This is a genomic window from Streptomyces sp. NPDC023527 (genome assembly GCF_055560115.1).
The window spans coordinates 111,391-166,873 of the sequence record NZ_JBVHJJ010000012.1 but is presented as its reverse complement, the minus strand read 5'-3'; the positions used below and the strand labels follow the sequence as shown (position 1 = coordinate 166,873).

Here is a 55,483-nt window from a genome sequence, read left to right as displayed (position 1 = left end):
CGCGCCTGTACGTGAGGGCCTCCGGGGCACCGCCGATGTGGTGCCCCGGAGGCCCTCACGCGACTGTCGGGGTCAGCGCCTGGCCGACGCCTTCGGGGTGTTGCCCTCGGTGACGTTCACCGCGGCCCAGGCCGCGTCGACCGTCTTGTACTCGGTGCCGCCGGCGCCGTACATGTCCGCGGCGGCCTGGAGCGTGGCGGTGCGGGCCTCGTGGAAGTCGGTGGTGGAGACCATGTACCGGGTGAGCGCCCGGTAGAAGATCTGCTCCGCCTTGTCCCGGCCGATGCCGGTGACCGTCGAGCCGTTGGAGGTGGGGGAGTCGTACTCCACCCCGCCGATCGTCTTCTTGCCGCTGCCCTCGGCCAGCAGGTAGAAGGCGTGCGAGGAGACGCCCGAGCCCGCGTGGACCTCGCGGTCGAAGGCACCGGAGTCCCAGCTGTCGACGGTGCCCTCCAGGACGTCCAGCGACGGCTTGTCCATGCGGCGCAGGAACTTCTGGTCCAGCCCGAGCTTCTCGCCGAGCAGGTAGTTCGGCGGGTTTCCGGCGTTGTTGGTGCGGAACTCGACGCCGGTGCCGAAGATGTCGGCGAGCGACTCGTTGAGCGAGCCCGCCTCACCGAACTGGTTGCCGCGCGCGTCCACCCGGGTCGGCTGGAAGTCGGCCGTCGACTCGATCACGCCGTGGCTCAGCTCGTGACCGGTCACGTCCAGGGCCACCAGCGGCTGCTTGAACGTTTCTCCATCGCCGTCGCCGTAGAGCATGCAGGAGCAGTCGGGGGACCAGAAGGCGTTGGCCACCTTGTCGCCGAAGTGCACCAGCGCCTTGGGCCCGGCGCCGTCGTTCTTGATGCCGTTGCGGCCGAAGGTGCTCTTGTAGTAGTCGAAGGTGCTGCTGATGCCGTACTGCGCGTCCACGGCGGCGGTGGCGGAGTCGGCGGCCGTGCCGTTGCCCCAGCGGTTGTCGCCGTCGGTGATCGCCTTCCCGCCGGAGAAGGACTCGACCTCCTTGCCGTCCGCGCTGCGGGTCTCGCCGCCACCGCGGCTGGGGTCCTTGAGGGTGAAGGAGTCCTTCGCGGTCTGCGTGGTGGTCAGCGGCACATTGCCGGCGAACAGCGAGGCACCGGTGCCGTCGGCCTGCGCCGGGAAGTTCGCGTCGGGCTGCACCTTGCGGGGCGGGGCGACCTTCGGACCGGTGCTCGGCGTCGCCTGCCGGCCCAGGCCGCGCAGCTTGGACTTGAGCTTGGGGGAGATGAACGCGTCGGTGAGCGGGGTGCTGCTGAGCACCTTGCCCGAGGTGGCGTCCACGACCACGGAGTGGCGGCCACCGGTGTCCTGGGCGCGGCTGTCGGTGACGGTGACGCGGTAGGCCAGCACCGACTTTCCGCCGCGGGCGTCGACGACCAGCTCGGCCTTGGCGGCGGTGCCCTCGGCCGACGCGGCGGCCTTGGCCTTGGCCTGAGGCGCGGTCAGCTTGGGGGTGACGGTGGCAACGGCGACGTCGTGCCGGATCGCCCGGGTCACGCCGAGGTAGTTCTGCTTGGCGTCGAGATGGACGACGATGTCGCCGCCGACGACGGGGACGTTCCGGTAGACCCGGGCGAAGCGGATGTGCCGCTTGCCCTCGGGGTCGATGAGGATGTCCTTGACGGTGAGGGTCTCCTCCTTGCCGACCCCGGTGGCGTCGGCGTGGGAGACGGCGGCGGTACGGGCCGCCTTGATGAGCTCGGAGTTGGCCGCGGCGCGGGTCGCGAGGACGGAGGACGACCTGGCCGCCTCCCGGGCCTCCTCCGGTGTGACGGCGACGGCGGTGCCCGCCATGGTGGCCGCTGCCACCACCCCGACGGCGGCGGTGAGTATTCGTCTGTGGGTCGTGGGGGATGTACGCACGGTTCAGCGCCCTTTGTCATGAGGGCGGCCCGGGACACACCCGGCCGCCCGCAGTCACGCGGTGCTGTCACTGGCGCACCGCGGGAACCTGTGGTCCCGCGGAGAACTCTGCCGGTATTGGCATGCCCACGAAAAGGGGAAATGTCACAATCACTCGCCACTTGATCAAGTCTTAACAAAGCGTCAACACTGGGTGAGGGCGAGGTGACTTGGAGTCCACTCGGAAGGGGAGACGGCGGAACCTCCGCGCGGGTTGACCCCGGACCCGAACTGCTCACCATATGAGACGCGCGGGACCGGAACCGGGCCGAGCCCCCGTCAGGCCGGCCAGCTGCCGCCCGGGATCGGCGTGCCCACGGCCCGCAGCCGCCGCGCGATCTCGTCCCCCGCGAGATAGACCCAGGCGCGCGCCGTGCCGCCGTCCGCCAGCAGCACCGGGCGCTCGACGCGCACGTAGTGCCGGGCCGACGTGCCGGGCGCGGTGCCCTCCAGCCGGTCCAGCGAGGCGAGCACCGCGTCGTGCCGGTCGGCCGCGAGGAAGACCAGGTCACCGCGGATCTCACCGGTCCGGTCCGGCACGGCGTACGGATAGCCCGGCCCCTCGTACAGCACCGCGCCCGGCATCCGGGCGGGCTCCTCCGCGACCGTCCGGCCGCGCAGCAGAGCCCCGTAATTGCGCTGCCCGGGACGCAGCGTCCCGTAGACGAACACCGGCAGCCGCTCGTGGTCCGCGCTCACCTCGGGGCTCTCCCTCCACCTGCCGTGCGCGCGCCCTGGGCCCCGGCCGCCGAAAGGCGGGGGCGCGCCGCCCGCCGTAAAATACCCGGTATGGGAGAGCGGCAATTCACGCCCTCCGCCCCCGAACTCCTGGTGGAGTCCGAAGGCGGCTCGCAGACGATGAGCCCCGGCCGGAGCTACGAGGTGGGGCGCGACCCCCTGTGCGACATCGTGCTGCGCGACACCCGTGTCTCCTGGCACCACGCCGTCCTGCGCCCGGTCGACGACCACTGGACGGTGGAGGACTCCGGCAGCACCAACGGCACCTGGACCGACGGCCGGCGCATCCACTCCCTGGACGTCGGCCCGGGCAGCGTGATCCGGTTCGGCAACCCCGCCGACGGCCCCGCCGCCGTCCTCAAAGGGCTCCCGCCCCCGACGCGCCGCCCGTCCTCCGTCTCGCTGCCCGCCGCCACCGGCACCTTCCGGCAGCCCACCTCCGTACGCCCGCTGCCCTCCCGCACCGTGCGCATCGGCCGGGGCGCCGACAACGACCTCACCGTCGACGACCTCGTCGTCTCCCGCAGCCACGCCGAGCTGCGCACCCTGCCCGACGGTGGCTACGAGATCGCCGACCTCGGCAGCCACAACGGCACCTACCTCAACGGCCGCCTCGTGCACCGTGCACCCATGCGCCCCGGGGACATCGTCGGCATCGGCCACTCCGCCTTCTGCCTCGTCGGCGACGAGCTCCAGGAGTACGTCGACACCGGCGAGGTCTCCCTCGACGTCCAGGACCTCTCCGTCCGTGTCGACAAGGGCCGCAAGGTGCTCCTCGACGACGTCTCCTTCCCCGTGGGCGCCAAATGCCTGCTCGGCGTCGTCGGCCCCAGCGGCTCCGGCAAGTCCACCCTGCTCAACGCCCTCACCGGGCTGCGCCCCGCCGACCGCGGCACCGTGCTCTACGACGGCCGCGACCTCTACCGCGACTACGCCGAGCTGCGGGCACGCATCGGGCTCGTACCGCAGGACGACATCCTGCACGCCCAGCTCACCGTGCGCCGCGCCCTCGGCTACGCCGCCGAGCTGCGCTTCCCCGGCGACACCGCCAAGGCCGAACGCCAGGCCCGGGTCGACGAGGTGATCGGCGAACTCGGCCTCGACCAGCGCGTCGACCAGCCCATCCACAGCCTCTCCGGCGGCCAGCGCAAGCGCGTCAGCGTGGCCCTGGAACTCCTGACCAAACCCTCCCTGCTCTTCCTCGACGAGCCGACCTCCGGCCTCGACCCGGGCATGGACCGGTCGGTGATGACCATGCTGCGCGGCCTGGCCGACGACGGCCGCACCGTCATCGTCGTCACCCACAGCGTCCTCAGCCTCGACCTGTGCGACCGGCTGCTCGTCCTCGCCCCCGGCGGCCGCACCGCCTTCTACGGGCCGCCCCCCGAGACGCTCCCCTTCTTCGGCTTCGGCCAATGGCCCGAAGCCTTCGAGGCGTTCGAGAACGACAAGGACCGGGACTGGTCCGGGCAGTACCGCGCCTCCTCGCAGTACCGCCGCTACATCACCGCCGCCACCGACCAGCCCCGCCTCGCGGCCGCCCCGGCGGCACCCGCGCCCGCGGCGCCCCTGAAGGCCCAGAGCTGGGGCGGCCAGCTGCGCACCCTGGTGCGCCGGTACACCGCCGCGCTGACCGCCGACCGCACCTTCCTGGCCATCATGATCGCGCTGCCCTTCGTCATGGGCGCCATGACCCGGGCCCTGGCCGGCAGCAGACTGACCTCCGAGACGGCGATGAACGCCCTGCTGCTCCTGTGCGTCGGCGGAGTCCTGACCGGCGCCGCCAACGCCGTCCGCGAGCTGGTCAAGGAACGCGCCATCTACCAACGCGAGAGAGCCGTCGGCCTGTCCAGATCCGCCTACCTGATGTCCAAGATCGTCGTCCTCGGCGCCATCACCGTCTGCCAGGCGGTCGTCCTGGCCCTCGTCGGCCTCTTCGGTGTACAGACCTCCGCGCCCCGCGGCAAAGGCGTGCTCCTGCCACCGCTCGCCGAGATCACCCTCGCCGTCGCGCTGTTGTCCTTCACCGCCATGATGCTCGGCCTGCTGGTGTCGGCCCTGGTGCGCAAGGAGGAGGTCACCATGCCGCTGCTGGTCCTCCTCGCCATCGTCCAGGTCGTCTTCTGCGGTGCCCTGCTCCAGCTCCACGGCGTGCCCGGCCTCGAACAGCTCGCCTGGCTCGTGCCCTCGCGCTGGGCGCTGGGCGCGATGGCCGGCACGGTCGACCTGGAGCACCTCGTCCCCGGCAAGCTGACCACCGACCCCCTCTTCGACCACGCCGCAGGCACCTGGCTGCTCGACATGGGCATGATGGTCGTGCTCTCGATCCTCCTCGGCCTCGCCGTCGCACGGCTGCTGCGCCGCCACGAGCCCGTCATCATGCGGAAGTGACGCAGGTGGGAGGCGCCTCCATGAACCCAGCCGCCGGGCCCGACGCCGCCTTCCGGCCCACCCACGTGGTGCCCCCGTACGGGCTGCCGACCTGGACGGCACCCGACGGCGCCGTCCCCGCGTCCCAGCTCGACCCGCTGCTGCCCGTCAGGCTCCTGGACCGCCGGGGCGACTGGGGACAGGCGCTGTGCTCCAACGGCTGGGCCGCCTGGGTCGACGCCCGGCTGCTCGTCGCCCTGCCGCAGACCCCGCCGACGGCCGCCGCGCCCCTCGCCCGTACCGCCGACGCCCGGCAGCTGCTCGGCCGCGTCGAGGAGACACTCGGCCGCTACCGGCAGGCCACCGAGGACCTCTCGGCGGGCCGCGTGGACGGCGAGACCTTCCGCGACACCACCCGGGGACTGCGCATCGGGGTGGTCGTCGACGGCGAGGCCGTCTGGCTCTACGACGCCGCGCACGACCGCTGGTGCTACTGCGACGGCTCGGCCATGACCACGTTCGCCGCGAACCGGCCCCGGAGCGCGGGCTGATGACGGCCGCCGGCCCGCCGCCCGGTGACCCCGTGGAGCGCCCCTCGGAGCTGGTCGGCCGGCGCATCGCCGCGTACCTGGTGGAGGGCGAGATCGGCCGCGGCGGCATGGCCGTCGTCTACCGCGCCCGCGACCTGCGTCTGGGCCGCGTCGTCGCCCTCAAACTGCTGGCGCCCGAGCTCGCCCGCAACGACACCTTCCGCAAGCGCTTCGGCCACGAGTCGCAGGTCGCCGCGGCCATCGACCACCCGCACATCGTCCCGGTCTTCGAGGCGGGCGAGGCCGACGGACTCCTGTACATCGCCATGCGCTACGTCGCCGGCCAGGACCTGCGCGCGCTCCTGGACCACGCCGGGCCGCTCTCCCTGACCGCCGCCTGCCGGATCGCCGCCCAGGTCGCCTCCGCCCTCGACGCCGCCCACGCGCACGACCTGGTGCACCGCGACGTCAAACCCGGCAACATCCTCGTCGCCGAGGGCACCGACAGCGACCACCCCGAGCACGTGTACCTCACCGACTTCGGCCTGACCAAGAAGTCGCTGTCCCTGACCGGCTACACCCGCGTGGGCCAGTTCGTCGGCACCCTCGACTACGTCGCACCCGAGCAGATCTCCGGCAAGCCCGTGGACGGCCGCTGCGACGTCTACAGCCTGGCCTGCGTGGTGTACGAGATGCTGACGGGCTCCCCGCCCTTCCGGCGCGACGACGACATGGCGCTGCTCTGGGCGCACCAGTACGACCCGCCGCCCCCGATCTCCGAACGCGCCTCCGGACTCCCGGCCGGCGCCGACGCCGTCCTGGCCACCGCCCTCGCCAAGGCCCCCGACGACCGGTACGACAGCTGCCTGAGCTTCGTGACCGCCCTGCGCCGGACCGGCGGAGCCACCCCGGCCGAACCCACGCCGGTGGCCTACGCGCCCACCCGGGTGGACACGGGCCTCGCGGCGCTGCCCGACGCATCGGCCCCACCACCGTCCCCGCCGCTATGGGCGCGCCCGATCTTCCCGGAGCCCTCGCCCTGACGGCTCAGCCGTCGGGCCCGCCCGCGGCCTCCGCCACGTCGCCCCGGCGCCGCACCCGCCGGGCCAGCAGACTGCCCACGAAGCCCGCCACCAGCCCCCACAGCAAGCCGAGCCCCATCAGGGCCCACAGCCTCGCGCGCAGCGACACCCCCCCACCGAGGCCGGCCAGGTCGCCCAGGCCCAGCAGCGACAGCCCGAAGCGGGCCGAGATCCGCGTCAGCAGCCCCACCACGAGCAACGTGACCGCCAGCGCCACCGCGAGCTGTACGGCGTGCTGCCAGGGCCGGGTGCGGGCGGAGGACCGTACGGCCGTGACGAACCCGGCGGCGAGCAGGGCCACCGCCGCCAGGACCACCAGCAGCCAGGCCCGCCCGTCGTGCTCGGCGAGGGAGGAGATGTCGACGGCCCCGCCCTTGCCGTCCGGCCCCCGTGCCACCGCCGCCAGCGCCTTGGGCACCGGCAGCCCGATGGAGCCCGGCACCCGGGCGTCCCAGGTGCCGCCGAGGCCGACGCCGAAGGCGAGCCAGGCCAGGTTGGGAAGCCCCAGCAGCAGCACGGCGGCCGTCTCCGCCGCATGGCCGCGCGTACACAGCACGACCACGCCGGCGACCAGGCCGAGCACCACATACCCCAGCAGGACCGCCAGCATCGCGAAGGCCGCGGGCCGGACCGGCTCCTGGAAGCGCAGCAGCCGCGAGGGCAGCGGCGTCTTGCGGGACACGGCCGTGGCCACGGCCAGCAGGACCAGCAGCCACAGCAGGCCGAGCCCCAGCGTGGGCCCGACGGCCGCGCGGAAGCCGATGCTCGGTGACACGCCCAGGGCGTCGCCGAGGTCCCCGAGATCGCCGAGGTCCCCCAGCTCCGTGTCGCCCAGGTCGAAGCGGAAGGTGTGCCGCGCGGCGAGCGAGACCAGCAGCAGGGCGAGCAGCCACAGTACGGCCGTACGGGCGACCCTGCCGAGCAGTTCGGCGCCGCTCGCCACCGCCCGGTGCCGCAGCGGAAGCAGGAAGAGCACGGCGATCACCACCGCGCCGGACAGCGTCACCGACAGCGGCACGACGGTCAGTCCCGCCGCCGTGTCGGCGAGGAAACCGGCATCGCCCGACAGCTCCACGGAACCGCCGACGGCCGCGACCACCGTCGCCGCCACCACGGCCGGGAACGCGCCGCCGGGCAGCCCGGCCGCCCCCGCGGCCCACAGGCCGAGCGCGGCGACGGCGAACATGACGGCCACTCCGGCGGCCACGGCCGCGAACGCCTCCCACCAGGCGCGCAGGCCGTGTCGCGGCGTCCCCGGTGCGGCCCTGGGTGGCTGGCTCACGCTGCCTCCGGACTCGTCGGCGGTGATCGGTGCGTGGTGCCCTCCCGACGGGCGTCGGGAGGTCCCGCAGCCCAACGTAAGCCCGCGGCCGCCGCGCCACCCGTCGGGCGCGACACGGACCGGCTCCCGCTTGCGGGGCGCCCGGGGTAGGGACACACAATGACCGACGGGGGTGGCAGAACGTGACAAAAGCATGGCAGAGGTAGGAAGCAGGGCAGAGAGAACAGGAAGAGCCAGAGCCCCAGCAGGGCAGAGAGAACAGAAGAGCAGAGCCACCAGCAGGGCAGAGAGCCGTCAACGCAGGAGAGGGCCCGTGTCGTCCGAACCACCGTCAGGAAACCGCCCCAGCGGCCCGCCGTCCGGACCGCTGTCCGGCCAGGGCTCCGGCCCCGGCGCCTCCCGGCCCCCGGAGCCCACCCGCCCCGACTGGCCGTCGGAACCCACCGTCCCCGGTGCCCCGTCCGGCCCCGGGCGGCCTCCGGAGCCGCCCGCCCCGCCCACGGGCGGCCACGGCACCCCCGCCCAGGGGCCCGGCGGCGGCCGGTCGCCCTGGTGGCGGTCCGCGCCGAAGGTCGCCATCGTCGCCGGTGTACTCGTCGCGGGCGCCGCGCTCGCGGTCTTCCTGCTCCGCTCGGACGGCGGATCCGGCGAGGTCTTCCTGCAGGCCGCCTCCGCCGAGGGCAAGGACCCCTTCACCCCTTCGACGGCGAAGGGCACCGGCTCCGAGGCGACCGCGTCCCCCACCCACGCCCCGTCCAAGACCGGCGGCACCCAGAGCGTCCCGGGCTCCACGCCCGGCCTCTACGGCGGCACCCAGAACGTCGCCGGCTGCGACGTCGAGCGGCAGGTCCGCTATCTGACGCAGGACCAGGCCAAGGGCCGTGCCTTCGCGAGCGCGGCCGAGATCGAGCAGGGCGCCATCGCCTCGTACCTGCGCGGCCTGACCCCCGTACAGCTGCGCGCCGACACCCGCGTCACCAACCACGGTTACAGCGACGGCTCCGCCACCGCCTACCAGGCCGTCCTCCAGGCCGGCACGGCGGTCCTCGTCGACGACAAGGGCCTGCCGCGGGTGCGCTGCGCCTGCGGAAACCCGCTCGGCCCGCCGGTCGCCGCCAAGGGCACCCCCAAGCCCAAGGGGCAGGCGTGGAGCGCCTACCGCCCCGGTGACGTGGTCGCGGTCGCGCCGGCCCCCGCCCCCATCGACACCATCGTCGTCTACGACCCCGGGACGGGGCAGTGGTTCGAACGGCCGGTGGGCAGCGACGGCGAGAGCGACCGGCCCGTCTCGCGCCCCAAGGACGGCATGTCGACGGCCCCGCGGTCGCCGGGCGGATCGAGCGAGTCCGAATCCCCGTCGGCGCCCTCCTCACCACCGTCCTCGGCCCCGCCCTCCACCTACGCACCCCCGTCGTCCGAGGCGCCGGGCCCGGCGTACGGGCCGCCCGCCGCCGGCGCCCGGCCCGGGGCGGCCACGTGACCCCGGCGCCCACCCGGGCCCGGCCGGCGCGAGTCCGGCGGGACTGAGCCCCCTCCGATGAGCGACTCGCCCGCCACCCCCCGGCAGATCCCGGCCGAGGCCGCCACCGGGCCGCGGCCGGGCCCGGCCGCGGCCCGGTGGCGGACGGGCCGCGAGACCCTGGCCTGCTGGGCCCTGATCGCCGCGGCACTGCTGTACAACGCCTGGCTGCTGGAGATCGTCCTGCCCACCGGCCTCGACCTCCGCCACTCCTACGTCAGCGAGCTCTACGCCGCCGACCAGCCCTTCCACGTGCTCTTCGGCGGGATCGAGATCGCCACCGCCCTGCTCGTCGTCATCGGCGCGCTGCCGCTGCCCCGCCGCCCGGGCACCGGCCGCCTGGCCGCCGCCGGCCGGTGGTCGCTGGTCGCCTTCGCGGTCGCGTCCGTGGCCGACGTGATCGTGCCGATGCGCTGCGCCCCCTCGACCAACGCCGCCTGCGAGGTGGTCAACCCCTGGCACACGACCACCAGCGGGCTGGCCCACGCGGCGCTCTTCGGCTCGATGGCGCTGCTCGTCGCCGCGGCCGTCACCGAGCCCGACCGATGGCCGCTGATCCGCCGCTGGGGGCCCTGGGTGCTGGGCGCCGCGCTGCTGACCGCGGTGTCCACGGTCGGGCCGCTGTTCGGCCACCCCGGCTGGCACGGCCTCCCGCAGCGCGCCCACCTCACGCTCGTAGGGGTGTGGCTGGCGCTCCTGGCGGCGGCGCTGCGGGCGCAGCGGCGAACCGGCCCCTGACCGGTCCGGGCCGGCGCGTCACCCCACCGGCGCGAGCGCCGGATCCGAGGCGATGGCGTCCGCGGCCTCCCTCAGCAGCGCCTCGTACCGCCCGGCCCGACCGTCCGCCGGGTCCAGGAGGTGGCCCGGACCCGTCAGGGCCAGCGCGGCGGCGCAGGGGACCGGCCCGGGGCACGTGACGGCGACGGCCAGGGATCCGCTGTCCGCCTCCTCGGCGTCGGGCGCGTACACGCACCGCCGGTCGTGCGGGGCGGCCAGGGCCCGGGCCAGGGCGCTGCCGGCCGGGCGGATCTCTCCGGTCGCCAGCCGCTGCGGGCTGTTGTCCGGGCGGAAGACGTGATGGACGACCTGCGCCCCCTCGGGGTGGGCGACGGCCAGCCGTACGCTCATGCCGCTGTGCGCCGCCAGCCTGTCGGCCCAGTTCATCGCGGCGGAGCGGACACGGTTGCCGTCCGGCGCTGCCGTGGCGGGCCGCAGCGGACCGGCCGGCCGGAGGCGGTCGGTCACCGGGTCGTGCCGGACCAGCCCCTCGGAGCGCAGCTCCTCCAGCAGCGCTCGGGCGGTGCCGGGCGGCAGCCGCAGGACGGTGGTCAGACGGCGCACGGGCACACCGTCGTCCGGATGCTGAGCCAGCAGCCGCAGTACGGCGGCGGTGCTGCCCACGAGTGCTCGGGACCGGTTCATGTGCGGAACGCTCCTCACTGTGACGACCCAGGCGGGCTGACAGGGGTGCGCGCGGTGGGGAACACCGCTCGGATCACCCTCTTCGCCCCAGGCTAGGAACGGCACCGCGCGGCAGGGTCAACCGACCGGGGGAAAAACCGGTGGAATCGCGGGCCCCCCGATCGGCCCCGCCGTCACCAGGCCGGCGCAACACGCGGGCGGAGGGGGACCGGCGGACGAAGGCGGGTACGGTGGACGCCCGGCCACCCAGCGGAACAACACGCGTCACTTCCACGCGATTTCGCGATATTTCCGGTGGTGGAGGGAACCATCAGTTCCATAAGGCAATCTCGTACACCACAGACGTACGCGCGTGCGTACAACCCGGACACTGGGGGCGGTACATGAGGCAAAGAGTGGCACAGCGGCGGTCGGTGGGCGTGCGGAGCGCCGCTGTGGGGTCCGTGATGGCGCTGGCGGCCGGGCTGGCGCTCGTCGCCGGCACCGCGGGACAGGCCGCCGCCATACCGGCAGCGGTCGGCGCGAAGGCGGCGGAGGGCTGCGGCGAATCCGCGCGCGACGCGGCGGCCGCCGCCTCGGCGAACGCCGCGGCGGCCGTCTCCGCCGAGCCCCCCGCCCTCACCGCGGTCGGCAAGGGCGCCGAGCGGATCTCCCACAGCCTCCCCGCGCAGGCCCCCATCGGCCTGTGGACGAACTCCTCCCTCACCCTGCGCACCCCGGTCACCAAGGGCACCGTGCGCCTGGACATCGACAGCCACGGCTTCAGCACCGCCTCCCTGATGGTGCAGCGCTACGAGCCGAAGACCCACCGCTGGGTCGACCTGGCCTCCGCGCCGAGCGACGAGAGCAGCCCGACCCACGGCGTCTTCACCTTCCCGCTCACCGCCACCGCGAGCGCGGACCACCCGCACACCGTGGCGCTGCGGTTCCAGGACCTCGACCGGCCCGGCACGTTCACCGTCACCGCCTCCGTCGCCGACGGCAAGGGTCACACCTACCGCGCGGCCGCCCGTACCACCACCGCGACCCGGCCCGCCGTCTCCGTCAGCGGCTGGCGCAACGGCACGAAGCTCACCCGCGGCGGCGCCGCCGGCGAGTTCACGATGACGGTGAAGAACACCACCGACCGCGCCTACCCCCGGCTCTTCGCCTCCTACTTCGCCTACGGCGCCGGCAACGCCCACGCCCTGACCCCCAAGGACCTCGTCCTCCAGCAGTACCTGCCCGGCCGGGGCTGGGAGCGCGTCGGGCTCGTCGCCGGCGGCTGCGACCCCGGCATGAGCGCCAAGCTCCGACCCACCGTCAAGGGCCCGCTCGCGCCCGGCGCCAGCGCCGCCTACCGGCTGCGGGTGGCCGTCGCGCCGTCCGCTCCCCGCGATGTCACCAGCGCGGACGCCGGAGTGTCGGCCGGCAACGGCGACCTGTCCTTCTTCTCGCGGAGCCTGCCCTTCGCGATCAACGGCGGGAAGTGAGCGCCGGCTGAGCCGGCGGGCCGGCGGACACCCGCCGGCCCGCCGTCCTCACAGCCCGAGCGCGCCGTCCGTACGGTCGAAGGCCGCCCAGCGCTCCACGGCGAACTTCGCGCCCTCCCGCCGCACCTCCGCCGCTCCGTGACCGGGCAGGTGCGCGGGGAAGACCAGGGCCCGGGTATCGGCGGCCTCCTCCAGGATCCGGCGGCGCGAGCGGGTCGCCTGCTCCTGATCCTCGCTCAGGCACGTGTCGCAGTCCGGCTCGGCGAACTGCAAGGGGCTGTGCACCAGGTCACCGATGAACAGAGCCCGGTCCGAGCCCGATGTCAGCCGCACCACCGACGACCCGGGCGTGTGCCCCGGCGCCGGCTCCAGGCTGAGGTTGCCGTCGATGCGGTGACCGCCCTCCCAGAGCACCATCCGGCCCTCCCGGTGCACCGGCGCCACACTGTCCTCGAACATGTCACCGCCGGCCCGCGCCACACTGACGTCCCCGAGGACGCCGCGCTGCGTGTGGTTGTTGGCCGGGTTCCAGTAGTCGAAGTCGGCCTTGTGGACGAGGTACGTGGCGTTGGGGAACGTCGGCACCCACGCGCCGTCCACCAGCCGGGTGTTCCAGCCGACGTGGTCGGAGTGCACATGGGTGTTCACGACGACGTCCACGTCCTCCGGGCGGACCCCGGCGGCGGCCAGCCGGTCCAGGAAGCCCGACCGCATGTGCGACCAGACCGGCATGTCCGGCCGGTCCTTGTCGTCGCCGACCCCGGTGTCGACGAGAATCGTCCGGCCCTCGCTGCGCAGCACCCAGGTCTGCACATTGGCCACGAGCTGGTCGGTCTGCGGAACCCAGAAGTCCGGCGCCAGCCAGGACTCGTTCTCCTTCCACATCCGAGGGGTGCTGCCGGGGAAGATGGCGGTCGTGGGGGAGATCGGCGCGTGCCATTCCACGACGCGGGTGATGTCCACGTCGCCCAAAGTGATCGTCTGCATGTCCAAGACGCTAGACAAGGGAAACGAGACGGCCAATAGGCAATCGTGCCCTGTCTATACGTCATCGTCTCGCCGGAGGTGGACGTGAGGGGACACCTGGCGTAGGGCCCGGCGCCGGGCGCGCCCGGCTCGGGACGCATACTCGACCTCATGGATGTACTCAGCGACGCCGTCGCCGCGCTGCGCACCGGCCGCCCCTACTCGGCACTGACGGTCCATCAGGGTGCCTGGCGCACGGACGTGGAGCCCTTCGCCGGCGCCGGGTTCCACGTGGTGCTGGAGGGGACCTGCCTGTTGCTGCCCGCCGACGGCGGGGAGCCGGTGACGCTCGTCGCGGGCGACGCGGTGTTCCTGCCGCACGGCACGGCCCACTCGCTGACCGACTCCCGTGCGTCCGCCGTGCTGTTGTGCGGTGCCTACCAGCTGGACCAGGCCCGCGCCCACCCGCTGCTCGCGGACTTCCCCGAGGTCATCCACCTGCCGGGCCGGGACGGCCGGCACCCCTCGCTGCGCGCGACGATCACCCTGCTCGGCGACGAGCTGCGCTCCCCGGGAGCGGGCACCGACATCGCGGTCCCCGCACTCCTGGAACTGCTGCTGATCTGCCTGATGCGGGCCTGGTACGAGGAGCGGTCCGCCCGGCCGGGCACGGGCTGGTGCCGGGCCCTGGCCGACCCCGCCGTGGGGGCCGCCCTGCGCGCCCTGCACAACGACCCGGCGCGGCCCTGGACGGTGGAAGGGCTCGCCGACCGCGCGGGCATGTCCCGGGCCGCGTTCGCCCGCCGGTTCGCCACCCTGGTCGGCCGGCCGCCGCTGACGTATCTGACCTGGTGGCGGCTGACGCTCGCGGCCAGGCTCCTGCGGGACTGCGACGCGCCGCTCGCCACCGTCGCCCAGCGCATCGGCTACACCTCGCAGTTCGCCTTCGCCCACGCCTTCAAGCGCGCGTACGGCGTCCCCGCCGGCCGCTACCGGCAGGACCGCCGTGCGGACCACCGGCGCATCAGCGACTGGGAGATGGCGACCACCACCGACCTGTCCGGCGTCAGCTGAGCCGGTACGCGCTGTCGGGGACGTCCGTGACGAACATGTGCCCCGGCGCGTGAGTGATCGCGAACGGCGGGTCGGATGCCCTCAGGGCGGCCTGCGGGGTGACGCCGCAGGCCCAGAAGACCGGCACGTCACCGGAGTGGGCGAGGACCGGATCGCCGAAGTCCGGCCGGTCGAGGTCGGCGATGCCGAGCCCCGCCGGATCGCCGCGGTGCACCGGCGCGCCGTGCACGGCTGGCATACGGGCGCTCACCTCCCGCGCGGTGTCGACGAGCGCGGCGGGGATCGGGCGCATGGAGACGACGAGCGGCCCGTGCAGCCGCCCCGAGGGCCGGCAGGCGCGGTCGGTGACGTACATCGACACATTGCGGCCCTGTTCGATGTGGCGCAGGGGCACGCCGGCGTCGAGGAGCGCGCTCTCGAAGGTGAAGCTGCACCCGATGAGGAAGGCGACGAGGTCGTCCCGCCACTCCCCGGTGACCTCGGTGGGCTCGGAGACCAGCCGCCCGTTCCGCCACACGCGGTAGCGGGGCAGGTCGGTGCGGAGGTCGGCGCCGGGCGCGAGGGAGGTCGTGGGGACGCCCGGGTCGGTGACGTCGAGGACGGGGCAGGACCGCTGATTGCGCTGGGCGAAGAGCAGCACGTCGTACGCCCAGTCCTCGGGCACGGCGATCAGATTGGCCTGCGCGCGGCCGGCGGACCAGCCGGACGTGGGCTCCGCCCGCCCCGCGCGGAAGGCGGCCCGCGCCTCGGCCGGGGGCGTGAGGGCGGGCGGTCGGCGGTGGAGGGCGGCGGTCGTTCCCATGGTGCACCTCGCAGAGGTCTCACAGAGGTCGGGCCCGGCCCGGGGGCCGGGGCGTCGACCGGGGCAACTACCAAGAGCGTAGGGATTGTTCAACAATCCGGCAAGGGGTCGGGGAGGGTGCCGATGAACGAATGGACACCAGGGTTGATCGACCGTTGATCGATGGTTGATCGCACCCTCTTAGGGTCCCTTTGTAACCTGCCGGCCGGACGGCCGGTGCGTCTACTGGAGGAGGGATCCCATGGAGAGCCTGTTCGACCTGGATGTGGAAGGCATCTCCGTACCGTCGTTCGACGAGACAGCTGCGGCCGACCTGCCCGGCCCCGCCCCGCACACCCCCGTCACCGGGCGGGTCTGCGACCCCGACTCGGGCTGGGGCCGCTAGCCACGCCGAGCGCGTGGTCGAGGCGTACGGCGCCGGGTCGGTCGGTGCCGCGGAGGGCGCGGAAGGAGAGGCGGACGGTGCCGTGGGACAGCGACGGCGGACACGGACGGACCGGAACACGCGGGGGCGACCAGGGGACGGGAACAGACATGATCGGACGACGGAGAGCGGCCGTCCTGTCCGCGGACATCGCCCAACGGCTCACCGACCCGCGCCAGGTCCGCGAATGGCTGCCCTACCAGCAACACCCCGCACGCGCCCTCACCTTGAACGACGGCATGCCCGGCATCGCGCTGCTGCACCTCGAACGCGCCGGCACCGACCGCCGCGCCCCGCACACCGCCCACCGCTGGCTGAGCGACGCCGTCGCCCTCGCCCGGCACACCCCGGACGACACCCCGGCCGTGACCCCCGGCCTCTACCGGGGAGTGCCCGCCCTGTCCTTCGCCATGACCCGCGCCGCCCTCGTCTCCGGCCGCCCACTGGTGGCCGCGGAACGGCTCGCCGGGCACGTCAGGACCTACGCCCGCGCGCTCGCCGCCCGGGAACGACGCCGCCGCCCCCAGGACGGCGCGTGCGTGAACACCGGGACGTACGACGTCATCTCCGGCCTCGCGGGCCTCGGCGCCCACCTCCTCGACGCGCGGCGGCCCGGCTGCGCCGCGCTCGCCGAGGTCCTGACCGCGCTCACCGGCCTGACCGAACCGCTGCGCCTCGACGGCCTTACGCTGCCCGGCTGGTGGACCGCGCAGCTCCGCAAGAGCCTCACCACCGCGACTCCCGGCACCGGCCACGCCAACGCCGGTCTGGCACACGGCGCCCCCGGCCCCCTGGCCCTGCTCGCCCTGGCATGGGAGGCCGGGGCGACCGTGCCCGGCCAGGAACGGGCCATGCGGGTCCTCGCCGAATGGCTGATGGCCATCCGGCGCCCCGACGACGAGGGCGGCTGGTGGCCCCGCACCATGGTCCTCGGCCCCGACGGAACCCCCGTCGCCGACGAGACGGCACCCGGCCGGCCGTCATGGTGCTACGGCACCGTGGGCATCGCCCGCGCCCTGTACCTGGCGGGCCGCGCGCTGGACGTCGTCGAGTGGCGGGAGACCGCCGTCGCCGCCTGGCGGGCCGCCCTCGCCCGGGCGCGGCACGCCTACGACGGTCCGGTGGCCGGCCGGCTCACCGACGCCGGACTGTGCCACGGCTGGAGCGGAGTGCTCCAGGCGACCTGGCGCATGGCCGACGACACCCAGGACGCCGCCCTGCGCGCCGAACTGCCCTGGCTGGCCGAGCGGGTCCTGGACCTCGCCGACATCGACGACCCGTTCGGCATGGTGCCGCCGCTGACGTACGGCGACCTCACCAGCGACCCGGCCGGCTTCCTCACCGGCGCGGCGGGCGTGGCCCTCGCCCTGCACACCTACGCCACCGACACCGCGCCGGCCACCCACTGGGACCGGGCCCTCCTGCTGGCCTGAGCACCCGGCGGCGGGCGGTGCCGCGGAGAGGACGCCACCCCTGAGCGTCCGGCCCCTGACGGTCCGGGGGTTCGGAGCGGGCCCGTCACCGCTCCCGGTGGACGGCCAGCAGCGCCGCGTCGTCGGAGAGTTCGCCGCCCGCGTAGGCCAGCAGGTCGGCCACCACCTGGTCCAGCAGCGCGCCGGGAGCCGTCTCCGGCATCAGGGCCAGCCGCTCGGCCAGCGGATAGAAGATTCCCGCCGCGTTCCGCGCCTCGGTCACCCCGTCGGTGTACAGGAGCAGCAGCCCGCCCCGCTCGAACGCGAAGGCGCGCCGGTGGTACGCGTCGCCCACCAGCTCCAGCAACCCCAGCGGCGGCTCCGGGACAGGGGACTCCACCTCGGTCACCCGGCCGTCGCGGCGCAGCAGCGGCGGCAGGTGACCGCAGTTGACCATCTCCGCCGGACCACCGGACTCGGGAACCCCGATCAGGACCGCGGTCACGAACTCCTCGCGCGGACGGCGCCGGAGCATGGCGGCGTCCAGCCTGCGGGCCACCGCGGCCAGATCGGCCTCGACCTGGGCGGCCTCCCGGAACGTGCCCAGCACGTCGGCCGCGGTCTCGACGGCCGACAGTCCCTTGCCCCGCACATCGCCGACCAGCAGCCGCGTCCCGTACGGCGTCGACAGGGCCTCGTACAGATCACCGCCGACCCGTGCCTCGGCCGCCGCGGCCAGATACCGCACCGCCGTCCGCAGCCCGCCGATCCGCTCCGGCGGCGGGCGCAGCAGCGTGCTCTGCGCCGCCTCGGCCACGGACCGGGACTGGAGCAGCTCCCGCTCCCGCGTCGCGACCAGCACGACATTGGCGGCGCAGATGCAGGTGACGGCCAGCACCGTGAAGCCCGACGTCAGGTGGACGGCGAGCGGGACCTCGCTGTCGGACAGCGCCAGCAGCGGCACGATCACCAGCGTCGCGGCCAGCCCGGCCACCAGCGGCACCCGCGCCCGCCGGGTGCCGATGCCGGCGAGCACCGGCGCGGTGGCGAGCACGGGCGACACGGTCAGCTCCGGGTCCGACACCACGTCCGTCACGACGGCGACACCGAGCAGCGCGTACGCGGCCACGACGAGCCGGAACGCGCGGCGGGGGAGGCGGGGCGCCTTGGCGGGGCCGATACCGACGAGGTCGTGCGACATGGTTGCGCCCACCATAGGGACCCCCGGCCGCCGCCCGGCCACGACAGGGCCCGGCACGCGGGCACTCGGCGCTCACCCTGCCCCGTACGGGTGAGGCCCGGGCAGTTCTCCACGGGCCCGCGTCCACCGGCCGCTATCACGGGAGCCACGCCACCTGCGGTTTCCCTTGGACGCAGCTTCGAGACGAGGAGTACCTGTGACCACTGTTCCGGCCATCGACCACCGTGCCACCGGCTACAGCCCGACCCACGCTTACTGGCTGGCCCGTGCGGCCGACCTCTCGTACAAGGACGAGGACACCATCGCCGCCGAGGCCAAGAAATGGGGCTTCGGCAGGATCCGCCACCACCGGACGGCGTTCAAGCCGCCGTTTCCGCTGGAGGACACCCAGGCGTACACGGCGGCCGGCGACCACATGATCATCACCGCCTTCCGGGGCACGGAGCCGGCCCAGATCCGCGACTGGCTGTCGGACGCCACCACACCGCCGTCGCCCGGCCCCGGCAACAAGGGTTTCGTCCACTACGGCTTCGCCCAGGCCCTGGACTCGATCTTCTCCCAGGTGAAGGAGACCCTCGCGGAGTTCCGCGACAACGACCAGACCGTGTGGTTCACCGGCCACAGCCTCGGCGGCGCCCTGGCGATGCTGGCCGGGGCCCGTCTGCACTTCGAGGCCCCGAACCTGCTCGCGGACGGCGTCTACACCTTCGGCCAGCCCCGCACCTGCGACCGCGTCCTGGCCGGCGCGTGCGACAAGGCGTTCACCCGGCGCACCTACCGCTTCGTCAACAACAACGACATCGTCCCCCAACTGCCGCCCGAGCCCGTCTTCCACCACGTCCAGACGCTGCGGTACATCGACGCCTCCGGGAGGATCCGCGAGTCCATGCCCCTCCTGGGCGGTCTGGCCGACCGTGCCAAGGGCCTGACCGCGGACGCGTTCGCGCCCGCGAGCGACGGCGTCCGGGACCACTCCATGCGGAACTACCTCGCCGCCCTGGAGAAGAACCTCTCCTGACCCGGTCCACCCCCTCCGCGTCTCCTCGGAGTCCCCTCGGACGAAATACGTCGTGGCCTTCGGGACCCGCCGACGCGCCGGCCGTGCCACGGCGGCTGTTCCTCCTTGCGCAGCAGGAACCCGCCGATCGCGAGCAGGTCGATGCCGGTGCGCCGGAGGCACGCGTACGCCTCCCGGGGCGTGCTGACGACGGGCTCGCCCCGTACGGCGAACGGCGTGTTCCCCAGCACGGGGCGCCCGGCGCCCGCGCCGCTCGCGCTAGGCCAGATCGTCCCAGGTGACGGCCGGGCTGCCGGCGCGCAGGGCGAAGTCCACGGCAGGGTTGCGCACCGGCCATTTCAGCCGCAGCCAGCAGGGGATCGTGGCGGGAATCCCGTCGTCGCCCGCCAGGTGCCAGAAGGTGTTGGAGTCCTGCCGCGCGAAATAGGGACAGAAGAAGGAGACGACCAGGGTGACGCGCCGTCCTTCGGTGACGGGGGTGACCGCGTGGAAGATGCGGCTGCCGTGGAGAAAGAGCGTCGCCCCGCGTTCCCCGCACGGCGCCTCACGGATCCGCGGGTCGTCCCGCGCGATGCCCGGGAATTCGTCCGTACGCCCCTGGAAATAGGTGAAACGGCCGCCCTCGTAGTCCTCGTAGCCGCTCAGCTGGATCGTGAAGACGTAATCCATGCCGTCGCGGTGCCACCGCACGATTTCCGGCCGCCCCCGACCGTTGCTGTAATTGATCTGGGCGGTGGGGAGGCGGAGCGGATGCGGGATCAGCGGGACCCCGGCCAGCCGTGAGCAGACGAGCAGGAAATTCCGGTCGCGGATCATGTTGTTGAGGAACGGCGACAGCAGATCGGCGCTCCGCAGCCGCCGCGTCGCGATGAACCCACTGGACCGGGCGGCCCCTTCGAGCGCCTCGCACACCTCGGTGAGCCGGCCCAGCCCCTCCTCGGTGAGGATCCGCGCCGGCCCCACGACGGCCGTGTCGTCGACCCGCCCCTGCCAGCTGCTGAGTTCGTCCGGTCCGTAACCGAACTCCCGCAGCGACACGCGCGGTCCGTCGGCGTCCCGCGCGACGAACTCGCTCCGCCAGGGCGGCTCGGCGGGCAGCTCCGCGCCACGCCGTGGCGTACGGGCCCGCAGGGCGTGGGAGAGCTGCTGGAATCCGGTGGGGGTTCTCGGGAGGTCGAGCGCGCTCGCCTTGCCACTCCTCGTCGAGGCCGTGGGCATGAGGGCATCTCCTTCAGTGGGAGAAGGCTTCGGCTGACCGTTGAGTATTTATTGCCGGAGCCCGGCCCCCACAAGACTCGGAACGCGCCAGCCTCCGGGACGCAGGGGTGGTCGAGCCCCCGGCCGGGAACCCCGCTCCCTGTCGGCGACGGGGCGGCCCGCGTCAGCCGCGCGCGGCGCACCCCGCTCACGGCAGGGTCAGGATGCGGGGTCCCTCGTCGGTGATGGCGACCGTGTGCTCGATGTGTGCGGCTCTGCTGCCGTCGACGGTGCGCAGCGTCCAGCCGTCGGGGTCCGTGCGGTAGTCGTCGCGGCCGCCGGCCATGAGCATCGGTTCTATGGCGAGGACCAGGCCGTGCCGCAGGGGGAGGCCCCGGCGGGGCCGGCCGCGGTTGGGGACGGCGGGATCCTCGTGCATCTGCCGGCCGATGCCGTGCCCGCCGAACTCGGTCGGCATGCCGCAGCGGGCCGCGCGGGCGACGCCGCCGATGGCGTGCGAGATGTCGCCGATGCGGTTGCCGACGGTGGCGGCGGCGATGCCCGCCTCCAGCGCCGACCGGGTGGCCTCGATCAGCGCGCTGTCGGCGGCGCGCGGCGTGCCGACCGTGAAGCTGATCGCCGCATCGCCCGTCCAGCCGTCGAGCCGTGCCCCGCAGTCGATGCTGACCAGGTCGCCGTCGCGCAGGCGGTAGTCGTCGGGGATGCCGTGGACGACGGCGTCGTTGACCGACGCGCAGATCACCGCGGGGAAGGGGGTGGGCGCGAAGGACGGCCGATAGCCCAGGAAGGGGGACGTCGCCCCGGCCTCGTCGAGCACCGCGCGGGCCGCCGCGTCCAGCTCCCGCAGGCCGACCCCCACGGCCGCGGCGGCACGGGCGGCCGCGAGCGCGTGGGCCACGACCCGCCCGGCCTCGCGCATCGCGTCCAGTTCCGTATCGGTCTTGATCTGCACCATGTCCGGCGGCTCCCTCTGGCACTCGGGTCGACACTCGGGTCGAACCAATTCTTATACCGGTATTAGTATCACGGTCATGGTGAGAACTCCTTTGACCCCGTGGGAACACCGACGCGGTGAGGCCTTCGGCCTGTTGCTCCGCCAGGCCCGGGGCGAGCGCAGCATGGTGGAGATCGCCGCGGCGGCCGGCCTGTCCGCGGAGACCCTCCGCAAGATCGAGACCGGCCGGGCGCCGACCCCCGCCTTCTTCACCGTGGCGGCCCTGGCCGCCGTGCTCCACCTGTCGCTGGACGAGCTGGCGGTTCTGGCGGCGGCCGGCGCCGACGCGGCGCCGGCCCTCGCGGAGGCGGGGTCGGCCGTAGGAGCCGCCGGCTGAAGCCGGGGGAGCCGCCCCGGTTCACCGGGCCCAGACGCCTTGCGCCGCCGTCGACTCGACGTAGTCGCGGAACGGACGCGGTGCCCGGCCGAGGGCCTGCCGCACGCCGTCGCTCACATAGTCGTCCGCGCCCCGGCTGATCCCGTCGAGGAAGTCCGCGACGGCCTCGGCGTCCGCCACGGGTACGCCCGCGCCGGTGAGCCCGGCCACGTACGCGGCCGTCTCCTGGTGCTGGTGGCGGATCACGCGGCCCGTGGCCTCGCCGATCAGCGCGAGGGCCTGCCCGAAGGAGAGCGGCTCCGGGCCCGACAGCTCGTACGTGCGGCCCGCGTGAACGGTGTCCGTGAGGGCGGCCACCGCGACGTCGGCGATGTCCTCGGCGTCGATGAACGGCTCGCGGCCCTCACCGGCCGGTGTCGACACCTCGCCCGCCAGCACCTCCGGCAGGAAGAAGTCCGGCGCGGCGAAGTTCTGCGCGAACCAGCACGGGCGCAGGACCGTCCACTCCAGCCCCGAGCCCCGAACGGCCGCCTCGGTCGCCGGCACCCCGTCGTGGTCGATGCCGCGGACCGACAGCTGCACCAGCCGCCGGACACCCGCCTCCTTCGCGTACGCCACGAAGTCCGCCCGCTCCGGCAGGCCGAGCGTCTCCGTGGGCACGATGTACGCGGCCTCCGCGCCGGCGAGCGCCGGCTCCCACGTGGAGCGGTCGGCCCAGTCGAACCGGGTGGTGCCCGTGCGCGAGGCCGCCCGGACGGTGTGCCCGAGGTCGCGGAGGCGGGGGACGATGCGGCCGCCGGTCTTGCCGGTGGCGCCGAGTACGAGGATCTCTGTCATGCCCGCCAGTCAACCGGCGGCCGGGCGGCGCTTCCATGGCCGGGACGCCGCACCACATGTGTGAGCGTCCGAGACCGTTCGGGAGCCGCCGCGGGCGGGTCGGCGATGTCCGGGTGAACATGTGGCCGCCGCCGAGGTGGGCCGGCCCACCGGGGGTAGGTGTGTGGGGTGTCATCGGTCGGTGACGGCCGCGGCATGCCGCCGTCAGCCGGCCCGCTTCCAGGAAAGGCAGGAGACATGGCGGACAACGACCTGGGACGGTTGCTGGGAGGGCTGCTCGGCGGCGGCGAAGGCGGCGGCGCAAACCTCCTCGGCACCCTCCTCGGCACGCTCGGCAGCGACGGGGGCGGCAATCCGCTCGCGGGCCTGCTCAACCAGCTCCGCGACGGTGGCCTCGGCCCGAAGGCCGACACCTGGGTGGGCACGGGCGCGAACGAGCCCGTCAGCGGCCCGGAGATCGCACAGGCCCTGCCCACCCAGACCCTCAACCACGTCGCGCAACAGGCGGGCATCGCCCCGGAGGAGGCCGCCGACCGCCTCGCCGAGGTCCTGCCGGAGGCCGTCGACAAGCTCACCCCGGCAGGTCAGGTGCCGCAGGGCTCGCTGGATGACGTCATCAAGGGGCAGTAGCGCGGGAGCGCCCCGCGCGCGGCGCCCGGGGAGAAAACCGGGCGGCCGCCGAGCTCGTACCCCTGCCGCGCCGGACGACGTCCACCGCTTGGAAGAACGGCGGTTTTTGACGCCCTGTCGTACCCAGGAACCCCGACGACGCGTCAGCGGAAGCTCCGACACCGTCCGGCGTGGCGTCATGGCGATGACGCCACGCCGGACGGCTGCCACCCGTTTCCGGGCAGGCCGTCAGCCGCGGCGCTTGCCCGAGGTGGAGACCGCGCCCGCGCCCTCCGCGAGCTTCCACTCGCGGTGCAGGGAGCCGAGCGGAATCGGCTTCTGGAAGATCGGCGTGTCGAAGATCTTCAGCTGGACCTGGAGGGCCCCGCTCAGATCGAAACCGCCGAAGGCCTTCCACTTGCCGGACGCGGAGGCGCTGCCGTCGAGCGCCCCGGTGGCCTGGCCCTCCCCTTCCGCCCGCAGGTACGGGGCGAGGTCGGCGTTGACCCCGACCGTCCCGTACAGACCCAGGCTCGCCTCGGCACCGAGGGCGGCCTTCACCTTGCCCGCCGCCGTCACCGTCGCCCGGGGCGAGGTGGCCGACAGGGTGGAGGTGTTGACCGGCGTCCAGCCCTTGCCGCGCGTGTAGTCGCCGCCGACGCGGAACCCGCCCTTGAGGTCCTGCTTGATGTCGACGGCGATCCGGCCGTCCGCGTCCACCTGGAGGTAGCACGTCAGGCCGACGTTGACGACGACCGGCACCGGGCCGACCTGGATGACGGGCGCGGCCTTGAGCTTGGCGAAGGGCACCCGCAGCGGCTTGGCCTCCGTGGAGGCGGCGGCCTGCCCCTTGAGCTCCCAGCCGGACGTCCAGTCGCCGGACAGCGACAGCGACGCGGTACCGGGCGAGCCGAAGCCGGACCCGCCCCGCCCGTCGTACGCGAAGTCGACCTCGGGGGCCAGCTGGACGAACCCCGAGGCCGACGCGGCGGCGGACGCCGGGGCGCCCTTCGCGGTGGCGATCGAGGTGCCCACGTCGATCCGCAGGCTGCCCAGCGGCAACTTCGCGCCCTTGGGCCCGAAGCGCACGTCGCCGGTCTTCGCCCAGGAGACCTTCGTGCCCTGGACGAGCGGCTCGACGGTGACGGCGGAGGGGTCGACGGGCACCCGGCCGTCGGCCTTGGAGTCGCCGAGCAGCGCGCCGAGAGTGGCCGGGGAGGTGTTGACCTCGGTGCCCTTCTCGGTCTTGCCCAGCACCTGGGTGACCTTCGCCAGGACGCCGTCCGGAGCGCCCGGCGTGGGCGCGCTGGCGATGATGTCACCGACGGCCACCGGGGCGTTCCGCTCCTTCGCCTCCGCGCCGGCGGTGGACGAGGAAGCGGGGGCGGGGGTCGTCGGGTGCGCGGCGGAGGGCTTCTTCGGCGCCTTCGCCGCACCGGATATGACGGCCCGTCCGCTGTGCCGGTCGTAGGAGGCGACCTTCAGCGAGGACTTCTCCGCCTGCCGGCCGCCACCGGCCGGGTGGGCCACGGCACTCGGCGCGGCGGCACCGTCAGGTGCCGCCTTCACGGCGAGCTGCTGCCCCGCTGCCACCGGCGGTGTGGCGGCCACCGGCTCCGTACGGCCGGCGGACTGCGTGCCGGAGGGGCCGGCCGCCGAGCACCCGGCGACCAGCAGGGAAGCGGCGGTCAGAGCGGGTAAAGCGATGGTTCTGCGCACGTTGGATCCTCGAAGGGCGTGAGGTGGGGGCGGGCCGAGGGAGACGACACCTTCGGACCGCGTCACACGGCATCGGGCGAGTTGGGTACCCGCCGGTAATGATTTGCAAGATCATGCCATGCGGCCGGCCACCGCCCGGACGATTCACCGGCGCCCCCGGAGTGATCTGGGTCATAAACGGCGGCCGGAACGCGTGCGGCGCGCGACCCGGACGCGCCGGGATCGCGCGCCGCGCCAACTGCCGCCGCGAGGCGGCCCGTCGGCCGGAGCGGGGGCCGGTCTACGGCACCGGAGCGTCCGTGAGGTCGGTGACGAACTTCCGTACGCGCCCCCGGACGACCGGCGTCACGCCATGGATGAGCTGCGCGCCGTAGGCGATCGCCACGCCACGGCCCGCCTCGGTGACCCAGCGGGTCCTGGGCGTGGCCGCGAGCCACCGGACCTCGTGCTCGTGCGGTCCCGCGGCCAACTCGTGCGGCACACTGCGGGCCAGCGGGGTGCCCGCGGCATAGCCGTCCGCCTCACCCAGTACGATCGCGGTCCACGGCGCCGCGTCGGCCGTGGTCTCGACGTAGAACAGGCCGCCCTCCTCGGCCTCGGCGATCACCACACCGATGCGGCCGATGCGGCGCGGCGCGGTCCGCGCACTGGTGATGCCGTCCAGGTGGGTGGGGACGCGCTGACCCTCCGTCAATTCCGTGTAGCCCCAGTGCGAGGCCGCGGCGATGGACGGCATGGTGCGACGGATCGCCGGCAGGGCGCGGGCGGTGGCCTGTGCGAGGATCTCCTGGGCGAGAGCGGGCGCGGGCAGGACCTCGGCCTGACCGCGCGGCCGCCACCCGGCGGCCTCACTGTCCATGATCTTGACGAGCCGCGTCGTCTCCTCGGCGGTGAGGAAGTCCTCGACCGTCTGGATGGCCAGGGTTTCACTGATGTGAATCATGCTGCCTCCTCGGGCTGGTCCGTCACACGGCGCTGACGCCCACCACGGTTCACGCCCCCGGCGCCCAGCAGACGGGCGCACGCGGGGCGCGCGGATGCGCTCGCGCGGCGCACATCCGACGCCCGCCGGCACGGATCGCCGTCCGGTCACTCCCGGGCAGCCCCCGCACCCCATCGGAAGCACCGATCGAAAGCGACCCCTGACATGCGACCTTCCCTCTTCACCGTCGACCTGCCCGGCCCCGGCCGGCTCAGCACCATGGCCAAGCCCCGGGGCGGGGACTGGCTCCAGGACGAGATGAACGCGCTGAGCGCCGCCGGCGTCGACACCCTGGTCTGCGCGCTCACCCCGTCCGAACTCGACGAACTCGGACTCGCCCACGAAGCCGTGGCGGCCGCGGCCGCGGGGCTGCGGTTCGTCGCGATACCGATCCCCGACCGCACCGTCCCCGACCGCGCCGCCGTCCTGCCCGTCCTGCGCGAACTCGCCGGACGGCTGGAGGAGGGCGCGCACGTGGTCACCCACTGCCGCTACGGCATAGGGCGCGCGTCCCTGCTCGCCGCCGCGCTCCTCATCCTGCGCGGCGTCGAACCCGACACCGCCTGGAACCGGCTCGAAGAGGCCCGCGGCCTCGCCGTGCCCGACACCCCCGAACAGCGGCGGTGGACGGTGGACCTGATCCGGACCGCCCCCTGAGGCATACCCGCCGACCGAAAGGACGTCAGCGCTTGACGGCCCGGAGCACGACGAACTTCGGGTCGCTCGCGACGACCTCGGAATGACCGAACACCTTGCGCAGCTTCACGTGGTAGCCGAGGTGGCGGTTGCCGATCACCCACAGCTCGCCGCCCGGCCGCAGCGCGTCCCGGGCACCGGTGAACATCCGCCAGGCCGTCGCGTCGGTCGTCGCCTGGTGGCTGTGGAACGGAGGATTGTTCAGGACCAGGTCGACCGTGCCGGCGGGCACCCCCGACAGCCCGTCACCGACTCGGAACTCCGCCGGTGCCCCGGCACCGAGGTTCGTACGGAACGTGGCCTCCGCCGAGGCCACGGCCTGGAAGGACTCGTCGGCGAACAGCACCTCGGCGTCGGGGTTGGCCAGGGCCGCGGCCGTACCGACCACGCCGTTGCCGCAACCCAGGTCCACGACCCGCTCGCGGCCATGGCGCTTCGGCAGGTGCTGGAGGAAGAACCGGGTGCCGATGTCCAGCCGCTCGGCGCAGAAGATGCCCGCGTGGTTGGTGACGGTCCGTCCGGACACGACCCCGATACCGTCGGGCAGGGCATAGCTGTGCGGCCACGGGTTCGCGCCCCGGGGCCGCGCGGGATCGGGCGAGCAGAAGATGAGCCGGGACTTCTTCACGGCCAGCGAGGTGCGCGTGGGCCCGAGGATCCGTTCGAACAGATTGAGCGTCGAGGTGTGGATCTCGGTGACCCGGCCGGTGCCGACGACGACGGTGCCCGCGTGCACACGCGGCGCCAGCCGGTGCAACTGGTCCTCCAGCAGCGCGAGGCTCTTGGGCACGCGGATCAGCAGCACATCGATCCGCTCCGGCGGCGTGTCCCGCGTGGACAGCAGGCGCACGGCGTCCCCGGGCACGCCGTTGCGCTCCAGGTTCAGCCGGGTCGCCGCCTGGGCGAGGAAGGAGTCGGTGATCTGTACGGGGTGGTGCGCGGCGAGCGCGGTGACCAGCGCGCCCCACCGGTCGCCCACCACGACCACGGTGCCCGACAGGTCCGTCGGCCCGCCGTCGATGCCCTTGAGGTGGCGCAGCAGATATTCGTCGGCCGCGTCCCAGGCGCGCAGCCTGTCGCGAGGGTCCTCGGGGAAACGGGTGAGGTCGTACGCACCCTGTGACGTCGTCAAACGGTTCATTGTCCCCTCAGGCTAGCCGAGTGGGAGCATTCGGCGCGGCTGGGTAGAGTGGCGCCCCGCCGAACGGGCGTCGTTGCAGGTCAGAGCCGGGGGAAAGAGTAAAAAATGGGAATAGCGGACCGGGTGCGGACCCTGACCGATTCGGTGAACGCGGCGGTCGCCACCGGCAGGAACGTCGTGGCCACCGGCCGGAACGCCGTGGCGCGCGGCGTCGACGCCGGCCGTGCCGGAACTGCCGCCTCCGGCGACTGGGCGCTGTCCGTCCTGCGCTCGCTGCCCGCGCCCGCCGCGCCCACGCCGGTGGAGTGGGAGTTCTCCCTGGGTGCCCTGATCTGTCGTCACCCGCGCGTGCCCGCCCTCACCGCGAAGGTGCTGCGCCCGCTGGACGGCATCGGCGCCCTGCGCTTCGGCCCCGAGTCGGTCGGCTTCGAGGGCGAGGACATCCCCTGGTCGAAGGTGGTCCACCTCAGGTCGTACGACGCCTTCAGCGCCATGACCACCGACGCGCTCGACACCGAGATCGACCGCATCCGCGATCTGCTGCCCCCGCTCCCCGGCCGCAAATGGGTCGTCACCAAGGTGGTCGAGGGCCTCGCGTCCGTCATGCTCGCCGCGCTGGAGCAGGCGGCCGAGCAGCGCATGGAGTCGGTGGAGATCGCCTGCGAGATCACCTACCGGGGCGCCCTGGGCATGAAGAAGACCCTGCGGGCCAACATGTTCAGCACGGCCCTGCTCGCCCAGCAGCCGGAGGTGGCGCGGAGCCTGGTGGCCACCGCCGAGGCGAACGGCGTCCCCGTGCTGCCGGCCGAGCTCCCGGCGGCGGGCACACCCGCCGCCGAGCGCGTACGGGCCCTGCGCGCGCGGACGGACGCGGTGGCGGCCGAACTGCGGGCCGAACCCGGCGACCCGGCCCCCGACGGCATGCGGCAGATCTCGGGCCCGCCGTCCTGACCTGGGCCGGGGCCGCCGACCAGGCGGCCGTGTGCGTGCGAGTGCTTCGGCCCCGGCAGCCGGACGAGGCGTGCCGGGGCGGCGGAGCTCAGCGGACGGCGCTCACACGGCCGCCGACTCGACCTGGCGGCGGAGCAGCTTCTTGTCGGGCTTGCCGGCGTCGGTCAGCGGCAGTTCGTCGACGAAGGAGATCCGTGCCGGCTCGTACATGGTGCCCCGCTTCTCGCGCACCATGGCGCGGAGGTGTGCGCCGTCGACCTCGGCGCCCGGCACGCGCACGATGGCGGCGTGCACCTGCTCCATGCGGTTCGCGTCCGGAACGCCGAAGACGGCGCTCTGGAGGACCTGCGGGTGGGAGTTGAGAAGGTCTTCGAGCTCGGTGGTGTAGACATGCCCGCCGACCACGACGATCATGTCCTTGATCCGGTCGACGATGGTGAGGTAGCCCTCTTCGTCCAGGTAGCCGATGTCACCGGTGTGCAGCCAGCCGTCCCGCAGCACCTCGGCGGTGAGCTCCGGCTGCTTCCAGTACCCCTGCATGATGTTCGCGGAGCGGACGCAGATCTCGCCGTGCTCGCCCGCCGGCAGGTCGCGGCCGTCCTCGTCGCGGATGGCCACCTCGACGCCGTCCAGGACCTTGCCGGCCGACCTCAGGAGGTCCAGGCGGTCGGGGTCGTGGTCCTCGGCGGAGAGCATGCTGATGCCGCCGGCCTCGTTCTGCCCGTAGAACTGGTTGAGCACCGGCCCGAAGCGCCGCACGGCCTCGGCGATCCGGGCCGGGGAGGACTGGCAGCCGCCGTACCAGACATGGCTGAGGCTGGAGGTGTCGGTGCGGGCGGCGTCGGGGTGGTCCATCAGCTGGTAGAGCAGCGGCGGCAGCAGGAACATGTGCGTGATGCGCTCACGCTCGATGGTGGCGAGGACGGTCGCGGCGTCGAAGTCGTCGAGCAGCCGTACGCTCCCGCCGTTGCGCAGCGCGAAGTCCGCCAACATGCCGCCGGCGTGGGCGAGCGTGGTGCTCAGCAGATACCGGATCGGACCGTCCCAGTCCGGCATCGCCTCCTCGATCACCGGCGCCTGCTCGAAGGAGGTGCAGATGGCCTTGGGGTGGCCCGTGGTGCCACCGGTGTGGCGGATGGTGCAGATGTCCTGCGGCTGGGCCAGGGAGAGGAAGGGCTCGGCGGACTCCTCGGCGGCCAGCTCCAGCAGGTCGGTGCCCACCTCCGCGGGGCCGAGCGTGAGTACGGCCTTCACCGGCGCCCGGTCCGTGAGCTCCGCGGCGCGGCCGGCGTAGGCGGGGTCGACGATCAGGGCGTGCGTTTCGAGGTCCTGGACGATCGTGGCCTGAACCTCGGCCGAGAGCTTGTTGTAGAGATGGTTGACGGAGCAGCCGATCAGGTTGGCGGCGTACCGCGCGGCGATGGTCTCCGGCAGGTTCCCGCTGAGGAGCGTGACCGTCTGACCGCGGCTCACGCCCTGGGCGAGCAGCGCCCGCGCCATCCGGTGGACGAGGCCCCGTAGCTCGCCGGCGGTGATGCGCCGGTCCTCGCGCAACAGGGCGGTCCGGTCCGGATCGGCCCCCAGGGCGTCGAGGTTCCGCTCCACATATGTACGGAAGTGCTGCGTGGTGACGGACATGCGAGGTTCCTTTCAGGGGGCATCAGTTGACCTAGGCAACCATCTTTCATGATAGTCGCCCATGATCAATGACTCCAGTCGGGGAGGGGTTTCGGCCTGGATTCCCTCGACCAAAACGTCGACATTCGGCCAAGTCTGAAGCCCCGGGGCGCATTTCGCCTGCGATCCGGGTGTCGCATTGGTCGCCGCCTGCCCTGTGCGTGGCGAGTTCATTCGTATGGCAGTCGTATGTATCGATGGGCTGTGTGAGTGGTTATGGGGGCGTTTCAGGTGTGATGTTCAGATGAACGGCTGAGGGCGTTGTTAGGTTTTTGAGGCCGATGTGGCGTTTCGTCCATATCGGCCGTGCTTTCCGTTCTGTCCGTGCTGTCCGTCTGTCCTTCTGTCCGTGCCGGGGAGTGGGTGGTTGAGGTGGGTGGTGTGCGGGTGTCGGGGTGTCGTGTGGTGGGTGGTGAGGGTGTGTCCGGGTCGGGTGGTGGTGTCCCGGGCCCGGCGGGCGAGGTATCGGGTGCCGGAGCCGGGGCGGCGCCGCCGGACGAGGTGGCGGCGGACGGGGGAGGCGGTTACGACTACGAGCGCTTCAGCCGTCTGGCGGGGGAGCTGGAGGAGCCGCCGATCGGCGTGTACCGGGTCGGCTATCGCCGATTGATGACCCGTCGGAACGCCGACGAAAAGGGCCGGTTGCGCCCCTTCGGCGTGGGGGCCCTGGTGGCTTTGGCGCCGACCGTGTCATTCGTGCTGTTGGTGTGGCTGTTGTGGCCGGGGCACTGGGTGGTGCGGGGTGGCTGGTGGGGGTTGGTGGATGGATTGATGTTGTCGTCGGTGGGGTTGGTCGAGGTTTTTCGTGTGGTGAATGTGGTGTCGGTGGCGCATGCGTCGTGGGTGGCGCGGGATCCGGTGCCGGTGCGGGCGCAGCCGGGGGGCCGGGTGGCGTTCTGTACGAGTTTCGTGCCGGGAAAAGAGCCCTTGGAGATGGTGGCGGCGACGTTGGAGGGGGCGGTGCGGGTGGGTTATGAGGGGGTGGTGGATGTGTGGTTGCTGGATGAGGGTGATGATCCCGGGGCGCGGGCGTTGTGCGACCGGCTGGGTGTGCGGCATTTTTCGCGGAAGGGGGTGGAGCGGTGGAATCGTCCGTCGGGTCGTTTCCGGGCACGGTCGAAGCATGGGAATTACAATGCGTGGCTGGACGCGCATGGTGATGGTTATGATTTTTTGGCGTGTGTGGATACGGATCATGTGCCGCTGCCGAATTTTCTGGAGCGGATGCTGGGGTATTTCCGGGATCCGGATGTGGCGTTTGTGGTGGGACCGCAGGTGTATGGGAATTACGTGGCGGGGGTGACGAAGGCGGCGGAGAGTCAGCAGTTCTTGTTCCATGCGCTGGTGCAGCGGGCAGGTAATCGGTACGGCGCGCCGATGTTCGTGGGGACGTCGAATTGCGTGCGGGTGAGTGTGCTGCAGCAGATCGGGGGGTTGTTCGATTCGATTACGGAGGATATGGCGACGGGGTTGGAGATCCATCGGCGGCGGAATCCGGTGACGGGGCGCCGGTGGCGGTCGGTGTATACACCGGATGTGCTGGCGGTGGGGGAGGGGCCGTCGTCGTGGACGGATTTCTTTTCGCAGCAGTTCCGGTGGTCGCGGGGGACTTTTGAGACGCTGCTGGGTCAGTTCGGTCGGGTGGTGTGGGGGTTGTCGCCGGGGCGGGTGCTGAATTATTCGCTGCTGGTTGCTTATTATCCGATGGCGGCGTTGACGTGGGTGTTGGGTGGGGTTTCGTGTGTGTTGTTCCTGGGTTTCGGTGCGGCGGGTATCAGTGTGCCGTCCGAGGTGTGGTTGATGTTGTACGGAGATGCGGCGGCGTTGCAGGTGGCGTTGTACGTGGTGAATCGTCGGCACAATGTGAGTCCGCATGAGCCGGTGGGTTCGTCGGGGGTGGCGGGGATGGTGATGTCGGCGGTGTCGGCGCCGTTGTATGCGCGGGCGTTGGGGCAGGCGTTGTTGCGGCGGCGGTCGGGTTTTGTGGTGACGCCGAAGGGGGATTCGGCGTCACCGGATTGTGTGGGGACTTTCCGGGCGCATTTGGGGTGGGCGGGTGTGTTCGGGTTGTGTTTGCTGGCGTCGGTGGTGTGGGGGCATGCGTATGGGGCGATGCGGGTGTGGGCGGCGTTGGCGTTGCTGACGGCGCTGGGTCCGGCGGGGGTGTGGCTGGTGGAGGTGGCGCGGCAGCGGTGGAGTGACGGTTCGGGGCCTGGCTCGCCCTCGGCGGCTCTTGCTCTGGCGGGTGACGGCGAGCCGGCCGTGGCCTCGGCCCCGGCCGCCGCATCGGCCTCCGCCTCCGGGGTGGCCGGCGCCGCCGTGACCCCCACGACGGAGAGCACGGTCATTTCCCGGGCCCCTGGCCAACACCGGCCCGCTTGAGGCGGATTACGAAGGACTCCGGCCCGTTGGCGGAAGCACCTCAGAGGCTGAGGATGTTCGCGAGGTCGAAGTGGGCCGTCTCCTGCAACTGTGCGTACGTGCACTGGTCGGGCTCGCGGTCGGGACGCCAGCGGCGGAACTGGGTGGTGTGGCGGAAGCGGTTGCCCTGGAGGTGGTCGTAGGCGACCTCGCAGACCCGCTCGGGGCGGAGCGGGATCCAGGAGAGGTCCTTGGTGCCGGTCCACCGGCTCGGCCCGCCGGGCAGCCGGCTCGCGGCCTGGGCGTCGGGGTCCGCCCACTGCTCCCAGGGATGGCCGTGGGCCGAAGGCATCCGCAGGGGTTCCAGCTCGGTCATCAGCTCCTGGCGCCGGCGCATGGGGAACGAGGCGCAGACCCCGACGTGCTGCAGGTGGCCGGCGGTGTCGTAGAGGCCCAGGAGGAGCGAGCCGACCACCGGCCCGCTCTTGTGCGGGCGCAGCCCCGCCAGGACGCAGTCGGCCGTCCGCTCGTGCTTGACCTTGGTCATGACCCGCTGGCCCGGCCGGTACGGCAGGTTCGGCGGCTTGGCGATGACGCCGTCCAGGCCGGCCCCCTCGTACTCCTCGAACCACCCCTGGGCCGTGGCCCGGTCCTGGGTGGCGGGTGTGATGTGGAGGGGCGCGCGGGCGTCGCGCAACGCCGTGACCAGAGCCTCGCGGCGGGCGTGCTGCGGAGTGTCCAGCAGCGACTCGTCGCCGAGCGCGAGGAGGTCGAAGGCGATGAAACTCGCCGGAGTGACCTCGGCCAGATGGGCGACCCGGGAGGCGGCCGGGTGAATGCGCTCCAGCAGGGCGTCGAAGTCCAGGCGGCCGCCGCGGGCGATGACGATCTCGCCGTCGACGACGCAGCGCGGCGGGAGCTGCTCCAGCAAGGTGCGCACGACCTCGGGGAAGTAGCGGGTCAGCGGCTTGCTGGAGCGGCTGCCCAATTCGATGGCGTCACCGTCGCGAAAGACGATGGCCCGGAAGCCGTCCCACTTCGCCTCGTACTGCATGCCGGGCGGAATCGCCGACGCCGACTTGGCCAGCATCGGTTGGAGGGGCGGCATGACCGGGAGCTCCATGAGCGCGATTGTGCGGCCCCGGCGGCGTTCGCGCCCGCCGGTGCCTTCGCCGGTGCGAACACCCCCCGCGCCGCCGGTGCTCGGCGGGCGGTCGTGCGTTCGGGCGCTTAGCGTGGACGCATGGGCGAGGCAGTGGAGCTTTCCGCGGACGGCCGGACGGTACGGCTCACCCATCCGGACAAGGTCTATTTCCCGGAACGCGGGTTCACCAAATACGACCTGGCCTCCTATTACCTGAGCGTCGGCCCCGGCATCGTCCGCGCGCTGCGGGACCGGCCGACGATGCTGGAGCGCTATCCGGAGGGACTCGGCGGGGAGTCGTTCTTCCAGAAGCGGGCGCCGAAGAACCTCCCCGAGTGGATTCCCACCGGGCGCATCTCCTTCCCCAGCGGCCGGTACGCGGACGAGATCTGCCCGGGAGAGATCGCGGCGGTGGTGTGGGCGGCCAACCTGGGATGCCTGACGTTCCACCCCTGGCCCGTGCGGCGCGGCGACACAGACCACCCTGACGAACTGCGCATCGACCTCGACCCGCAGCCCGGCACGGACTACGCCGACGCGGTACGCGCCGCCCTGGAGCTGCGGGGCGTGCTGGCGGAACTGGGCCTGACCGGCTGGCCGAAGACCTCCGGCGGCCGCGGCCTGCACGTCTTCGTGCCGATCGTGCCCCGCTGGACCTTCACCCAGGTGCGGCGCGCGGCGATCGCCGTGGCCCGGGAGCTGGAACGGCGCGCGCCCCGGGCGATCACCACGGCGTGGTGGAAGGAGGAGCGCGGGGCGAAGGTGTTCGTGGACTACAACCAGACCGCCCGCGACCGCACGATCGCCAGCGCCTATTCCGTACGACCGCGCGCGCACGCCCCGGTGTCCGCCCCGCTGCGGTGGGAGGAGGTGCCCAGCGCGGTGCCCGAGGACTTCGACCTGGCGACCATGCCCGGACGCTTCGCGGCCGTGGGGGACGTGCACGCGGCGATGGACGACGAACCCGGCGACCTCCGGGCCGCCCTGGACCTGGCCGACCGGGACGAGAGCGAACACGGCCTGGGCGACCTGCCCTACCCGCCGGAGCACCCGAAGATGAAGGGCGAGCCGAAACGGGTCCAGCCCAGCCGCGCCCGCAAGGAGCCCCCGCCGGCGGCGGAGGGCTGAGCACACACCGGAACCCGGATGGCGGCAGAGGCTCCTGCGAATGGGTTATGTGGAGATTGCCGCGGTTTACCCGTTGTGACGGAGTGGAACGTGGGCTTTGAGTTATCCACTCCGTAGTAACGAGGGAGCAGTTATGACCCAGACACTCGTGGCCCGTAGCGTGGCGGTCTCGGTCGCCGCGCTGACAGGGGCGTTGCTGGCTGCCGGGCCGGCCGTATCGGCCCCGGTCCCGGTTCGGCCGAATGGGACGGTCCTCAACGCCTCCGGCGTCAACGAGCGTCTGTACCCGAGCACGGACTCCTCGGTGCGCGGCACGCTCACCCGAGGGGCCCGCGTCGGCCTCCGCTGCAAGGTCCGCGCGCAGACCATCGCCGGGAACAACGTCTGGTACCTGCTGCGTGACCGCCCCACGTGGGTGAGCTCGCTGTACGTCTCCAACGTCGGTCCCGTGCCGTTCTGCAAGGACATCCAGCACAGCGAAGACACCCCGAAGACGCGAGCCGCCATGGGGTGACCTCCGGGAAGCGACGACGGGCGGGCGGCCCGAGGCGTACGAGCCTCGGGCCGCCCGCCCGTCGCGTGCGCCATCCGTGCGTTGGCCTCTTGATCACACGCGGGTCAGGGCGGCGGCGCCGAAGGAGACGTCGAAGCGGTCGCACCAGATGCTGACGCTGGTGTAGCGACCGAGGTCCACGTCGGCGGGCAGCGCGTAATTCTGGTCGCCCTTGTTGCCCTTGAGCGAGCCGAGGCTCCGGTGGGCGCCGTCGTCGAAGAGATGCCAGCCGGCCCGGCCCGGCTTGACCGGCGCGTCGGTGATCAGCACCCGCACGTCCGGGCCGTCGCTGGTGGAGAGGTTCTCCAGCCGGAGCGTACGGCTCCCGTCCGGCAGCTCCAGGATCCGTACCGTCCCACGCGTCGTGTGCTCGTGGCTGATCAGCTGGCCGGTGGCCAGGGTCCGCGGCCCCCGGGCCCCCGCGTCCGCCGCCACGGGCGCGGCCTCGCGCACGGTGGTGTCCACCCACAGCTTCCACGGCTGGAACCACACCGATCCCACCCCGACCGCCACCAGCCCGACGACCAGCGCCGCGATCACCACCGGCCTGCTCAGCATCCGTCGTACGCGTCCCATTACACCCTCCCGAAGCCACCTGCTGTCAGTGGTTCAACGGGCGGGGGCGCCGTGGAAGCTCCTGGAATCCGATGACGAAAGTCTCACGTGAGCCGTGGCCCGCGCCCGGTCAGATCCGGCCGGTGCTGTGCGGCACATAGATGTCCAGCAGGCGCGTGCGCGCCTGCCGGAGGCGGTGGCCCAGGATCTCGGCCACCGCGCGGACGACGGCGAAACCGAGGGCGGGATCGGTCTCGCACAGGGACCGCGCCTCCGCACCGTCGAATTCGTACGCCCGTACGGGGCTGAGGGCCTCCGCGCCGAAGCCCCACTCGTACGGCGGGAACATCCACGACCAGCCGAGCAGATCGCCCGTGCCGAGGGTCTCCACGGTGGCCACCCGGGGCCCGGGGAGGGCGAGGTCGAGCGTGACCGCGCCGGAGCGGATGATCCAGAAGCGGTCCGCGTTGCCGTGCTCCTCGAAGATCCGGGCGTCCTGCGGGAACGAGACCTCGCGGGCGAGGTCCATCAAGCGGTCCCGGTGCTCCGGTGGCAAGGACCTGAGCAGCTTCTTCGCAGTGGTCATGGCCGAGGCCTCCTCGCCGCCAGCGGCACCCGCCGACGCTCCGCCGCCCGGCCGGCGGCCGCTGCCCCGGCCCGCGCCGTCACGCGGCCGTCCTTCGATGACCTGGTAGCTCCATTGACCCACGCCGGGGCGGGCACGGCATCCCGGGGGTCCGGGGCCGGTCCCGGCTATCCGAGGGTGCTCCGGCGGCCGAAGCGGCTGCTGCGCAGACGGCGTCGTGCGGCGTTCAGCACGGGGTGGCGGTTGCGCTGCTCGCGGGAGCGGAGGTCGAGCTCCTCCACCAGGCGCTGCGAGCGCTTCTCCACGTCCAGCTCGTCGAGGATGCGGTCGATCTCCGCGAGCAGGGCGCCGTGGAGCTGCCACTGGCGGGGGTGCTCCAGCACCTTCTCCAGGAGGAGGTCGGCCGCCTGGTCACGGGTCGCCCGGGCGGCGGCGAGCTCGTCGCTCAGCCGGGTCTCGGCCTGTTCGGCGCTGGTGGTCACATGGGTGGTGATGACCACGGCGAAGCTCTCCACGGCCCGCGCCACATGCGTGAACACCTCCTGGAGGCTCGCGGCGACATCCGGCGGGAACAGCGGTTCGTCGATGCGCTGCTTGGCCAGGTCGGTCAGCGTACGGGCGGCCACGCGCAGCACGACCGCCGAGATCTCCAGCGCGTCCAGGCCCGTCCGCAGCACCACCCGGAACAGCAGCCCCTCCTTGACCCGCGGATTGAGCCGGAGACTGTCCTCCGCCTGCCGCAGCGAGGCGTCCACCTCGACGATGTCGTGATCCAGCCGCCGTGCCTCGTGGAGCCGGGCGGCCGCTTCCTCCACCGGCGTGTGGCCGATGACCTGGGTGCCCATGTCGTCCAGGAGCCGGCGCATGCGGCGCGCGAGGTCCTCGATGGCCTCCCCGGCGGGCTGCACCCACACCGGCGGCACGAAGAGGACGTTGAACAGCAGCCCGACCACCGCGCCGATCAGCGTTTCGAGCACCCGGTCCCAGGACGTCTCCGCGACGCGGGTGACACCGAGGACGAGCATGGCGCTGATCGCGACCTCGGGCACGAATTCGCCCACCCGGACGTAACGGCCGATGACGAGCGAGGCCAGGATGATCAGCCCGAGGCTCCACCAGGTCAACCCCACCAGCGTGCTGAACCCGATGGCGATCAACACGCCCGCGACCACCGAGTTCACCCTGCGGATGCCGGTCGTCAAGGTCGCGTAGAGCGTGACCTGCACGACCAGGAGCGCGGTGAGCGGCGCGGTCAGCGGCGCCGGCTCCTCGCTCAGCCACAGCGCGACCACGTACGAGATCACCGCGGCCAGCGTCGAACGCACCGTCTGGACCACCGCGGGCTCTCGGCCGCGCTGGATCAGGGTCGCCAAGGGGTCGCTGAGGCCACGCACCTTCTGCCCGTTGTGCACCTCCTGCCTCTTCCCGTTCCTCCCGTTTCGAACGCTCCGCCACCCCTCGCGGCTGCGCCACACGGGTGGCGGCCGACCCGGGCGTCAGGTCTCGATGACCACCTTCACGCTCCGGACCTCGGGATCGGCGGCCTCCGGGACGACCATCCCCGCGTCCACGCCGGTGCGCAGATACCGCACGACCTCCGCGTTGAGCCGCTCACCCGGCAGGACCGCGGGGATCCCGGGCGGGTAGGGCGTCAGCATCTCGGCGGCGATCCGCCCGACGGCCTTCTCGTGGGGCACCTGCTCGGTGCGGCCGAAGAACGCGTCCCGGGGCAGCAGCACCTGTTCCAGACACAACTCGGCGGGCGAGGGGACGTCCACCTCGGGGGCCGGCCGCAGGTGACGGGCGTGTCCGGGCAGCTCCCGCAGGCTGTCGAGCAGCGTGGCGACGGTCCGCTCGTCGTCGGCGTGGGTCAGCTGGGCGCTGATCCGGCGGTGGTCGCAGACATGCAGATTCACCTCGTGCTCCTCGCGGAGCCAGTCGGCGGCGCGGTAACCGGTCGTCCCCAGGGCCGAGATGTCGACGACGAGCTGGAGCGGATCGAGATCGGCCGCACGGCCGGGCGCGCAGAAGTCGGCCCGCCCGTGCACCCGCAGGCCCTCGATCGCGTCGATACGGGCCCGTACGTCCTCCGCGAGCGCCAGGGCCCGGTCGTACAGGCCCTTGCCGTGCTCGGCCATCTGCCGGCGCCAGCCGTCGAGGGCGGCGTAGACCAGGACGGACGGGCTGGTCGTCCCCAGCAGGTCCGCGCAGGCCTTCAGCTTCCGCACGTCGACGCGGTCGCCCTGAAGGTGGAAGACCGAGCCCTGTTCCAGCCCCGAGCCCATCTTGTGCACCGAGGTGACGCAGACGTCCGCCGCCGCGTCCATCGCCCACGCCGGCAGGTCCGGGTGGAAGGGCAGGTGCGCGCCCCACGCCTCGTCGACGATCAGCGGCTTGTCCCGGCGGTGGCAGACCTCGGCGATCTCGGCGAGATTCGCGCAGGTGCCGTAGGGGGTGGGGCTGGTGACCATGGCGCCCATGGCGTCCGGGTGCGTCTCGAAGGCCGCCTCGAACGCCGCGGGCGACGGCGGGTGCGCCAGGTGCAGGTCGGGATCCCACTGCGGATCCACCCAGATCGGCCGTACGCCCGACAGGATGAGCCCGGAGACCACCGACTTGTGGGCGTCGCGGCCGATCACCAGCTTCTCGTGGGGTCCCGCGACCGAGAGCATGGCCGCCTTGATGGACAGGGAGCTGCCGCACGTGGAGAAGAAGGTGTGCTCGGCGCCGACGGCGTCGGCCATCAGCTCCTGCGCCTTCTCCAGGACGTGGTGCGAGGACGTACGGTCGTCCAGACCGCTGATGGCCAGGACGTCACTGACGAATACCGCGTCGCCCAGCACGGCCCGCACCCGCGGGTCGGCACCGCGCCCCTGCTTGTGACCGGGCGGGGTGAAAGGGGTCTGGCCGGTCTCGCCATAGGCCGCGAGGGCCTCCAGCACCGGCGCGCTCGAGTGATCCATGAATGTCCGCTCCCCTGTGAAGGCTCCGCAGAAACCGGCCGCCGGGCGGTCCCGCGTACTGTCCTGCGCGTGGTCCTACCTCCGGAAGGCACTGGCGGCGTGGAGCCGCCTCGCCTCGGCGTGTTGCCTTCCCGTCCTGCGGAGCGCACGCCGGTCCGTCTCGCTCGTCCCGCCCCACACTCCGTACTCCTGACCGGATTCCAAGGCCCACCGCAGGCACTGCTCCATCACGGGGCAGCGCCGGCACACGGATTTGGCGTCCTCGGTCTGTGTGAGGGCCGGGGCACCCGTACCGATGGGGAAGAACAGATCGGGGTGTTCCTCCCGGCAGGCGGCGTGCTGTCGCCAGTTCACGTGACATTCCCATCTGTGTCGTCTGTGTCGTGTGGTCCGGTCGGTCGACTTTTTGATCGGCCCTTTCTCATCGGGTTGCCGAGATCCCTGAAGGTATTCCGGCAACGAGAGGCTCTTTCCCGGTGTTTGCGTCCCAGGGCGCCGGGCAGACGGATCGGCGTCAAGGAAACATCTCCGAAAGCCGAGGAGTGGAACCATGACCGCGCATGACAAGGCCAAGGCCAAGAAGGAGCAGGCCAAGGGCTCCATGAAGGAGAAGGCCGGCCGCCTGACCGGAAATGAGCGGCTCCGCGAGGAGGGCTCCCTGGAGGGAGCCAAGGGAGACGCCCGCGAGGCCAAGGAGAAGGCCAAGGACGCCTTCAAGCACTGACTTTCCGGCTTTGGCGCCTGCCTGTCGGACCTGTCGGAGCGGGCCGCCGCCTGAACCTGGACCGCCCCTTCCCGTATCGACGGGAAGGGGCGGTCCGTGTGTTCGACTGTTCGGCGGGAAGGGGCGGCCCGTTTGCGCGGCCAGCGCGCGGCGGATTACGGCTGGAAGACTACGGCTGGAACAGGATTTTGAAAGCGCCGTCCGTCTTCCGCTGGAACATCTCATAGGCCTTCGGCGCCTCGTCGAGCGGCACATGATGACTGGCGAAGTCATCGACCCCGAGCGGGTCGTCGTCGGTGAGCAGCGGGAGGATCTCATCACTCCACCGGCGGACATTGGCCTGGCCCATCCGGAGCTGGAGCTGTTTGTCGAACATCGTCATCAGCGGCATGGGATCGCTCATCCCGCCGTAGACACCGCTGATGGAGACCGTGCCGCCCCGTCGCACCAGCGCGATGGCCAGGTGCAGGGCGCTCAGGCGGTCCACACCCGCCTTCTTCATGATCTTCTCGGCCCACCGGGACGGGATCAGCCCGACGGCCTGCTGGGCGAGGTGCGCGACCGCGCTGCCGTGCGCCTCGGTGCCGACGGCGTCGATGACCGCGTGCGGCCCACGGCCGTCGGTGAGATCCCGCACGGCCGTCAGAAGCTCCCGCTCGTCGTCGAACGCGTCGAGGTCCAGCACCTCGGCACCGTCGCGACGCGCCCGGGTCAGCCGCTCGGGCACGTAGTCGATGCCGATCACCTGCCCGGCACCCAGGTGGCGGGCGATCCGGCACGCCATCGCCCCGATGGGACCGAGGCCCAGGACGGCCACACTGCCACCGCTCGGCACCTGCGCGTACCGCACGGCCTGCCACGCCGTGGGCAGCACGTCGGAAAGATAGACGAACCGGTCGTCGGCCGGCCCGTGCGGCACCTTGATCGGTCCGAACTGGGCCTGGGGCACCCGCAGATACTCCGCCTGCGCCCCGGGCACCGCCCCGTACAGCTTGGTGTAGCCGAACAGCGCGGCGCCCATCCCGTGCTCGCGCACCTGGGTGGTCTCGCACTGGGTGGGCAGCCCCGTCCCGCACATGTCGCACGTGCCGCAGGCGATCTGGAAGGGGACCACGACCCGGTCGCCCGGCGAGAGCCCGGTCACCTGGGAGCCGGTCTCCTCGACGATGCCCACCGGTTCATGCCCCAGGATGTCGCCCGGGGTCATGAACGGAGTGAGCACCTCGTACAGATGCAGGTCCGAACCGCACAGGCCGCTGGAGGTGATCCGGATGATCGCGTCGGTCGGTTCCTGGAGCACCGGGTCGGGGACCGTGTCGACCCGGACGTCGCGCTTTCCGTGCCAGACAGTGGCTCGCATGGCCGATCGCCTCCTGGCGGGGAGTGAGGGAGAGGGGGTGTGTCAGCCGGACAGCGGTGCACGGCCCCAGTGCCGGTGCCGGGCGAGGGACTCGGCGACCGCCTCCAGGAAGTCGTCGCTCACCGAACCGGCGGTGACCACGCCCTGATGGACGGCCGGGGCCGCACCGTCGGCCGCCGTGCGCATGCCGTCCGGCAGGAGCGCGGCCAGTGGCTCCACGGCCGAACCGAGCGCGCCGATCGGCTTGCCGTGCCGGTACGCGCCGCGTAGGAACCGTCGTGCGGCGTCGTCGGCGACCGGGTCGCCGGAGCCCAGGCCGCCGGCGGGCACCACCACCGCGTCGTAGAGCACCGAGGCGACGGTCGGCAGTGCCCGGTCCACCGCGAGGTCCTCACCGTCGGCCCCACTGACCTCGCCGTCGCGCGGGGCGATGAGCTCGACGATCGCCCCCCGCTCCGTCAGCGCGTCGCGCACGGCCCGCGCCTGGGCGGCGTCGACACCGTCGGAGACGAGGACCGCGACCTGCCGGGTGCTGATGGAACCGTCGCCCCTGTTGTTCTCCAGGCTCAGTGCCGGGGACGGCGCGGGCCGGGGAGTGTCCTGCCGCGGGGGCTCCGCGACGCCGACGCCTTGGGCGACCGCGGCCGCGAGGTCGTGGTCGACCCGCGCGAGCTGCTCGACGGTGCGTTCGCGCACGGCCTGCGCGCCGACCTTGCCGAGCTCGAAGCGGAAGGCGTCGACGATGTGCTTCTTCTCCCAGTCGGACATGCTGTGCCAGAACATCGCCGGCTGGGTGTAGTGGTCGTCGAAGCTGGGGCTGCGCCTGCGGATCTTGCGCCCGTCCACGCGTTCGGTCAGATGGCGGAACGCGGGGGCATCGGGGTCGGCGAGGGCGGGGCAGCCGCCGCCGAGCGAGTTGGGACTGTAGCTGGTGCCCCGGTGGATCTGGCCCTGGTGGTAGCCGTCGCGCTGGTTGTTGCGCACCGGGGCGACGGGCCGGTTGACCGGGATCTGGGCGAAGTTCGGGCCGCCGAGGCGGATGAGCTGGGTGTCCAGGTACGAGAAGTTACGGGCCTGGAGCAGCGGGTCGTTGGTGAAGTCGATGCCCGGCACGACGTTCGCCGTGTGGAAGGCGACCTGCTCGGTCTCGGCGAAGAAATTGTCCGGGTTGCGGTCGAGCACCATGCGGCCGATGGGCCGGACGGGCACCAGCTCCTCCGGAATGATCTTCGTGGCGTCCAGCAGGTCGAAGTCGAAGGCGTGCTCGTCCTCCTCCGGTACGAGCTGTACGCCCAGCTCGTACTCCGGATACTGGCCGGCCTCGATGCAGTCCCACAGGTCACGGCGGTTGAAGTCGGGGTCGCGGCCCTGCGTCTCCTGGGCCTCGTCCCACACCAGCGAGTGCACGCCGAGCCGCGGCTTCCAGTGGAACTTCACGAAGGTGCCCCGGCCCGCGGCGTCGACGAACCGGAAGGTGTGGACACCGAATCCCTGCATCGTCCGGAAGCTGCGCGGGATCGCCCGGTCGGACATCAGCCACATGATCGTGTGCAGGGTCTCGGGCTGGAGGGAGACGAAGTCCCACAGGGTGTCGTGGGCCGAGGCGCCGGTGGGGATCTCGTTGTGCGGCTCGGGCTTCACGGCGTGCACGAAGTCGGGGAACTTGATGCCGTCCTGGATGAAGAAGACGGGGAAGTTGTTGCCGACCAGGTCGTAGTTGCCCTCCGACGTGTAGAACTTCGTCGCGAAGCCCCGCACGTCGCGCACGGTGTCGGCGGAGCCGCGCGGCCCCTGGACGGTGGAGAACCGCACGAACACGGGCGTCCTGACCGACGGGTCCTGGAGAAAGGCCGCCCGGGTGAACTCCGCGCACGACGCGTACGGCTCGAAGTAGCCGTACGCTCCCGCGCCACGGGCGTGCACCACCCGCTCCGGAATGCGCTCGTGGTCGAAGCGTGTGATCTTCTCCCGGAAGTGGAAATCCTCCATCAGCGTCGGGCCGCGTTCGCCGACCTGAAGGGAATCGTCGGTGTGATCGACCACGATGCCTTGATCGGTGGTCAAAGGCCCGGTCGTGGGATCCTCCGCGCGAAAAGACTCGCGCTGTTCCTGCTTCGGGTCGGCCATCGGACGCTCGTTTCCTTCCCACTCGCTGTTCCGTCGGCGGCTGGTGGTGCGCGCAACTACCCGAGTGACCCTGTACGGGAAAGGGAAACGTGGGCCAACCGGGTGATTCGGCGGAGGGCCCCGCGAAAGATGCCGTGGGACGGGCGTCGGAGGGGCCGCGGAACGGCCGGAAATCGGGATGCCTGAGTGCCGGGATCGCGGGCACTCGCAGCAACATCCCGATTCCCGCCACGTCCGATCAAGCGCGGTCCGGGTCGGCCGGAGCCCGGCCCGGACCGAACCAGCCCATCCAGGAAGGAAACCCATGTCACAGGTCGAGGAGTCCATCGAGGTCGCCGTACCGCTCACCACGGCCTACAACCAGTGGACCCAGTTCGAGGAGTTCCCGCGGTTCATGAAGGGCGTCGAGCGGGTGGAACAGCGCACGCCGACCCTCACCCACTGGGTGACGAAGATCGACGGCGTCACCCGCGAGTTCGACGCGGTGATCAGCGAGCAGATCCCCGACGAGCGCGTGGCCTGGACCACCGTGGACGGCGAGGTCCGGCAGGCCGGAGTGGTCACCTTCCACCGCCTCGACGCCACCCGCACCAAGATCATGCTCCAGTTCGAGCACGCGCCCGAAGGCATCGTCGACACCGTCGGCGACAAGCTCGGCTTCGTCCGCCGCCAGGCCAAGGGCGACCTGGAGCGGTTCAAGACCTTCATCGAGGCCCGCGGCACCGAGACCGGCCGGTGGCGCGGAGGCGTCGTCTGACCCGCGCCCGCTGAGCCGGGCGCCTCATGAACCGGGTACGGGCCCCGGCGGCCATCGCCGGTCGTCGGCGCCCGTACCCCCCCACCCCCCTCCGGCATCGCCGCGCCCCGCATGCGCGCACGCCGACGCGGGGAGAGCATGGACGGAGGGAGGAGAGGAAGGGCGGGCGCATGAACACTCCGGTATCACCCGAGCGGAACGGCGGGCTGCGTGTCGTGGTCGTCGGAGCCACCGGAAACGTCGGCACCGGCGTCGTCCAGGAACTCTCCCGGGACCCCGGCATCGCCTCCGTCGTGGGCATCGCCCGCCGCGTCCCGCGCTGGGCACCGGAGCGGACCACCTGGGTGAGCGCGGACGTCGCGGCCGACTCCGACACCGACCTCGCCGCCCACTTCCGCGGTGCCGACGCCGTTATCCACCTCGCCTGGCTCTTCCAGCCCACCCACGACCCCGTCACCACCTGGCGTACGAACGTGCTCGGCGGCATCAAGGTCTTCGACGCCGTCGCCGCCGCGGGCGTGGGCACGCTCGTCCACGCGTCCTCGGTCGGCGCCTACTCACCCGGCCCCAAGGACCGCGCCGTCGACGAGTCGTGGCCCACCCACGGCTGGCCGGACGCCGCCTACTGCCGGGAGAAGGCCTACCTGGAGCGGGTGCTCGACGCCTACGAGACCCGGCATCCCGGCGTCCGCGTCGTGCGCATGCGGCCCGGCTTCATCTTCAAGAAGCAGTCCGCGACCGAGCAGCGCAGACTCTTCGCCGGCCCCCTGGTGCCCTCCCGCCTCGACGTCCCCGCCCTGCTGCCCTTCGTCCCCGACCTGCCCGGCCTGCGCTTCCAGGCCCTGCACACCGAGGACGCCGCACGGGCCTACCGGCTCGCCGTCACCCTCCCCGTGCACGGGGCCTTCAACCTGGCCGCCGACCCGCCCGTGGACGCCGGCGTCCTGGCGGAACTGCTCTCGGCCCGCTCCCTGCGGCTGCCGTCCGGGACCGTACGCGCGGCGCTGTCCGCCGCGTGGCACCTGCGCCTGGTACCCGCTTCCCCGCACCTGTTCGACGCGGTCCTGCGGCTGCCCCTGATGGACACCGGCCGCGCCGCGCGCGAACTGGGCTGGCAGCCCCGCCGGACCGCCCGCGAAGCGATCGCCGAATTCCTGCTCGGCCTGCGGGAGGGCGCCACGATGGACACCCCGCCGCTCGCCCCCGACGCGCCGGGCGGCCGCCGGCGGCAGGCGGCCGGGGGAGCGGGCACCCGGCCGTGACCGTCGGCGGCCGCCCGGGACCCGCCTCACCCCGTCGACCCGCGGCGGCGGCGGTGGGCCTCACGGCTTCTTGGAGTCCACGCCGGGACGGGGCTTACGCCACAGCCCGCGGGTGAAGTCGGGGATGTCCTGCGGCACGCCGTTCGCCTTGATCGAGGCGTGGCTGAGCGGCACGGGAGCGGTCCAGGTGGCCGCGTCGTACACGTCGAAGTCGGGCACCAGGCCGAGCCGCATGGTCTGTATCAGCCGGAAGACCATGATGTAGTCCATGCCGCCGTGGCCTCCGGGCGGGTTGGCGTGCTCCTTCCACAGCCAGTGGTCCCACTGGGCGTACTTCCCGAAGTCGCCCCACTCGTCGTCGGACATCTCCGGTTCGAGGTAGATCCGCGGCGGATAGTCCTCGAAGACGCCCTTGGTGCCGCCCAGGATGTTGAGGCGGCTGTAGGGGTGCGGATTGGAGACCGCGTGCTCCAGCCGGATCACCCGGCCCTTCGCCGTCTGGACGAGACTGACCGTCATGTCGCTCGCGACGTAGCTCTCCTTCCAGCTCGGGTCACCGGGCGGCATGTGCTGCGCGCGGTAGGCGGCCAGCCCCACGGCCGGTGAGCCGAACGTCGTGATGCGCACGGCGCGATCGCCGCGATTGACGTCCATGTAGTTGGCGACCGGCCCGAAGCCGTGGTTGGGGTAGAGATCACCCTTGAGCCGGGTGTGCCACTGCCGCCGCCACGGCCCCTGGTAGTACGTCGGGGAGAACATCAGGCCGCGCAGATCGTGTATGTACGCCCCCGCGCCGTGCAGCAGGTCACCGAAGAGACCGGCGTGCGCCATGCGCAGCACGCGCATCTCGTTCCGGCCGTAGCAGCAGTTCTCCAACTGGATGCAGTGGCGTCGGTGGCGTTCGGAGAGGTCGACCAGCTGCCACAACTGGCCGAGCTCCATCGCGATCGGACACTCGACACCTACGTGCTTGCCGCCCGCCAGAGCCGCCTTGGCCATCGGGAAGTGCCACTCCCACGGCGTGGCGACATAGACGAAGTCCAGGTCGCCACGCGCGCAGAGCTGTTCGTAGTCGTCCTCACCCTTGGTGTAGAGGGTCGGAGCCGGCCGGCCCGCCGCCGTGACCTTGGCGGCGGCCTTCTCGGCCTTGGCTCCGACCACATCGCACACCGCGTTGACCTGGACGCCCGGAACGGCGAGGAACAGGTCGATCATGGCATCGCCGCGGTTGCCCAGCCCGATGATCCCGATCCGTACGGTGCCGCGCCGCTCGAACGGTACGCCGATCATGGTCTTGCCCTGACGCGCCGGCCAGGACGGCTCGTCCGCCGCCTGCCGGTCCGGTGTTCCGGGGGCGGCGGCCGCGGCGCTCGCCGCGAGCGGTCCGCCGAGCCCCCCGATGCCGATCCCGGCGCCCGCCGCGCCCGCGGATCTCAACAGGGAGCGACGGCTGACCTCGGAGTCCTCATCGGGGTTCTGCGGAGCTGACTCGTGCATCGGTCCTCCAGGGAGAGAGCTGATGGTGAGCTGCGCGTGCGTGAACCTTCGCAAGGACCCTGATGGGTGAGACGGACGGAGCGCAAGAGGCCGAAGGGAATTGCCAAAACGAGAGCATAGTCACACAGTGGCCGGATTTGTTATCGGGCGCGGCTGATGACCTCTCGCAGCGAAGGTTGATCGATTCTCGGCGAGGGCCGGCGGCCGGGATCAGGTGGTCCCGGTCCGTGCCGTGACCACCATCGTGGTGTAGCGCATCGTGAAGCCGCCTCCCGCCGCGTCGATGGCGGCGCCGATGTGCGCCAGCACCTCTTCCAGCTCGTTCGGCGCGAGCCCGGTGTGGCCGCCGGTGGTGGGCAATTGGTCCAGCCACTCGTCCCGGGTGTAGGGCCGCTCCCAGCCGAATCGCCACTGCTCCGGGTCGCCGAACGCGCCCGCCTTCCGCATTCCGTCGGCTGCCCCGGCGCACAGCGCCGCGTACCCCTCCGTGCCCGGCCTCGTCCAGCGGCGGGCGGCGAGCGAGTCGGGCATCACCCGGCGATATACCTCGGCGAAGGATTCCGCCACCGCGGGCGGCGGTTGGTCCACGTTCCAGAACACGGCCAGGCGGCCACCGGGCCGCAGCGCCTCGGCGGCCTTCGTCGCTCCCGCGACCGGGTCCACCCAGTGCCAGGTCTGTCCGGAGACGACCGCGTCGAATGTCCGGCCGGCCGGGTCCCAGGTCTCGAACGCCGCCGCATCGACCCGGAGTCCACGCCGCCGTGCCCACTCGGCCATTCGCGCGTCGACCTCGACGCCGAGCACCTCGCAGCCGCGCGCTTGGAACTGCCGGGCCGCGATTCCCGTACCGCAGCCGACGTCGACGACGTCGGGGCCGGGGATGGTGGCGACGATCCGCTCGACCATGGCGTCGGGGTAGCGGGGCCGGGCTCGGTCGTAGCGTTCGGCGTCCGAGCCGAACGACTCTGCCAGCTCTCGGACTTGATGAGGCTCACGTGGCGAGGAGCGCCCTCGCTCCGGCGGTACAGTGGGCATGCGCCCACTATGAATGGGCGTACGCCCACTCGTCAACGGGTGTGGGGCGGAGCGAGAGAGCGAGGAGATGCGCGGTGCCGACAGGGGTAGCCATGCGCGACGCGCGTGAGCAGCTGTTCGAGGCCGCCGAGCGCGTCCTGCTCCGGGACGGGCCGAGCGCACTGACCAGCCGGGCGGTCACCACCGAGGCAGGCTGTGCCAAGGGCGTCCTGCACCGGCACTTCGCCGATTTCGACGCCTTCCTCGCCGAGCTCGTACGGGACCGCACCGCCCGGCTCGACGACCGCGCCGCCGTCCTGCGCGCCACCGCCGGGACCGGCACGGTCGCCGACAACCTCACCGGCGCGCTGACGGACCTGTTCGAGTCGATCGCCGTGGCGATCGTCGGCCTCGTCACCTCCCGGGACGGCCTGCGCGCCCGGCTGCGTGAGGCCAGGCCGACCGGTGTCCCGATCCTCGCGGAGGCGACGGCCGTGATCGCCTCGTACTTGACCGCCGAGCGGGAACGGGGCCGCGTCGCGGCGGATGCCGATGTCGACACGCTCGCTCCCACGCTGATCGGGGCCGGACACCTGCTGTTCGCCGACCGGAAAGGCGCCCCGCCGGAAGCCGGAGCCGTCCACAAGGTCGTGACCACGGTCATCGCCGGCGTCGTGCGGGAACCGCCGCCATGAGAGGCGTCGCGTGGTTGGGCCGGACCTGTATCCGTATCCCGTCACCCCACCCCCGGCCCAACTCCCGGGATTCCTGGTCGCCGGCCCACCTGATTGCCGTAGCGTGCCGCCACGCACAGCACGGGAGGAAGGGAGGGGAAGCGTGGACGAGGAGGAGGACCGAAGGCTGCGGGCGATCGCACCGGAGATCTCCCAAGTGACCATCGGCCTGATGCGGACGGTCGTCGGTCTCGAACCGGCGGAGCGGGTGCCGGAAGAGGCGATGGGGGTCGCGGACAGGGTCCTGGCGAAACATGGCACCGACGGGCTACGGGTCCTGATCATGAGCCTCTCGGGGTGGATGGCGGTCGGCATCGAGAACGTCGCCCAGCTGACCGGACAGACCAACGAGGCCGTCATCGACACGATCGAACTGACGTGCCTGGAGGCCAACCCCGACGGCTGAGTCCACGGCGGACTCACGGTCGGGGACGCCGGGCGCCGCTCGGCCTCGCGCCCCCGGCCGCACCGTCACCGGCTCCCGGATCCGGCTGCCCGCAAGAGCTGTGCCGGTGACCTGCGAAGACCTACGCGGCACGCCCTGACGAATGCGTACCTGGTCAGAGGCGAACTGAGTACGTGTACTCAGGCCGCCGGCACGCCCCGCCATGATGCTGTGGACATGTTCAATCACAGCGTTGCCGCAGCTCAGCCGGGGGATCCAGGGGGAGTGGGCATCACCTCCGTCGGTTCGTACCTGCCGGACCGGACGATGACCTCCGAGCGACTGCGGGAGCAGGTCGCCGCGAGCAGCGGCCTGACCCTGCCCCAGGGGCTCTTCGAGAGGGCGACGGGCATCCGCACGCGCCGATGGGCGGACGACGGCGAATACGCCTCCACCCTGGCCGTGGGAGCCGCCCGCCGAGCCCTGCGGGCGGCCGGCCTGGACGCGTTCGACATCGACCTGCTGATCTTCGCCTCCGCCACGCGCGACGTCGTCGAGCCGGCCACGGCCCACATCGTGCAGGCCGAACTCGGCTCGAAGGCACACGCGTTCGACGTGAGCAACGCCTGCAACAGCTTCCTCAACGGAATCGACACGGCCCAGGCCATGATCCTGGCCGGCCGCGCGCGGCGAGCCCTGGTGGTCACCGGCGAGACGCCCAGCCGCGCCGTACGCCACACGCCGGACGGCCCCGCGCAGTTCCGCGACGGCTTCGCCGGTTACACCTTCGGCGACGCGGGCGCGGCGGTGGTCCTCGAACGGGTCGAGCGGGGCGGCATCATCGACGTCGGGACCGGGACCCACTCCGAACACTGGGCGGTCGGCGGCATCTTCGGCGGCGGCTCGCGCCATCCGCGCGGCGACGAGCACACCTACTTCCACGGTGACGGCCACGAGCTGCGCGAGGTCTTCGAGAAGACCGGCACGGCCGTCCTCGACCGCGTACGGGGCCGCACCGGACTCGACTGGGCCGACTACCGCAAGGTCCTCGTCCACCAGGTGACGCTGCCGTACCTGCGGCGGTTCGTCGAGCTCACCGGGGTCCCCGAGGACAAGCTCGTCCTGACCGTTCCCGAGCTCGGCAACCTCGCCAGCGCCACCCTCGGGGTCCAACTGGACCGTGTGCACGCCGGACTCGCCCCCGGCGACCGGGTCCTGTTCGTCGGACTCGGCGGCGGCATCAGCATGATGACCATGGTCTGGGAGAAGTCATGACCCGGCTGTGGGTGGTGGTGCCCGCACACCAGGAAGCCGCGCGCATCGACGGCACCCTGCGCGCCCTCGCCGCGCAGCACGACCGGGACTTCACCCTCCTCGTCGTCGACAACGCCTCGACGGACGACACCGCGGACATCGCCCGTGCCTTCGCCGCCGACGCCCCGTTCCCCGTCCACGTCATCGACGAACCGGAGAAGGGCGTGGGCAGCGCCGTCGACACGGCCTTCCGGTACGCCATCGACCACGGCGCCGACCTCCTCGCCCGTACGGACGCCGACTGCCTGCCCCGCCCCGGCTGGACGGCCGCCGCCCGCACCACGCTCGACAGCGGACCGTCCATGGTGTGCGGGCGCATCGAGGCCCGGCGCGACGAGCACGGGCCGGTCGGCCGCGCCGTGTTCCGCGCCATGGTGGCCACCGCCGCCGCCTTCGGCAGGCTGCGGCCGGTCCACAGCCGGCGGCACGGCTACCTCGCGCCCTACCGGATGCACGCGGGCAACAACATGGCGATCACCGCCGAGCTCTACCTACGGGTCGGCGGCATGCCCCGGCGGCCTTCCCCCACCGACCGCGCCTTCCTCAACCGCGTGCGCCGCCACACCACCGACATCGCCCGGTGCCGGTCCATGGTGGTGGAGAACTCCACCCGCCGGATCCGGCAGTTCGGCGTCGTCGGCACCGCCCGCTGGTACCTCGACCAGGGCAGCGGCACCCGAGGGGAGGACCCGCGCTGATGCTGGAACGACTCGCCCGTGAACTGAGAAGGAACGGCCACCGCCCCGCCGTGCTGGCCGCCACCCGCACCGGCGCCGTCCGGGTCCGCGTCACCTGTGGACAGCTCGCCGACCTCGCCGACGGCTACGCCGCCGCACTGCACCGGCACGGCCTGACGGCGGGGGACACCGTCGGCGTCGCCGTACGGCCGGGGCCGCGCGCGCTGGCCGTACTGCTCGCCGTGGACCGGCTCGGGCTGCGCGCCGCGGTCCTGGACCCGGGCGCCGGGCCCGAAGTACTGCGTGCCCGCCTCGCCCTGGCACGGCCGTCGCTCGTGCTCGCCGACGCCACGGCCCAGGCCGTCGCCGGCTGGGCCCGCCCGCTGGCCCGCCGCGCCCACCTGGCCCTGCCCGACCTCACCGAGCTGGGCCCGGTGGTGACACTCGGCCCCCGGCTGCCCGGCTGCGCCGAGGCCCTGGAGCCGGCTCCGCCGCGCACGGCCCTGCCCGCCCGGCCGGACGGGGACGGTGACGCCGTCATCGTCTTCACCTCCGGCACCACCTCCCGGCCCCGCGCCGTGGTCCACACCCGCTCCTCGATCGCCGCCGGCATGGCCGGCGTCACCGACCTCTTCCACCCGCGGCCGGGCGAACCCGTCCTCGGCGGCACCTTCTTCGTCCTCGTCCCCGCCCTGGCCCACGGCGCGCCGGTCGCCCTCCCAGCACGTTCGCCACGCCGGCTCGCCCGCCAACTGGCCCGGCTGAACCCCGGCGCCACCTACCTGACACCCCCTCGACTACGCGCCGCGCTCGCCCAGGGAGCCCGCTTCACCGGGCGGGTCTGGACCGGCTCCGCGCCCGCGAGCGCCGACCTGCTCACCCGCGTCAAGCGGGCGGGCGCCGACGAGGCGTGGGGCGTCTACGCCCTGACCGAGCTGTTCCCGGCGGCGGCCGTCGAGCAGGCCGAGAAGGCGGCCTACGACGGCGAGGGCGACCTCGTCGGCACGCCGCTGCCCGGCGTCGAGGCGAAGCCCGACGCGACCGGACAACTCCTGCTCGCCGGACCCGCCGCCCGCGACCGCTACCTCGGCGAGGACCCGGACCCCTGGATACGCACCGGCGACCGCGGCCGGCTCGAAGAGGGCCGCATCGTGCTGGCCGGCCGCTGCAAGGACATGGTGCTGCGCGGCGCCGAGAACATCTACCCGGGCCTGTACGAACCGGCCCTCCACGTACCCGGCGTCGAACTCGCCCTCCTCGTCGGCGTCCCGGCCCACGACGGCGACGAACGGCTCGCCGCCGTCGTACAGCCCCGCGCGGGCGCCGACCACCGCGCCGTACGCGCCGCCCTGGCCGGCCCCCTGGCCCGCATGGGCACCGCCAGGCCGGACGCGGTACTCCTCGCGGACATCCCCCTGTCGGGCCGCTCGCGCAAACCGGACCGGCAGGCGACCGCACGGTGGGCTGCCGCACGGCTGGAAGGGAGCGGACGATGACGGCGGCGACGCGGACTCCGGCGGACACCTCATCGACGAAGTCCTCGCCGTTCCCGGCCCGCGCGGCCCGCCGCCGTGACCGGCGGGTCTACCTGGCCGGCGGCCACCCCGTGCTCTTCGCCCTCCTCGCCGCGACCCGCCGCAGGCCCGTGGTCCGCCTGGGCCGCACCGTGCTCGTCCACGAAGCCGACGCCTTCCGGGAAGCACTGACCCGTATACCGCTGGACCGGCAGGCGGCCGGTACGACCGGGCAGGCCGCGCGCGCCGCCCTGGGGGGACCGGACGGCCACGGCCCGGCCGGCGTGCTGTTCGACCAGCGGGGCGGCGAACACCGCGCCGCACGCCGCACGCTCGCGGGCGACCTGTCCGCCGCCGGCGTGGAGCGGCTGCGCCCCGTCTGGACGGACGTCCTCGCCCGCCGCCTGGCACCGCTCGCCGAGGGCCGCGCCGTCGACCTCGTGCCGGTGGCGCGCGAACTGGCCGGAGCCACGGCCCGCGCCCTGCTCGGCGCGGACGCCGACCCGCTGCGGCTCGCCGACGCGGCGGCCGACGCCGCGTACACGGCCGTACGCGGCCACCTCCCCGGCCCTCCCCGCCCCGGTTCCGCCGCTGCCGCCACCGAGGCGGCGGCGCGGCTGCGGTCCGTACTGGACGGGCCGGAAGGCGGGCCCACCGGCGAGGATTCCGCGCTGCGGGCGATGCTCGCCGTGGCGTCCGTGACCACCGTCGTCGCCGCACTGCCCCGGGCCGCGGCGTGGTGCGCCGACGCCGCATGGTGGGACCTCGCCGCCGACGAGGCCCGGCGCCCCACGCTGGTCGACGAGCTGCTGCGGGTGACCGCGCCGTCCCCGCTGCTGCCCCGCGTCGCCGCCGGGCCCGGCACCCTCGGCGGCTGTCCCGTACGCCCCGGCGACCGGCTCGCGCTCGTCGCCCGGCACGCCGTCCGCGCGCACGGCGACGACCCCGACTGCCACCGCCCCGCCCCCGCCGCCGTGGCCCGGCTGGTGTTCGGCGCAGGCCCCCATGCCTGCCCCGGCGCCCGCCTGGCCCATACCCAACTCGCCGACACGCTGGCCGCGTTGGCCCCCTACCGGCCGGTCGTGGCACGGGCCCGCGCCGACCGCCGCGCCGCGCTTCCCGGCTGGCGCTCCCTCGTCCTCCGCCCTCAGGAGACTCCGTGAAGCCGTCGATACGCGTCGCCGTGACCGGGGCCGCCGGATTCTGCGGCTCCCACATCGCCGCCTCGGCGGCGGCCGCCGGAATGGACGTGGTCTGCGTAGGACGCAGACCCGGACCGGTCGGCCGGCACGTCCCGTGGGACGCCGCGCGGAGCGTGCCCGACCTCGGCGGCGCGGACGCGGTGATCCACTGCGCGGCGGCCGTGGACGACCCGGCCCCCGGATCACGGACGGCCGAGGCCCGGATGCGCGCGGTCAACGTCGACGGCACCGCCCGCCTGGTCGAGGCCGCCCGGGGCCGCCCGGTCGTGTGGGTGAGCAGCGCCAGCGTCTACGACCCCCGCCGCGACCGCACCCGGATACGGGAGGACCACCCGGTCTCCGGCCACCTCAACGCCTACGGGCGCACCAAGGCCGCCGGCGAACGTCTCGCGCTTGCGGCGGGCGCGGCCGTCCTGCGGCCCCGCGCCGTCTACGGCCCCGGCGACCCCCACCTGCTGCCGCGCCTGCGCGACCGGGTCCGGGCCGGGACGCTGCTGCTCCCCGGCCCGGACGTCCGGCTGAGCCTGACGGCGGTCGAGAACCTCGCCGACGCCTGCCTGGCGGCCGTGGGCTGGCCTCCGGGCGCGTACAACATCGCGGACGCCGTTCCGTACGGGCGCGACGACGCCGTACGGCGCGTGTTGCGCGCCCACGGTGTCCCGGTCCGTATCCGCCACCTGCCCCTCGGTGCGGCCACGGCGGCGGCGAGGGCCTTGGAGACGCTCGCCCGCCTCCGTCCGGCGCACGAGCCGGCCCTCACGCGGTACGCGCTCGATCAGCTCGCGCACCCGGTCGTGCTCGACGTGACCAAGGCCCGGGACCGGGGCTGGGAACCGCGGCACACGCTCGACGACTTCCTGACGGCGCGGGCCGGAACGCGGCTCCCCTGACATGTGGTCAGGTGGAGCCCCGGGCGGTGCCGCGTCCGCCACGTCCCTCACCCCGGCCCGAGCGAGGCGCTGCGGGTAGGATTCCGGCGTCGAGAGCCGCGCCGGGTACGGAAGAACCGATCACCCGGGAGCCTCCTCGCCCTTCCGGCGCCGGGCCGACGCGCCCGCCCGCCGAGCCCGTGCCGGGCCGAGCGCGCTCCGGCGGACACCGACGCAGGACAGGTTCCCCATTCCCTTGCTCCCTTCCCCACTGTCCGCGGCCGCGCGGCTGCGCGGTCGCCGCCCGTCCTGGCTGTCCCCGAAAATCTTCCGCACCGAGGTGCTGGCGGGTCTGGTG

At 72.9% G+C, this 55,483-nt stretch carries 53 protein-coding genes (1 of these 53 cut by a window edge); 28 read left to right on the top strand and 25 right to left on the bottom strand.

Annotated features, from left to right (window positions below; translation table 11 throughout):
* Positions 1-72: 72 nt before the first annotated feature.
* On the bottom strand, positions 73-1,818 hold the full coding sequence (locus tag ACZ303_RS23870) for a M4 family metallopeptidase (RefSeq protein ID WP_467342327.1): 1,746 nt from the start codon (positions 1,816-1,818) through the stop codon (positions 73-75).
* Positions 1,819-2,205: 387 nt separating this feature from the next.
* Positions 2,206-2,625, bottom strand: a complete 420-nt coding sequence (locus ACZ303_RS23865) for a gamma-glutamylcyclotransferase family protein (protein WP_467342152.1) — start codon at positions 2,623-2,625, stop codon at positions 2,206-2,208.
* Between the two features lie 90 nt (positions 2,626-2,715).
* On the opposite strand from ACZ303_RS23865, the gene ACZ303_RS23860 reads away from it, so the two are divergent.
* The 3 genes from ACZ303_RS23860 to ACZ303_RS23850 are packed head-to-tail and all read left to right on the top strand — an operon-like array spanning position 2,716 to position 6,607.
* On the top strand, positions 2,716-5,055 hold the full coding sequence (locus ACZ303_RS23860) for an FHA domain-containing protein (protein ID WP_467342150.1): 2,340 nt from the start codon (positions 2,716-2,718) through the stop codon (positions 5,053-5,055).
* Positions 5,056-5,075: 20 nt separating this feature from the next.
* Complete coding sequence (locus ACZ303_RS23855) at positions 5,076-5,585, top strand: hypothetical protein (protein WP_467342149.1); 510 nt, start codon at positions 5,076-5,078, stop codon at positions 5,583-5,585.
* The gene (locus ACZ303_RS23850; RefSeq protein WP_467342147.1) at positions 5,585-6,607 is read left to right on the top strand and encodes a serine/threonine-protein kinase; all 1,023 of its coding nucleotides are present in this window, start codon (positions 5,585-5,587) and stop codon (positions 6,605-6,607) included. The genes ACZ303_RS23855 and ACZ303_RS23850 overlap by 1 nt, the downstream gene beginning before the upstream one ends.
* 4 nt (positions 6,608-6,611) lie before the next feature.
* On the opposite strand, the gene ACZ303_RS23845 is transcribed toward ACZ303_RS23850, so the two are convergent.
* A complete protein-coding gene (locus tag ACZ303_RS23845) occupies positions 6,612-7,928 on the bottom strand; it encodes a streptophobe family protein (protein WP_467342145.1) in 1,317 nt (438 codons plus the stop codon).
* A gap of 313 nt (positions 7,929-8,241) precedes the next feature.
* Between ACZ303_RS23845 and ACZ303_RS23840 the strand changes: the two genes are divergently transcribed.
* Both ACZ303_RS23840 and ACZ303_RS23835 read left to right on the top strand, forming a co-directional pair.
* On the top strand, positions 8,242-9,408 hold the full coding sequence (locus ACZ303_RS23840) for a DUF6777 domain-containing protein (RefSeq protein WP_467342143.1): 1,167 nt from the start codon (positions 8,242-8,244) through the stop codon (positions 9,406-9,408).
* 57 nt (positions 9,409-9,465) lie between these two features.
* On the top strand, positions 9,466-10,185 hold the full coding sequence (locus tag ACZ303_RS23835) for a DUF998 domain-containing protein (protein WP_467342141.1): 720 nt from the start codon (positions 9,466-9,468) through the stop codon (positions 10,183-10,185).
* An 18-nt stretch (positions 10,186-10,203) separates the two neighbouring features.
* On the opposite strand, the gene ACZ303_RS23830 is transcribed toward ACZ303_RS23835, so the two are convergent.
* Entirely contained in the window at positions 10,204-10,869 is a 666-nt protein-coding gene (locus ACZ303_RS23830) for a helix-turn-helix domain-containing protein (protein WP_467342139.1), read from the bottom strand.
* Positions 10,870-11,303: 434 nt separating this feature from the next.
* Between ACZ303_RS23830 and ACZ303_RS23825 the strand changes: the two genes are divergently transcribed.
* Positions 11,304-12,341 carry a hypothetical protein gene (locus ACZ303_RS23825; RefSeq protein ID WP_467342137.1) on the top strand — a complete coding sequence of 346 codons (1,038 nt, stop codon included), beginning with the start codon at positions 11,304-11,306 and terminating at the stop codon, positions 12,339-12,341.
* Positions 12,342-12,389: 48 nt separating this feature from the next.
* Here the strand turns inward: ACZ303_RS23825 and ACZ303_RS23820 are convergent, their stop codons facing one another.
* The gene (locus ACZ303_RS23820; protein WP_467342136.1) at positions 12,390-13,328 is read right to left on the bottom strand and encodes an MBL fold metallo-hydrolase; all 939 of its coding nucleotides are present in this window, start codon (positions 13,326-13,328) and stop codon (positions 12,390-12,392) included.
* Between the two features lie 150 nt (positions 13,329-13,478).
* Between ACZ303_RS23820 and ACZ303_RS23815 the strand changes: the two genes are divergently transcribed.
* On the top strand, positions 13,479-14,381 hold the full coding sequence (locus ACZ303_RS23815; protein ID WP_467342135.1) for an AraC family transcriptional regulator: 903 nt from the start codon (positions 13,479-13,481) through the stop codon (positions 14,379-14,381).
* On the opposite strand, the gene ACZ303_RS23810 is transcribed toward ACZ303_RS23815, so the two are convergent.
* Positions 14,374-15,183 (bottom strand): putative hydro-lyase, encoded by an 810-nt coding sequence (locus ACZ303_RS23810; RefSeq protein ID WP_467342134.1) that lies wholly within the window; start codon positions 15,181-15,183, stop codon positions 14,374-14,376. The genes ACZ303_RS23815 and ACZ303_RS23810 overlap by 8 nt on opposite strands.
* A 241-nt stretch (positions 15,184-15,424) precedes the next feature.
* Between ACZ303_RS23810 and ACZ303_RS23805 the strand changes: the two genes are divergently transcribed.
* Both ACZ303_RS23805 and ACZ303_RS23800 read left to right on the top strand, forming a co-directional pair.
* Positions 15,425-15,568: a hypothetical protein gene (locus ACZ303_RS23805; RefSeq protein ID WP_467342132.1), complete on the top strand. Its 144-nt coding sequence runs from the start codon at positions 15,425-15,427 to the stop codon at positions 15,566-15,568.
* A 149-nt stretch (positions 15,569-15,717) separates the two neighbouring features.
* Positions 15,718-17,040 carry a lanthionine synthetase C family protein gene (locus ACZ303_RS23800; protein WP_467342131.1) on the top strand — a complete coding sequence of 441 codons (1,323 nt, stop codon included), beginning with the start codon at positions 15,718-15,720 and terminating at the stop codon, positions 17,038-17,040.
* Between the two features lie 85 nt (positions 17,041-17,125).
* Here the strand turns inward: ACZ303_RS23800 and ACZ303_RS23795 are convergent, their stop codons facing one another.
* A complete protein-coding gene (locus ACZ303_RS23795) occupies positions 17,126-18,220 on the bottom strand; it encodes a PP2C family protein-serine/threonine phosphatase (protein WP_467342130.1) in 1,095 nt (364 codons plus the stop codon).
* Between the two features lie 196 nt (positions 18,221-18,416).
* Between ACZ303_RS23795 and ACZ303_RS23790 the strand changes: the two genes are divergently transcribed.
* Positions 18,417-19,238, top strand: a complete 822-nt coding sequence (locus ACZ303_RS23790) for a lipase family protein (RefSeq protein ID WP_467342128.1) — start codon at positions 18,417-18,419, stop codon at positions 19,236-19,238.
* Here ACZ303_RS23790 and ACZ303_RS23785 read toward each other — a convergent pair.
* From ACZ303_RS23785 to map, 3 genes are all read right to left on the bottom strand, one after another.
* Positions 19,205-19,468: a carbamoyltransferase C-terminal domain-containing protein gene (locus tag ACZ303_RS23785; RefSeq protein ID WP_467342127.1), complete on the bottom strand. Its 264-nt coding sequence runs from the start codon at positions 19,466-19,468 to the stop codon at positions 19,205-19,207. The genes ACZ303_RS23790 and ACZ303_RS23785 overlap by 34 nt on opposite strands.
* Positions 19,469-19,496: 28 nt before the next feature.
* Positions 19,497-20,456, bottom strand: coding sequence for a hypothetical protein (locus ACZ303_RS23780; protein ID WP_467342125.1), 960 nt, complete (start codon positions 20,454-20,456; stop codon positions 19,497-19,499).
* Between the two features lie 187 nt (positions 20,457-20,643).
* Positions 20,644-21,411 (bottom strand): type I methionyl aminopeptidase, encoded by a 768-nt coding sequence (map, locus tag ACZ303_RS23775; protein WP_467342123.1) that lies wholly within the window; start codon positions 21,409-21,411, stop codon positions 20,644-20,646.
* A gap of 76 nt (positions 21,412-21,487) precedes the next feature.
* Between map and ACZ303_RS23770 the strand changes: the two genes are divergently transcribed.
* Positions 21,488-21,787: a helix-turn-helix domain-containing protein gene (locus ACZ303_RS23770; RefSeq protein ID WP_467342121.1), complete on the top strand. Its 300-nt coding sequence runs from the start codon at positions 21,488-21,490 to the stop codon at positions 21,785-21,787.
* A gap of 21 nt (positions 21,788-21,808) precedes the next feature.
* Here ACZ303_RS23770 and ACZ303_RS23765 read toward each other — a convergent pair whose 3' ends face one another.
* Positions 21,809-22,624, bottom strand: coding sequence for an NAD(P)H-binding protein (locus tag ACZ303_RS23765; protein WP_467342119.1), 816 nt, complete (start codon positions 22,622-22,624; stop codon positions 21,809-21,811).
* Between the two features lie 195 nt (positions 22,625-22,819).
* Here ACZ303_RS23765 and ACZ303_RS23760 point away from each other — a divergent pair, with 195 nt between their 5' ends.
* Positions 22,820-23,254, top strand: a complete 435-nt coding sequence (locus ACZ303_RS23760) for a YidB family protein (protein ID WP_467342117.1) — start codon at positions 22,820-22,822, stop codon at positions 23,252-23,254.
* Positions 23,255-23,482: 228 nt separating this feature from the next.
* On the opposite strand, the gene ACZ303_RS23755 is transcribed toward ACZ303_RS23760, so the two are convergent.
* Complete coding sequence (locus tag ACZ303_RS23755; RefSeq protein WP_467342115.1) at positions 23,483-24,952, bottom strand: hypothetical protein; 1,470 nt, start codon at positions 24,950-24,952, stop codon at positions 23,483-23,485.
* 280 nt (positions 24,953-25,232) lie between these two features.
* Positions 25,233-25,895 (bottom strand): hypothetical protein, encoded by a 663-nt coding sequence (locus tag ACZ303_RS23750; protein WP_467342114.1) that lies wholly within the window; start codon positions 25,893-25,895, stop codon positions 25,233-25,235.
* 204 nt (positions 25,896-26,099) lie between these two features.
* On the opposite strand from ACZ303_RS23750, the gene ACZ303_RS23745 reads away from it, so the two are divergent.
* Positions 26,100-26,591: a phosphatase domain-containing protein gene (locus ACZ303_RS23745; protein ID WP_467342112.1), complete on the top strand. Its 492-nt coding sequence runs from the start codon at positions 26,100-26,102 to the stop codon at positions 26,589-26,591.
* 25 nt (positions 26,592-26,616) lie between these two features.
* Here the strand turns inward: ACZ303_RS23745 and ACZ303_RS23740 are convergent, their stop codons facing one another.
* Complete coding sequence (locus ACZ303_RS23740) at positions 26,617-27,771, bottom strand: methyltransferase (RefSeq protein ID WP_467342110.1); 1,155 nt, start codon at positions 27,769-27,771, stop codon at positions 26,617-26,619.
* A 105-nt stretch (positions 27,772-27,876) separates the two neighbouring features.
* Here ACZ303_RS23740 and ACZ303_RS23735 point away from each other — a divergent pair, with 105 nt between their 5' ends.
* The gene (locus ACZ303_RS23735) at positions 27,877-28,722 is read left to right on the top strand and encodes a hypothetical protein (RefSeq protein WP_467342108.1); all 846 of its coding nucleotides are present in this window, start codon (positions 27,877-27,879) and stop codon (positions 28,720-28,722) included.
* Between the two features lie 102 nt (positions 28,723-28,824).
* Here ACZ303_RS23735 and ACZ303_RS23730 read toward each other — a convergent pair whose 3' ends face one another.
* Positions 28,825-30,360 (bottom strand): AMP-binding protein, encoded by a 1,536-nt coding sequence (locus ACZ303_RS23730; protein ID WP_467342106.1) that lies wholly within the window; start codon positions 30,358-30,360, stop codon positions 28,825-28,827.
* 540 nt (positions 30,361-30,900) lie between these two features.
* Here ACZ303_RS23730 and ACZ303_RS23725 point away from each other — a divergent pair.
* Positions 30,901-32,781 carry a glycosyltransferase family 2 protein gene (locus tag ACZ303_RS23725; protein WP_467342325.1) on the top strand — a complete coding sequence of 627 codons (1,881 nt, stop codon included), beginning with the start codon at positions 30,901-30,903 and terminating at the stop codon, positions 32,779-32,781.
* 40 nt (positions 32,782-32,821) lie between these two features.
* Here the strand turns inward: ACZ303_RS23725 and ACZ303_RS23720 are convergent, their stop codons facing one another.
* Positions 32,822-33,883, bottom strand: a complete 1,062-nt coding sequence (locus ACZ303_RS23720) for an ATP-dependent DNA ligase (RefSeq protein WP_467342104.1) — start codon at positions 33,881-33,883, stop codon at positions 32,822-32,824.
* A gap of 120 nt (positions 33,884-34,003) precedes the next feature.
* Here ACZ303_RS23720 and ligD point away from each other — a divergent pair, with 120 nt between their 5' ends.
* Both ligD and ACZ303_RS23710 read left to right on the top strand, forming a co-directional pair.
* Complete coding sequence (gene ligD / locus ACZ303_RS23715) at positions 34,004-35,032, top strand: non-homologous end-joining DNA ligase (protein WP_467342102.1); 1,029 nt, start codon at positions 34,004-34,006, stop codon at positions 35,030-35,032.
* A gap of 133 nt (positions 35,033-35,165) precedes the next feature.
* Positions 35,166-35,546 carry an SH3 domain-containing protein gene (locus ACZ303_RS23710; protein WP_467342100.1) on the top strand — a complete coding sequence of 127 codons (381 nt, stop codon included), beginning with the start codon at positions 35,166-35,168 and terminating at the stop codon, positions 35,544-35,546.
* A 93-nt stretch (positions 35,547-35,639) separates the two neighbouring features.
* On the opposite strand, the gene ACZ303_RS23705 is transcribed toward ACZ303_RS23710, so the two are convergent.
* The 5 genes from ACZ303_RS23705 to ACZ303_RS23685 form a co-directional block, all read right to left on the bottom strand.
* The gene (locus ACZ303_RS23705) at positions 35,640-36,161 is read right to left on the bottom strand and encodes a DM13 domain-containing protein (RefSeq protein ID WP_467342098.1); all 522 of its coding nucleotides are present in this window, start codon (positions 36,159-36,161) and stop codon (positions 35,640-35,642) included.
* Between the two features lie 109 nt (positions 36,162-36,270).
* Complete coding sequence (locus tag ACZ303_RS23700; RefSeq protein WP_467342096.1) at positions 36,271-36,726, bottom strand: Crp/Fnr family transcriptional regulator; 456 nt, start codon at positions 36,724-36,726, stop codon at positions 36,271-36,273.
* 167 nt (positions 36,727-36,893) lie between these two features.
* Positions 36,894-38,138, bottom strand: a complete 1,245-nt coding sequence (locus tag ACZ303_RS23695; RefSeq protein WP_467342095.1) for an FUSC family protein — start codon at positions 38,136-38,138, stop codon at positions 36,894-36,896.
* A gap of 84 nt (positions 38,139-38,222) precedes the next feature.
* Positions 38,223-39,689 (bottom strand): aminotransferase class I/II-fold pyridoxal phosphate-dependent enzyme, encoded by a 1,467-nt coding sequence (locus ACZ303_RS23690; RefSeq protein ID WP_467342093.1) that lies wholly within the window; start codon positions 39,687-39,689, stop codon positions 38,223-38,225.
* Positions 39,690-39,764: 75 nt separating this feature from the next.
* Positions 39,765-40,043: a WhiB family transcriptional regulator gene (locus ACZ303_RS23685; protein ID WP_467342091.1), complete on the bottom strand. Its 279-nt coding sequence runs from the start codon at positions 40,041-40,043 to the stop codon at positions 39,765-39,767.
* 196 nt (positions 40,044-40,239) lie between these two features.
* On the opposite strand from ACZ303_RS23685, the gene ACZ303_RS23680 reads away from it, so the two are divergent.
* Positions 40,240-40,413 carry a CsbD family protein gene (locus ACZ303_RS23680; protein WP_467342090.1) on the top strand — a complete coding sequence of 58 codons (174 nt, stop codon included), beginning with the start codon at positions 40,240-40,242 and terminating at the stop codon, positions 40,411-40,413.
* Between the two features lie 169 nt (positions 40,414-40,582).
* Here the strand turns inward: ACZ303_RS23680 and ACZ303_RS23675 are convergent, their stop codons facing one another.
* Both ACZ303_RS23675 and ACZ303_RS23670 read right to left on the bottom strand, forming a co-directional pair.
* On the bottom strand, positions 40,583-41,773 hold the full coding sequence (locus tag ACZ303_RS23675) for a zinc-dependent alcohol dehydrogenase (RefSeq protein WP_467342088.1): 1,191 nt from the start codon (positions 41,771-41,773) through the stop codon (positions 40,583-40,585).
* 42 nt (positions 41,774-41,815) lie between these two features.
* Complete coding sequence (locus ACZ303_RS23670) at positions 41,816-43,900, bottom strand: catalase (RefSeq protein ID WP_467342086.1); 2,085 nt, start codon at positions 43,898-43,900, stop codon at positions 41,816-41,818.
* A 304-nt stretch (positions 43,901-44,204) separates the two neighbouring features.
* Here ACZ303_RS23670 and ACZ303_RS23665 point away from each other — a divergent pair, with 304 nt between their 5' ends.
* Both ACZ303_RS23665 and ACZ303_RS23660 read left to right on the top strand, forming a co-directional pair.
* Positions 44,205-44,657 carry an SRPBCC family protein gene (locus ACZ303_RS23665; protein WP_467342084.1) on the top strand — a complete coding sequence of 151 codons (453 nt, stop codon included), beginning with the start codon at positions 44,205-44,207 and terminating at the stop codon, positions 44,655-44,657.
* Positions 44,658-44,827: 170 nt separating this feature from the next.
* On the top strand, positions 44,828-45,919 hold the full coding sequence (locus ACZ303_RS23660; RefSeq protein ID WP_467342082.1) for an NAD-dependent epimerase/dehydratase family protein: 1,092 nt from the start codon (positions 44,828-44,830) through the stop codon (positions 45,917-45,919).
* Positions 45,920-45,979: 60 nt separating this feature from the next.
* Here ACZ303_RS23660 and ACZ303_RS23655 read toward each other — a convergent pair whose 3' ends face one another.
* A complete protein-coding gene (locus ACZ303_RS23655) occupies positions 45,980-47,416 on the bottom strand; it encodes a Gfo/Idh/MocA family protein (protein ID WP_467342080.1) in 1,437 nt (478 codons plus the stop codon).
* Positions 47,417-47,626: 210 nt separating this feature from the next.
* Complete coding sequence (locus ACZ303_RS23650) at positions 47,627-48,451, bottom strand: class I SAM-dependent methyltransferase (RefSeq protein ID WP_467342078.1); 825 nt, start codon at positions 48,449-48,451, stop codon at positions 47,627-47,629.
* A gap of 74 nt (positions 48,452-48,525) precedes the next feature.
* Between ACZ303_RS23650 and ACZ303_RS23645 the strand changes: the two genes are divergently transcribed.
* The 8 genes from ACZ303_RS23645 to ACZ303_RS23610 all read left to right on the top strand — a co-directional run.
* Entirely contained in the window at positions 48,526-49,125 is a 600-nt protein-coding gene (locus ACZ303_RS23645; RefSeq protein WP_467342076.1) for a TetR/AcrR family transcriptional regulator, read from the top strand.
* Between the two features lie 142 nt (positions 49,126-49,267).
* The gene (locus ACZ303_RS23640; RefSeq protein WP_467342075.1) at positions 49,268-49,570 is read left to right on the top strand and encodes a hypothetical protein; all 303 of its coding nucleotides are present in this window, start codon (positions 49,268-49,270) and stop codon (positions 49,568-49,570) included.
* A 264-nt stretch (positions 49,571-49,834) separates the two neighbouring features.
* Positions 49,835-50,824 (top strand): 3-oxoacyl-ACP synthase III family protein, encoded by a 990-nt coding sequence (locus ACZ303_RS23635; protein WP_467342072.1) that lies wholly within the window; start codon positions 49,835-49,837, stop codon positions 50,822-50,824.
* A complete protein-coding gene (locus ACZ303_RS23630; protein WP_467342071.1) occupies positions 50,821-51,561 on the top strand; it encodes a glycosyltransferase family 2 protein in 741 nt (246 codons plus the stop codon). The genes ACZ303_RS23635 and ACZ303_RS23630 overlap by 4 nt, the downstream gene beginning before the upstream one ends.
* Positions 51,561-53,036: a class I adenylate-forming enzyme family protein gene (locus ACZ303_RS23625; RefSeq protein ID WP_467342069.1), complete on the top strand. Its 1,476-nt coding sequence runs from the start codon at positions 51,561-51,563 to the stop codon at positions 53,034-53,036. The genes ACZ303_RS23630 and ACZ303_RS23625 overlap by 1 nt, the downstream gene beginning before the upstream one ends.
* Entirely contained in the window at positions 53,033-54,217 is a 1,185-nt protein-coding gene (locus ACZ303_RS23620; protein ID WP_467342067.1) for a cytochrome P450 family protein, read from the top strand. Before ACZ303_RS23625 ends, ACZ303_RS23620 begins: the two co-directional genes overlap by 4 nt.
* Complete coding sequence (locus tag ACZ303_RS23615) at positions 54,214-55,146, top strand: NAD-dependent epimerase/dehydratase family protein (RefSeq protein WP_467342065.1); 933 nt, start codon at positions 54,214-54,216, stop codon at positions 55,144-55,146. The genes ACZ303_RS23620 and ACZ303_RS23615 overlap by 4 nt, the downstream gene beginning before the upstream one ends.
* 250 nt (positions 55,147-55,396) lie before the next feature.
* Positions 55,397-55,483, top strand: partial view of a SulP family inorganic anion transporter gene (locus tag ACZ303_RS23610; RefSeq protein ID WP_467342323.1) — the 5' end (the start) only. Its footprint extends 1,401 nt past the window's final position; 87 of the gene's 1,488 nt are visible here — the first part of the coding sequence; the start codon lies at positions 55,397-55,399; the stop codon falls past the right edge of the window.

What these genes read in the sequence shown, in the direction of transcription:
- ACZ303_RS23870 (WP_467342327.1), bottom strand. Translation starts at nt 1,818, where the DNA reads ATGGCGGGCACCGCCGTCGCCGTCACACCGGAGGAGGCCCGGGAGGCG.
- ACZ303_RS23860 (WP_467342150.1), top strand. Translation starts at nt 2,716, where the DNA reads ATGGGAGAGCGGCAATTCACGCCCTCCGCCCCCGAACTCCTGGTGGAG.
- ACZ303_RS23855 (WP_467342149.1), top strand. Translation starts at nt 5,076, where the DNA reads ATGAACCCAGCCGCCGGGCCCGACGCCGCCTTCCGGCCCACCCACGTG.
- ACZ303_RS23850 (WP_467342147.1), top strand. Translation starts at nt 5,585, where the DNA reads ATGACGGCCGCCGGCCCGCCGCCCGGTGACCCCGTGGAGCGCCCCTCG.
- ACZ303_RS23835 (WP_467342141.1), top strand. Translation starts at nt 9,466, where the DNA reads ATGAGCGACTCGCCCGCCACCCCCCGGCAGATCCCGGCCGAGGCCGCC.
- ACZ303_RS23830 (WP_467342139.1), bottom strand. Translation starts at nt 10,869, where the DNA reads ATGAACCGGTCCCGAGCACTCGTGGGCAGCACCGCCGCCGTACTGCGG.
- ACZ303_RS23820 (WP_467342136.1), bottom strand. Translation starts at nt 13,328, where the DNA reads ATGCAGACGATCACTTTGGGCGACGTGGACATCACCCGCGTCGTGGAA.
- ACZ303_RS23815 (WP_467342135.1), top strand. Translation starts at nt 13,479, where the DNA reads ATGGATGTACTCAGCGACGCCGTCGCCGCGCTGCGCACCGGCCGCCCC.
- ACZ303_RS23810 (WP_467342134.1), bottom strand. Translation starts at nt 15,183, where the DNA reads ATGGGAACGACCGCCGCCCTCCACCGCCGACCGCCCGCCCTCACGCCC.
- ACZ303_RS23805 (WP_467342132.1), top strand. Translation starts at nt 15,425, where the DNA reads ATGGAGAGCCTGTTCGACCTGGATGTGGAAGGCATCTCCGTACCGTCG.
- ACZ303_RS23800 (WP_467342131.1), top strand. Translation starts at nt 15,718, where the DNA reads ATGATCGGACGACGGAGAGCGGCCGTCCTGTCCGCGGACATCGCCCAA.
- ACZ303_RS23795 (WP_467342130.1), bottom strand. Translation starts at nt 18,220, where the DNA reads ATGTCGCACGACCTCGTCGGTATCGGCCCCGCCAAGGCGCCCCGCCTC.
- ACZ303_RS23780 (WP_467342125.1), bottom strand. Translation starts at nt 20,456, where the DNA reads ATGCCCACGGCCTCGACGAGGAGTGGCAAGGCGAGCGCGCTCGACCTC.
- map (WP_467342123.1), bottom strand. Translation starts at nt 21,411, where the DNA reads ATGGTGCAGATCAAGACCGATACGGAACTGGACGCGATGCGCGAGGCC.
- ACZ303_RS23770 (WP_467342121.1), top strand. Translation starts at nt 21,488, where the DNA reads ATGGTGAGAACTCCTTTGACCCCGTGGGAACACCGACGCGGTGAGGCC.
- ACZ303_RS23765 (WP_467342119.1), bottom strand. Translation starts at nt 22,624, where the DNA reads ATGACAGAGATCCTCGTACTCGGCGCCACCGGCAAGACCGGCGGCCGC.
- ACZ303_RS23760 (WP_467342117.1), top strand. Translation starts at nt 22,820, where the DNA reads ATGCCGCCGTCAGCCGGCCCGCTTCCAGGAAAGGCAGGAGACATGGCG.
- ACZ303_RS23750 (WP_467342114.1), bottom strand. Translation starts at nt 25,895, where the DNA reads ATGATTCACATCAGTGAAACCCTGGCCATCCAGACGGTCGAGGACTTC.
- ACZ303_RS23745 (WP_467342112.1), top strand. Translation starts at nt 26,100, where the DNA reads ATGCGACCTTCCCTCTTCACCGTCGACCTGCCCGGCCCCGGCCGGCTC.
- ACZ303_RS23740 (WP_467342110.1), bottom strand. Translation starts at nt 27,771, where the DNA reads ATGAACCGTTTGACGACGTCACAGGGTGCGTACGACCTCACCCGTTTC.
- ACZ303_RS23735 (WP_467342108.1), top strand. Translation starts at nt 27,877, where the DNA reads ATGGGAATAGCGGACCGGGTGCGGACCCTGACCGATTCGGTGAACGCG.
- ACZ303_RS23730 (WP_467342106.1), bottom strand. Translation starts at nt 30,360, where the DNA reads ATGTCCGTCACCACGCAGCACTTCCGTACATATGTGGAGCGGAACCTC.
- ACZ303_RS23720 (WP_467342104.1), bottom strand. Translation starts at nt 33,883, where the DNA reads ATGGAGCTCCCGGTCATGCCGCCCCTCCAACCGATGCTGGCCAAGTCG.
- ligD (WP_467342102.1), top strand. Translation starts at nt 34,004, where the DNA reads ATGGGCGAGGCAGTGGAGCTTTCCGCGGACGGCCGGACGGTACGGCTC.
- ACZ303_RS23710 (WP_467342100.1), top strand. Translation starts at nt 35,166, where the DNA reads ATGACCCAGACACTCGTGGCCCGTAGCGTGGCGGTCTCGGTCGCCGCG.
- ACZ303_RS23705 (WP_467342098.1), bottom strand. Translation starts at nt 36,161, where the DNA reads ATGGGACGCGTACGACGGATGCTGAGCAGGCCGGTGGTGATCGCGGCG.
- ACZ303_RS23700 (WP_467342096.1), bottom strand. Translation starts at nt 36,726, where the DNA reads ATGACCACTGCGAAGAAGCTGCTCAGGTCCTTGCCACCGGAGCACCGG.
- ACZ303_RS23690 (WP_467342093.1), bottom strand. Translation starts at nt 39,689, where the DNA reads ATGGATCACTCGAGCGCGCCGGTGCTGGAGGCCCTCGCGGCCTATGGC.
- ACZ303_RS23680 (WP_467342090.1), top strand. Translation starts at nt 40,240, where the DNA reads ATGACCGCGCATGACAAGGCCAAGGCCAAGAAGGAGCAGGCCAAGGGC.
- ACZ303_RS23675 (WP_467342088.1), bottom strand. Translation starts at nt 41,773, where the DNA reads ATGCGAGCCACTGTCTGGCACGGAAAGCGCGACGTCCGGGTCGACACG.
- ACZ303_RS23670 (WP_467342086.1), bottom strand. Translation starts at nt 43,900, where the DNA reads ATGGCCGACCCGAAGCAGGAACAGCGCGAGTCTTTTCGCGCGGAGGAT.
- ACZ303_RS23665 (WP_467342084.1), top strand. Translation starts at nt 44,205, where the DNA reads ATGTCACAGGTCGAGGAGTCCATCGAGGTCGCCGTACCGCTCACCACG.
- ACZ303_RS23660 (WP_467342082.1), top strand. Translation starts at nt 44,828, where the DNA reads ATGAACACTCCGGTATCACCCGAGCGGAACGGCGGGCTGCGTGTCGTG.
- ACZ303_RS23655 (WP_467342080.1), bottom strand. Translation starts at nt 47,416, where the DNA reads ATGCACGAGTCAGCTCCGCAGAACCCCGATGAGGACTCCGAGGTCAGC.
- ACZ303_RS23650 (WP_467342078.1), bottom strand. Translation starts at nt 48,451, where the DNA reads ATGCCCACTGTACCGCCGGAGCGAGGGCGCTCCTCGCCACGTGAGCCT.
- ACZ303_RS23630 (WP_467342071.1), top strand. Translation starts at nt 50,821, where the DNA reads ATGACCCGGCTGTGGGTGGTGGTGCCCGCACACCAGGAAGCCGCGCGC.
- ACZ303_RS23625 (WP_467342069.1), top strand. Translation starts at nt 51,561, where the DNA reads ATGCTGGAACGACTCGCCCGTGAACTGAGAAGGAACGGCCACCGCCCC.
- ACZ303_RS23620 (WP_467342067.1), top strand. Translation starts at nt 53,033, where the DNA reads ATGACGGCGGCGACGCGGACTCCGGCGGACACCTCATCGACGAAGTCC.